This window comes from Gemmata obscuriglobus, from assembly GCF_008065095.1.
In the GTDB taxonomy this organism is placed as follows: domain Bacteria; phylum Planctomycetota; class Planctomycetia; order Gemmatales; family Gemmataceae; genus Gemmata; species Gemmata obscuriglobus.
The window spans coordinates 3,505,111-3,562,781 of the sequence record NZ_CP042911.1 but is presented as its reverse complement, the minus strand read 5'-3'; the positions used below and the strand labels follow the sequence as shown (position 1 = coordinate 3,562,781).

The window sequence follows — 57,671 nt, the reverse complement described above, 5'->3', positions numbered from 1 at the left end:
GCGGCCCAGGGCCGGTTGCGCGACCCGCAGGTGCTGGCGGGCCAAGTGCGACGGATGCTGGAGGACGCCCGGACCCGCGCGCTGGCGATCGAGTTCGGCACGCAGTGGCTCCACGTCCGCGGGTTCGACGAGCACAACGAGAAGAACGAGAAGCTGTTCCCGACCTTCACACCCGAGTTGCGGGCGGCGATGTACGAAGAGTCGATCCTGTTCTTCCTCGACCTCTTCCAGAACGACCGCACGGTCGCATCGGTACTCGATGCGGATCACACCTATTTGAACGAACTGCTCGCGAAGCACTACGGCGTGCCCGGCGTTACGGGTCCGCAGTGGAGCAAGGTAGACGGCGTGCGGAAGTACGGCCGGGGCGGCGTCCTCGGGCTCGCCAGCGTGCAGACGAGAGAATCCGGGGCGTCGCGCACCAGCCCGGTGCTGCGCGGCAACTGGGTGGTCGAGGCCCTGCTGGGTGAAAAGCTCCCGCGCCCGCCCGCCAACGTCCCGCAACTGCCGGAGGTGGAAGGGGCGAACAAGCTGTCGGTGCGGCAACTCGTTGAGGCGCACGCGAAGGCGCCCGAGTGCGCCGTGTGCCACGTCCGGATCGACCCGTTCGGGTTCGCGTTCGAGGGGTACGACCCCATCGGCCGGCTGCGCGAGAAGGATCTGGGCGGCTTGCCAATCGACACCCGGGCGAAGCTGAAGGACGGCACCGAGTTCGAAGGCATCAACGGGTTACGGAGCTACCTGCTCGCGAACAAAAAAGATGTGGTCGTGCGACTGTTTTGCAAGCGGCTCCTCGGGTACGCTTTAGGGCGCTCCGTGACGCTCTCCGATACAGCACTGATCGACGAGATGGTTCTCGCATTGGCGAAAAACGACGGCCGGGTGACGGCCGCAGTACAGGCGATCGTGCGGAGCCCGCAGTTCCGCACGGTGCGCGGCAGCGAATTCGGAGAATGAGCCACGGATCGCGTTACCGCCGCTCCGAGCTACCAGAACGACCGCCAGATGGTAATAAGCAGCCGCTCCGACTCGAACCGACCTTCAAGAGCCGCGCCGGCACCAAACTCGCCCCCCGCCGCAAACAGCCCCTCCCCAGACGCCCGGACGAGGACCCGATTCAATGAGCACCCCCGAAAAGACACACCCCCTTTCACGCCGTACGTTCCTGCGCGGGGTCGGGGTGTCGATGGCGCTACCGTGGCTGGAGTCGGTGCCGGTCTGGGGCGACGACAAGCCGAAGAATTCGGCGTCCGAGGCGCCGGTGCGGTTCGCCGCACTGTTCTCTGGCAACGGGTTCCACTCGAAGGAGTGGTGGGCCAGGGGAGAAGGTAAGCAACTGGAACTGGGCAAGGTGCTCGACCCGCTCAAGCCCCACCGCGAAAAGCTCCTGTTCCTCCGCGGCCTCTACAACCAAGAGGCACTGATCGGCGGCATCCACAGTTGTCAGACGGGCAACCTGCTGACCGGCGCGCATCTGGCGCCCGACGGCGAGATCCGGTCCGGGATCAGTTGCGACCAGGTGATCGCCGAGAAAACCAAGGGCGCGACGAAGGTGCCGAGCCTGGTGCTGGGCACCGAGCCGTCGATTGCGGCGATCCACAAGAACTACTCGATGATTTACAGCTCCCACATTTCGTGGAGTTCGGCCACCACGCCGACCCCGCTGGAGCTGTACCCGGCGCTGGCGTTCGACCGGCTGTTTCGGGACGAGGTCGGCAGGGCCGATAAGAGCGTGCTCGACGCCGTGCGCGAGGACGCCACCAGCTACAAGAACAAGGTGAGCACCGCCGACCGGCGGCGGCTGGACGAGTACCTGTCGTCCGTGCGCGAGGTGGAACAGCGGATCGAACAGGCCGGTAAGGGCGGGCGGCTCCAGGGCTGGCGCCCCACGCTCGACAAGCCGGACATGAAGCGCCCGCCCGACGGCATCCCCCAAGACATCGACCAGCACATGCGGCTCATGTGCGACATCCTGGTGCTGGCGTTCCGGACCGACACCACCCGCGTCTGCACCCTGAAGCTGAACAACGACCACTCGTCGCTGCGGTTCCCGCACCTGAAGGTGGACTACATGATCCACCACCTCCTGTCGCACACCGACGGCGCCGACTGGCTCAAGGTCAACCAGTTCTTCACCGAGCAGGTTGCGTACATCGCCAGAAAACTCGACGCGGTCCAGGAGGGCGAGCGGACGCTCCTCGACAACAGCATGATCCTGTTTTGTTCGAGCATGATGACGGGCAACCACAACAACGACCAGTTACCGGTGGTGATGGTCGGACGCGGGGGCGGGCGGATCAAGACGGGCCGCGTCCTCGACTACCTCGGGAAACCGAACCGGAAGATGTGCAGCTTGTACCTCGCGCTGATGGAGAAAGCGGGCGTGCGGCTGAACGAGTTCGGCGACTCCAAAGAACCGCTCGCGGAAATTTGAGCACGAGGCGTTTCCAGATCGCGCGGCGCACCCGCGTCCGGGCCTTCCAGTGTGGTCCGCTCACTCCGTGAGCGGCCGCTCCGGGTATCGGATACGCGTCACACAAAACGACGGGTCCGAAAACCCGCGGAGCGAATGGGACGCGCGGATCGACCGCTCACGGAGTGAGCGGACCACACTCGAAGACCAGACCCACGCTGGCGGTCGCTCCGGGTATCGGATACGCGTCACACAAAACGACGGGTCCGAAAACCCGCGGAGCGAATGGGGCGCGCGGACCGACCGCTCACGGAGTGAGCGGACCACACTCGAAGGCCGGACCCACGCTGCACGAACTGGAAACGACTGGAACCCGGTTGGTTGTGCGTTACACCCGCCTGCGTCGGCAGATGTGTGTAACCTCATCGTCCGAATAAATGCCGGCTCGCGAACGACGTTACCGCGGCCCTCGCGCCGTTGCGTCCCCAAAGGCCCGGCGGAAGAGAAACGACAAGAAGTACGAATCGGCCAGGAGTTCGGCGGGCGACAGCGACGCCAAGCCGACCGTGGCCGGGCGGTTCTTGATCGTGTTGTTCGAGAGCATGTAGCACACGGCCTCCGCGCGAAACGACGCCTCATGCTCCTCGTCCGACCGGCGGTCCGCCAGGCGCTCGCTGTGCTGCCACGACAGCGGCATCACGAGTTCCGTCGGGAGCAACCGGCTCTGCCCGCGGTGGTCGGCAACGGACCGCTCCAGCGGCACCGAGCCGAGATCGAGCCACGCGAGCGGGCGGCGCGACCGAATGGCGTCGCACACCTGCCGGTAATGGCTGTCGATCACGGCCCCGCCCGGCGCGGCCGCCATCAGGCTGTTGCTCATGTAACCGAGCGGTTCGCGGTAGCCCACGAACCCGGCCGCGTCCGCCGCATCGAACACGAAATCCAGGTTCCGTAGTACCACGCAATCCGCGTCCACATACAGACCGCCGTAGTGCTTCAGGAGGTACGCGCGGATGAAGTCCGCCTTTTGTGCCAGCGGGAGCGTGTCGATGGGCAGGTCGCGGTCATTCCGGTGCAGCGCGTCGAACCCGGCGCGGTCCAGCACTTCAACCCGGGCGTTGTACTTGCGGATCGTTTGTAGGCAGAGATCGATGTAACCCGGGAGCGGACCTTCCCAGTACGCCCACACGGTTCGGGGTATGGGCGTGCCGGGAACGATGCCGGAGCCGGTTTCGTCTGCCGCACCGCGTTCGTACCGAATCAGCGGCTCGGGTGCGCGTTGCGCGTCCGGCCCCGGGTACCGGAACGCCGCCACGTAGTCCGCTTGCCGGAACCGCACGAGCCCGCGCTCGGCCGCAACCGCGTCCACGATCTTGCGCACGTCCGGCCAGTCCGGGTCCGGGTAATCGTGGCATGCCAGCACGCCGCCCGGTTCGAGCGCGGCCAGCGCGGCCTCAAGACCGGTACGGACGTTCGCCGCGTCGTGCTCCCCGTCCAGAAACACCATCTCGAACGGCCCGCGCCCGGACGCGACACCCGCGAAGTGCCCTTGGATGAGAGACACCCGGTCGGCCACACCGAACCTCTGGAGCCAGTCCAGCGCGGGCGCGGGGTCAAGAGAATCGACCGACACCAGTTCGCGCGCCGACTGCGCCAAAGCGACGGTGCTGCGACCGCGGAACCGGCCGAGTTCGAGAACCCGCTTCCCGCGGGCCAGATCCCAAAGGGCGCGGCCTTCGCCATAGGTCAACCACCCCGGCACCCCTTCCGGGTGTCGGTACGTGCTGCTGTCGGCAGTCGGTAACCGGAAGTCGGGATCGAAGTCGGGCGCGTACACCGGCGGCGTACCGAACGCGCTCATGAGCGGCGTGTGCTCGACCAGGCACGGGTCGGCGTACCAGAGCGGCCAACCGGCCCCGTTCGCGACCCCGAGCGCTCGCGCGTCCTGCCCGCCGGTGTGGTGGTCCCAGCGGTCGAGCATGATCTCCAGTGCGCCCCGGCTCAACACGTAGGCCTGTGAGCCCCACAACCGGGACTTCTGCCACCGCTCGTTCGGGCCGTTCGCCAGGGCCGGACGGGCGAGCCGGTACCCGAGTTCCGGGCACCGCCGCGCCCACGGGTCCTGAATCGTGTCCGGAATGAACAGGCTGCCCCACTGAAGCTGGCCCGTCGTGATCGGGTGCCAGCGGGTCAGGTTTTCCCAGAAGAAGCGACCGACGCGGACATCGTCTTCAAGGAGGACGGTCCACCAGCACCCGTCGTCCCAGGCTCGCTGAAGCGCGGACCGGTACATCCGGGACGTGCTGGACCACCCGACCGGCCAGTCAGCCGGTTGCCGCAGCACCTCCGGCGGGCCGGGCCAGTCGCTGGCGGCGAGCGCCGCGAGCGTCTGGGCCAGAACACGTTCGCGACCGGGGCAGGTAATGACGTAAAGGCCGAAATGGGGCAGTGTGAGCATCGGGTGGTCGGGCAACAAAGAGGGCAACCGGCGTAATCAGAGCGTGGGGAGTGGGGGCGGCGGGGGCGGCCACGCATCGAACGCGACCGTCCGATCAGCCGCTCCTGTTCCACCTCCCGGCAGGCACCCGGCGCAACAGTCGACCGCGCCCGTGCCGCCCGCGTAGAACGGCTCGCTGCACGGTGCGAGCCATTGCACTCCGTTCCAGAGCCACGCAACGGCGGTCAGCGGAACCCCATCGGGACTCGATCCCGGCACCGGTACGTTGTGCGCGCACCAATTATTATCAACCGGTGTAACGTTGACATCTCCCGGTTGCGACGGGTCGGCCGGCGGAAGTGGCGGCGGCGGAACGTGCCCCGACAGAATCCGAACGCGAACCACCTTCGACAACTCCACGCAATCGTCACCACCCACAACGAGCACACCGCGGACGCAGATGGTCCCACCCGAGGCGGAACCGGAACCCGAACCGGAACTGGAAACGACAACGTGAAGTCCGCTTGTCGGACATTGGATCTGCACAATTCCCCCCGTTTGGTGGCTTGTCACGAAGCTGCCGCGTTCCGCAATCGCCACATTTAAGCACAAGAAATTGATTGATTCCAATAGAGAATTCACTGATACGACTGAAACCGCACCGAATAGTTAGATATTCACCTCACCGTATAGTGATGCACCGTGCGATCGAGACCGACATAGTAGAATGGCAGTAAATTCCGAACTCGCCAACGAGTTCCGGCTGCGTCGGAAAAAGTTGCCCGACCCGTCTCGCCGCGCTGTCACTGATCAGTTCCGGACACTCGACCCCGTTCCAACGTACTTGGAGAACGTTGGGCGGTTGCACGGTCAGCTCCAGAATCTGTTCTTTGGAGTCAGGTCCGGGCACGTAACTACCGGCAATCCCGTTCGTGGCGATACACATCGTCGGATCGCACGGGACAATAGCCCCGTGGGATCGAATCAGTTGGTACTGGCGATCGGGTCCCTGCCGGACGTGGCGATAGTCGATCAGGTGATAATTGAATTCATTCTTGGCGTCGAGGTATCCCCCGAAGTACACCCCGCACCCCCCGGTCCACTGAGTTTGTCCCAAGGCGATCTGAATTTTGTAATTGGGTGTACTCATGGTTCCCAACCGCAGCAACGCGGGCTTGGGAGAGACCACCGTTAGCACTTCCTTGTCGGTATTGAGGTTGATGAGGGAGGTGTCCAAGGGTTGCCAGAACCGCTTTTCGGGCGTCTTGGTCAGCAGGTTGCGCCACTTGTAAGGGCCTTCCGGGTCCTCTTTTAGGACCGGTTCGGTGTAGACCGAATGGGTCCGAGCCGGAGCCCGCAAGAGGGACGCGCCAACGCCAGCCCCAACGGCAGCAAACACCCCCGCGACCAAGATCCACCGCCGCAGGTGGGCCGGGTAGGCCGGACGGCGACGCAGTCGCGCGGGAGTAACGTTCGGCGCGGCCACCGCGCCGGCCGTCGTGAGGGCGGCGAGGTCGGCCCCGGCTGCCAGTTCAGCCAGTTCTGCCGCAACTTCACCGGGCGTTGCCGGACGGTCGTCGGGGTTCTTGGCCAGCATCCGGAACATGAGGCCGCGCAGCGCCGGCGGGGCGTCCGGGCGGCGGTCGGTGATCGCGGGCGGCGGGTCTTGCTGGTGCGCGCACATCAGGCGCAAAAACGAGTCCGGTCCCGAACCGGGAAACGGCGCCTCACCGGTGAGCAGAGCGAACAGGGTGCAGCCGAGGCTGTAAATGTCCGCGCGGATGTCGACCGCATGGGTCTGCGTCCACTGCTCCGGGGCCATGTACTCGGCCGTTCCCATCACCTCGCCGACCCGCGTCAGTTCGTCGGGGCCTGCGCCCCGGAGCCGCGCCAGTCCGAGGTCCAACACCTTGACCTGCCCGGCCGCGGACAGCATCAGGTTGGACGGCTTGATGTCTCGATGGATCAGACCGTGTTCGTATGCGCCTTGGAGCCCGAGCGCGGCCTGCCGGACCAGCTCGCACGCCTCCGGCACCGGCAGCGGCCCGCGTGCGTGCAACAGCCCGGAAAAGGTCACCCCGTCGATCAGTTCCATCACGAGGAAGTGGACCCCGTCCGCTTCACCCGCGTCGGTGGCCCGAACCAAGTTCGAGTGCTCGACGCCGCCGACGATCTCCATCTCGCGCTGGAACCGCGCGACCGCGCGGTCGTCCCGCACCAGCCGCGGGTCCAGCACCTTGACCGCCACCGGCTTCTTGAGCCGCACGTGTTCGGCCCGGTACACGGTCCCCATCCCGCCGCGTCCGAGCGGCTCGGCCAGTCGGTACTGCCCCAGTTGTTCGGGGACGGATCGGGTTCGGTTCGGCGTCCAGTAGCGGCTAAGCTGCGGGGTGCTTTCCCGGCCGCCGTCACCTAGAAGGGTGATGCTGGTCGCGCCGTCCATCCGCAGCATCGCCGCCTCGCACCCCGTGCAGCGCGACACGTGAGCCCCGATCGCGTCCATCTCCGGGGCCGGGAGTTCGGCGCAGAGGAACGCGGCCAGTTCGGCCCGGGACGGGCACGGCTGATTAACGCTGTGGTGTTCGTGACTCATCAACGGTCCCTTACGGCCGCAGCCCCGGGCCGGCGGCTCGCACCTCGGGTCATCTGCCCGTCCGACGAGCACCTTGTGAAGAGATACGAGACAGTTTACCACGCCGGGCGCCGGCCGCACTCGTTTTCCAACCCGGAAATCTTCTCACCTGCTCGGCGAACGAATTGCACTCGCACGACACCTGAAGATATGGAAGTAGTTTGCGGTGCAAAGCTGATGTTATTTCGATCGGGTCGGTCCGGCGAGTCGATCTGGGTGGCTTGAAGTGGGATTCAGGACTGGCAGGAGCGATATTGTGCCGGAGCCCCGCAAAACAAACCAACCGGTGCCGCAGACCAGACGGAAGCGGCACCGGTTCGGAGCCCTCACCCGCGGGCGCGTTCGGGCATGATGAACGCCTTTCCGGACCGCTGGAGGATGTCGTAGTTGGACCCGGTCAGGGGGAAGTCCTTGGTCGCCAGCCGCTTCACCTTCGTTTTCCCGTTGGCCGTCTCTTCCACCACGTCGCCGGGCTTGGGGTCCAGTACAGGGACGCTCTCGGCCGCGACCGCGATGCGGTCCGGGCGCGCCCCCTTGCCGAGCATCTCGATGAACGTGTCGAGGCTCTCGGATTGGAGGCAGAAGGTCCCGATCACGAGTTTTAGGCGGTACGTCTTGGCCATCCAAAGGGCCGCGACGGGGTCGGTGTAGAAGTACGCAATTTTGGTCACGGCGCGCTTTCGCAGGTTGATGGAAAGAGCACATCTTATCTGCCCCCGGGGTGTACAAAAACCCCGACCGGTGGCGAGCCGGCTGAACGAGGGAGCCGTGACCGAAACCGACCGCGCCGCGTTCCTGGCGGCCATCCTGGACCACCCGGCGGACGACACGCACCGGCTGGTGTACGCGGACGCGCTGCGCGAGAGCCCGCGGCCGTTCGACCGGGAGCACGGCCGGTTCCTGTGGGCGGGCGTGACGCTGGCCGGGTACCGCGGGTCCGAGCCCGCCACCGACGGCACGTTCTTCGACGCCGTCCGCGAGCAAACGGAGAGCGCGCCGCCGGTGCTGGCCGCACAGGTGAAGCGGCTCCGCGGGTGGGACTGGGCCGAATGCGCCTGGGACAACGACGCCACCGCTCCGGACCGGGTGACGGTGAGTCGCATCCCGGAACCGATTACCGGCGAGCACCCGCGCGAGCGCCGGCTCCGTCGGCGTCGGCGGGCGCCCGGACCGGCTGTGATCTGGGAGCGCGGGTGCGTCACCGCCGTGCGGCTCGGGCTCCGCGAGTGGGTCACCGAAGGCGGGGCGTACCTGGCGCGTTGCCCGATCGAGCGGGCGGAGCTGACCGACACGCCCGGCCTCGTCGTGCGATTGCTGGGGGACGCGACGGGCTGGCGCGTCGAGTTATCGCTCCGCCTGCCCGCGGCGGCGGACGGCTCACAGCCGGCCGTCACCCTGACCCACGAACGCTCCGTCGGTGCCGTCCCGGCGGACCGGCGCGGGTCCGTGTTCGACGAGGTACTGGGCGGCCCGTTTCTCACTCAACTGCTCGCCGACCTGCGCACCGACGCCGGCGACCGCTGGCCCAACGGTTGAAACCGAACCGTGTGTGCCGGCTCCCGACGCGGCACCGCATTTTGCGAACGGACGTCGGCGCGGCTCGAATGAGCGCATCATCAAACGCATTGCCCATTCATTCCAAATCCTCGCCCAACTCGGCGGAAGGTTTCGGCTTCAGTCACCAACCTTCAACGGCCACACCAACCGCAATCACGCTATAGTGGAGAGGCGAGAGCCACCGGCGCGACGTGCGACGCGGGCGGACCGTGCGCCGATCGTCCGGGCACCCGAACCAAGTCGGTGCGGGCTGGAGTCGAGCATGCGTGCGGAATGGGGGCGGCACCTGGGAGCGGTCGCGCTGCTGGCGCTGGCTTACGGCACGGCCGGTAAGTTGGGCCTCCTCGTCGCCATCCCGCCGGGGTACGCCACCCCGATCTGGCCACCTGCCGGGATCGCGCTCGGCGGATTACTGGTGCTCGGGCCGCGCGCGTGGCCCGGGGTGTGGCTCGGGTCGTTCGGGGCCAACGTCTGGTTGAGCCGGGGCGAACCGGCCCCCGGGCTGGCCGCCGCGATCGCCACCGGCGCGGCGCTCCAGGCGCTCGCGGGCGCGTGGCTGGTGCGCCGCTGGGTCGGGTTACCGGCCCCGCTCACCGGCGGGCGCCACATCCTCTCGTTCCTGGTCATCGCCGGCCCCGCCCACACCCTCCTTAACGCCACCGTGGGCGTCGGCGCGCTGTTCCTCGCCGGGGTCACGCCGCCCGCCGACGTGCCGCTCAACTGGTTCACCTGGTGGGTCGGCGACGCGCTCGGCGGGATCGTGTTCGCGCCCGTGCTGCTGGCCCTCTTCGCGCCCCCCCGCGCGGTGTGGCGGCCCCGCGTCGCCACGGTCGCACTGCCGCTGCTGTCCCAGTTCGGGCTGTTCGCGGCGATGTTCCAGCTCGACCTGGTGAACACCGGGCCGCGCGGCGAGCGGCTGTGGCTGCTGGTGACCGTGAGCCTGGGCCTGACCGGCGCGCTGGGCGGGTGGCTGCTCCGAGCCACCGGCCGCGAGGCGCTGGTGCGCGACGAGCTCCGCGCGCGCACCGCGGAACTGGACGCCGAGGTCGCGGAGCGGAAGCGCGCGGAGGAGCGGTTCCGGGCGCTGGTGGAGCGCGGGTACGAGGGGATCACCTGCTGCTCGGCCGACGGCCGCGTCACCTACACGAGCCCGAGCAACGTCCGCCTGGACGGGCGCCCGCCCAACGAGGTACTCGGCACCGACGCGTTCTCCTACGCCCACCCCGACGACCACCCGGCGGCCCGGGCCGCCTGGGCCGAGGTGCTCGCCCGCCCCGAGCACGCCGTCGGCCTCACCCTGCGCGTCAAACACAACGACGGCTCCTGGATGTGGGTCGAGGCGGTGGCCCGGAACTGTACCGCCAACCCGGCGATCGGGGGCGTGGTGCTCAACTGGCGCGACGTGACCGAGCGCAAGCGGGCCGAGGACGCGCTGCGCGAGAGCCACCGGCTCATGACCGCGATCAACCAGACGATCCCCGACGCGGTCTACATCTACGACCTGGTCGCGCGGCGGCCGGTGTACCTCAGCCCCCAGAACGCCGGCGCCCTCGGGTACACCCACGACGAGCTGCGCCGCCACGAGCACGACTTCATCCCGCGCCTCATGCACCCCGACGACCGGCCCCGGCTCGACGAGCACCTCCGGCGGCTCGGGGCGGGCGGCGCGGGCGGGGTGTCCGAGTTCGAGTACCGGATGCGCGCGCGGGACGGCTCGTTCCGCTGGTTCCGGAGCCGCGACACGGTGTTCCAGCGCGCCGCGGACGGGCGCCCGACCCAGATCCTCGGGGTGGCCCGGGACGTCACCGCGCGGGTCTGTACCGAGGCCGAGCTGCGGGCGAGCGCCGGGCGGCTCCGCGCCCAGCAGTCGGCCCTCGCCGAGATGATCCGCGACGAGTCCCCGGCGGCGGACGACCTGGACGCCGTTTTGCGGCGGTACTGCGCCGCCGCCGCCCGGACCCTGGGGGTCGAGCGGGTGGCGGTGTGGCTCCTCACCCCGGACCGGCGGGCGCTCCGGTGCCGGGCGCTCTACGAATCCCTCCCCGGCACCGCGGGCGGGGAGTACGTCACGCGCGAGGGCGCCGTCGTCGCACTGGCGTCCCTCGGGCTCCGGACGGCCCCCGCGCCGGCGCTCCTGGCGCCCTGGGGCGCCGCCGGGGCCGTGACGGACGCGCCGGTGCTCCTCTCCGCGCGGCTCGAAGGCGCCGTGTGCTGCCAGCAGGCGGGCGCCCGGGCGTGGAAGGACGACGAGCAGGGGTTCGTGCTGGCGGTCGCGAACGTCGTCGCGCTGGCGCTCGAGCGCGACCGGCGCCAGCGGGCCGAGCGCGCCCTCCGCCGCTCGCACGAGGAGCTGGAACTCCGGGTCGCGGACCGCACCGCCGAACTGTCCCGCAGCGAGCAGCGGCTCGCCCGGACCCTCGACGCGGCCAGCGACGGGCACTGGGAGTGGGACCTGCCGACCGGGCGGGTCGAGTTCAGCCCGCAGTGGCTCCGGCTCCTCGGGTACGACCCGGAAGACGCACCCGGGCGGGCGGAGTTCCTCCACACTATCGTCCACCCGGACGACGCCCACCTGGTGCGCCCCCCGGCCGCCGACGGCGCGCCGACCGGAGAGCGCGAAATCCGGCTGAGGACCAAGGCCGGGACCGACCTCTGGGTGCTGGACCGCCGGAAGGTCGTGTCCCGCGACGGCACCGGCGCGCCGGTCCGCGTGGTGGGCACCATCACCGACATCAGCCCGCGGAAGGAGATGGAGGCCCGGCTCCGGGCCAGCGAGACCCGGTTCCGGCTGCTCGTCGAGCACGCCACCGACGGCATCTTCCTCCACGGCCCCGACGGCGTGGTGCGGGACGCCAACCCGCGGGCGTGCGAGAGCCTCGGGTACACCCGCGCGGAGCTGGTGGGTATGACCGTCCGCGACTTCGACCACGCGGCCGGCCCCGGCACCCTGGCGGCGGTGCTCGCCCAGCTCGACGCCGGGCGCTCGCTGTCCTTCGACTCGGTCCACCGGCGCAAGGACGGGAGCACGTTCCCGGTCGAGGTGCGGATCAACCCGTTCCACCTGGACGGGCAGCGGGTGGCCCTGTCGGTGGTCCGCGACATCACCGACCGGAAGCGGGCCGAGGAGTCCCTCCGGGAGAGCGAGGCCAAGTACCGGGCGCTGTTCGAGTCCTCCGGGGACGCCATCTTCCTGATGGACGGCGACCGGTTCGCCGACTGCAACGCCCGCACACTGGAGATGTTCGGGTGCGACTCCCGGGACCAGATCGTGGGCCGCCCGCCCTACGAGTTCTCCCCGCCCCAACAGGCGGACGGGCGGGACTCGACCGCGCTCGCCCGGGAGAAGATCGGCGCCGCCCTCGCCGGCGCGCCGCAGCGGTTCGCCTGGACGCACACCCGGCTCGACGGCGCCCCGTTCACCGTCGAGGTGAGTTTGAACGCCGTCGCCGTCGGGGGCCGGCAACTGCTCCAGGCGATCGTGCGGGACACCACCGAGCGGGACCGGGCCGACCGCCAGCTCCGCGCGTCCCTGCGGGAAAAGGAGACGCTGCTCCGCGAGGTGCACCACCGGGTCAAGAACAACCTCCAGGTGATCGCCAGCCTGCTCTACTTCCAGGGGCAGAAGCTCCGCGACCCGGCCGCGCTGGCCGCCGTCGGCGAGTGCCGCGACCGGCTCCGGTCGATGATCCTGCTGCACCAGAAGCTGTACCAGGCGGACCGGCTGTCGCGGGTCGACGCAGCCGATTACGTTAAGACACTAGTCAGCGAGTTGCAAACCTCTTATTCCGTGCTAATCTCGACGGTGGCCCTTGAGGTGCGAGCCGAACCGCTCCCGCTGCCGGCGGAGACGGCCCTGCCGCTGGGCATGCTGGTGTGCGAGCTGGTCACCAACGCGCTCAAGTACGCGTTCCCGGACGGGCGCGCCGGCCGGGTCCGGGTGTCCCTCCGTGCGGCCCCGGACGGCCGCGCGGAACTAACCGTGTCCGACGACGGGGTCGGGCTGCCGGCCGGCTTCGTCCCGGGCACGCAGGGGGGGTTCGGTTGGCAGCTCATTGAGAGCCTGACCCGGCAGCTCGGGGCGGAGCTGCGCGTCGCCCCGCCCCCCGGCACCCGGGTCGACATCAGCGTGCCCTGGCCCCCCGGCGACTGATCCCCGGTCCCGCCGCCGGCGCCACACAACCGGCGCCGCCGACCGGACCGGGCGCGAACCGTTCGCCCGACCGCCCCTGACCACCGGACCCACCGACCGCCCATGGACGCCCACCCGCGCGTATTCATCGTCGAGGACGAAGCGCTCATCGCGATGGAGCTGCGGGACCGCCTCACGCGCCTCGGGCACGACGTGTGCGGGGTGGCCGCGCACGGCGAACGCGCGCTCGAGCAGATCCCGCCGGCCGGCCCCGACCTCGTGCTGATGGACGTGTGCCTGGCCGGGCGGATGGACGGGATCGAAACGGCGTGCCGGCTCCGGACCGCCTGCGACGCGCCGGTCGTGTTCCTGACCGCGTTCTCGGACGCCGAGCTGCTGGGCCGGGCGGCGGACGCGCGCCCGTTCGGGTACCTGGTCAAGCCGTTCGACGAGCGGGAGCTGAACGCCACGATTCAGATGGCGCTCGCCAAGCACCGGCTGGACCGCGCGGCCCGCGCGGCGCAAGACCAGTTGGAGGAGCGGGTGCGGGACCGCACCGCCGAACTGGAGCGGGCCAACGCGCGGCTGCGGGACCGCGAGCTGCTGCTCTCCGGCATCAACACGAACCTGGTCGGCGCGGCGGTGTACCGGCTCGTGTTCGACCCGGCCGGGCAGATGCGCTGCACCTACCTCAGCCCGAACGCCGCGGCCCTGCTCGGCGCCCCGACCGAGCCCCTGATCGAACGGCCCGAACGGTTCTTCGACCTGGTCACCGCGGAGGACCTGCCGCGGCTGCGGGCGTCGATCGCGGAGACGCTCCGCACCGGGGCCAACGACCTCGTCGAAGCGCGGCTCCGGCACGCCGACGGCGGGGTGCGCTGGTTCCAGTTCCGGTCGCGGCTCGTGGAGCGGCTGCCGGACGGGTCCCAGGTCCGGGACGGCGTGGCCACCGACGTGACCGCCGCGAAGGAGACCGAGCACGCGCTGCGGGTGAGCGGCGACCAGCTCGCCCGGCTCAACGCCGAACTGGAAGACGAGGCCGCGCGCCGCGCCTCCGCCCTGCTCCGCAGCGAGCAGCGGTACAGCGACCTGGTGGAGAACATCCACGACGCCCTGGTCCGCGACGACAACGCCGGCCGGCTGGTGTACGCGAACCGGCGCTTCCGGGAGTGGTTCGGGGTCCCCGACCGGCCGGCCGGTCCGGTCGCCCTGGACGAGCACGCGGCCCCGGAGTGGCGGGCCGCCCTGCGGGACCGGCACGACCGCCTGGTGCGCGGCGAGGCCGTGCCCGATCGGTTCGAGTACGAGGGGGTACGATGCGACGGCAGCCGGGTGTGGCTCGAGGCCCACGTCACGGCGGTCCTTGAGGACGGCCGCACCGTCGGCACGCAGGCGGTGCTCCGCGACGTCACCGCCCGCAAGCGCACCGAGACGGTGCTCCGCTTCCTCTCGACCGAGCTCGCCCGCCTCACCGGGCCGGAGTTCTTTGCCGCCGTCGCCCGCCAGTTGGCCGCCGTGTTGGGCGCGGAGGTCGGCTTCGTCGCCGAGTTGCTCCCGCGCATGTCCCCGCCCCGGGTGCGAACGCTCGGCCTCTGTATCGACGGCGTGCCGCAGCCCGAACACGAACACGCCCTGACCGGCGGCCCGTGCGAGGCGGTGCTGCACCGCGACGCGGTCGTGTACCCGGACCGGGTCCGGGAGCAGTTCCCGGACGAGCCCGGGCTGGCCGGGCTGGGCGCTCGAGGGTACGCCGCGGTCGCGCTGCTGGACCGGTCCGGGCGGCCGCTCGGGCACCTCGGGGTCGTAAGCCGCGGGCCGCTCCGCGACGCCGAGCAGATCGAGCCGGTGCTCCAACTGTTCGCGGTCCGGGTCGGCGCGGAGATCGAGCGCCAGCACGGGGCGCGGATGTTCCACAACCTGTTCGAGTTCGCCCCCGACGCGATCGTGATGACCGACCCCCAGGGCGCGATCCGCCTCGCCAACCGCCAGGCCGAGGAGCTGTTCGGCTGGTCGCGGGCCGAACTGCTGGGGCACCGGGCCGAGATGCTCCTGGCGCCCGAGCACCGGGACCGGTTCGTCCTGCACCGCCCCCGGCACGCGGGCGGCGACACGCCCGTGCCGGTCGCCCCAACGGCCCCCGACCTCCGCGCGCTCCGTAAGGACGGCACGGTGTTCCCGATCGAGGTGCGGGTGGCCCCGCTGGAGGTGGACGGGGCGTGGGTGACCGCGGCGGCGGTCCGCGACGTGACCGAGCGGCACCGGTTGGAGCGGCAGATCAACCGCGCGCACCGGCTCGAGGCGATCGGCACGCTGGCCGGGGGCATCGCGCACGACCTGAACAACGCCCTGGCGCCCATCACGATGGCGCTCCAGACGCTCAAGCACAGCTACCCGGACCACGCGGAGCTGCTCGACGTGCTCGAGGCCGGCGCGGGCCGCGCCGCCGGGATGGTGCGCCAGCTCCTCACGTTCGCCAAGGGCGGCGAGGAGAACACCCGGATCGCCGTGTCGGCCCGCGCCGTGCTCACCGAGGCGGAGAAAATCGTTCACTCGACGTTCCCGAAGAACATCGCCCTGACGGTCACCTACCCGCCCGGGCTGCCGGCACTCCTGGCGAACCCGACGCAACTGCACCAGGTGCTGCTGAACATGTGCGTCAACGCCCGCGACGCGATGCCCGCGGGCGGCGCGCTCACCCTCTCCGCCGAAGCCGCCGAGCTGGACCAGGCCGCCGCGGACGCGCTCGCCGAGTTCGGCGCGCGCCCCGGCAGCTACGTCGTGCTCAAGGTCGGCGACACCGGCGGCGGCATCCCCGCGGACGTGGCGGAGCACATTTTCGAGCCGTTTTTCACCACGAAAGGGGCGGACACGGGCACCGGGCTGGGGCTGTTCAGCGCCCTGGGGATCGTCAAGAGCCACGGCGGGTTCATCCGGGTGACGTCCGCACCCGGCCTGGGGACGACGTTCGCGGTGTACCTCCCGACCGCTTCGGACCCGTCGCGGAGCGGGGCGCTGCCGCGGGCCGAGGCGCTCGTTCGGGGCGCCGGTCAGACGGTTCTGCTCGTGGACGACGAGACCTCGATCCGCCAGCTCGCGAGCCTGATCCTGAAGCGCGCCGGGTACACCGTCGCCACCGCCGCGAACGGCGCCGCGGCGCTCGCCGCGGCCGCCGCGCTCGGGGACCAACTGGCGGTGATCGTCACCGACCTGCACATGCCGGGGGTGAGCGGGGCCGAACTCGTCGGCGAGTTGCGCCGGGTGCGGTCGCACGTCCCGATCATCGTGACCAGCGGGCTGCTGGGGGCCGCGGAGCTGTCCGAACTCCGTGCCCTCGGCATCGAGCACACGCTCAACAAGCCCTATTCACAGGGCCAGTTGCTCAAGGTACTCAACACCGTGTTGCCCGCGGCCCCAGGCAATTGACACCGAAGCCGGCTGGTCGTGTCTGTTTCTTGTGGCACAGACATTCCTGTCTGTACGGCGCATGAAGGTTGCACAGACAGGAATGTGTCACAAAGACAAAAACCCAAGCGGGCACCAACAACCGGATCGCGTGTGAGCGCTGCCGATAGCGACGGCGTTCACCCTTGCACCAGTTCGTCCCACAGCTTTTTGTACCCCTTCAGGAACTCGGTGCCTTTCGCCACGTCCGGGTACGCGGTGCCGACCTCGCACAGGGTGTAGCGGTCGTAACCGATCCCGCGGAGCAGTCTGAACAACTCGCGGTATGGGTAGGTGCCCTTGGCGTCGTTGGTCAGGTCGTTGATGTGGCACGACTTGATCCACGGCTTCAGCAGTTCGAACCCCGCCTTCACCGATTTGTTTTCCAGATCGGTGGCGTTGGAGTTCCACGTCACCCCGACCGCCTTGTGGCCGCACGCCTCCATGATGGCCTTCATGTTCTTGGGCAGTTGCGTAACGGCGCCGTGGACCTCGACCCAGATTTCGACGCCCGCGTCGGCAGCGGCCTTACCGCACTCCTGAAGGGCTTTGCCGATCTGCTCGAAGGTCTTTTTCTCATCGCCGCCCTTCGGCACACCGTTCGGGCGCACCTTCACCCCGGTCCCGCCGAGGTCGTGGACCAGTTGGATGAAGGCCTTGCACTCCTCGACGTTCTTCTTCACCACCTCGGGCTTGTCGGAGTGGAACTCGCAGGTGCTGCCGCTCCCCCAGAAAGTAACGCCCGAATCCGCGAACTGCTTCCTCACGTCCTTCCGCTGATCGGCGTTGAGGACCGGTTCGACCCCATGCTTGTGGGTGGTGCGGCACTCGACCGCCGCGATCCCCACCTCCTTGCACACCTTCAAAAGGGTCGGCAGGTCCCAGTCTTTGGGCACGTTATACGTGACGATTCCGAGCTTGAACTTCGCTGCTTCGGTGGCGCTGGCGTTCAGGGGGTGTAAGCTCCCCGAGACGAGCGCGGACGCAGACGCAGCGGACGCAGCCAGAAACGAGCGGCGGGAGAGCGTGTCCATTTTGTGCGGTTCCGGATGAGAAGATCGAAACGGAACTGATGATCCACACGGGAGATGCGACTGCAAGAGAAAAAAGTTTGGGGCGGAGGCAATAACCCGATCGCGGGGCGCATCGGAGATGGTGAGGAAGGGGAGTTTGGCAGCGACCCTTCCTTAAATGTGGGAGCGACTGTGTTGGGCCGGTGAGTCAAGGGGTTGGCAGCGTCCCCAAAGCCTCACCGGCCCGGCCTTTTTCACTTCTGCCCGCGTTTCAATTCCTGCACCTCTTTCCGCAGTGCCACAAGTTCTTTCAGGATTGCATCGAGTTTCGTATTGCTGGACGATTGCTCCGTCAGCGTGATTCCCGCACGCTGGGCGCGGAGCGCGAGAGCATGACGATTGAGTGTGGTGAGCATCTCGCGTTTTGGCTCAATCGCCCTTTTGAGTTTTTCGCACGCCCGGGCGCGGCCGGCGGTGCTGTCAATCGCATTCTTCAATGCTTCCCGTTCGCGCCTAATTCCTTCTCGTTCGACTTCCTTGATCTCGACTTGGAGTTGCAACTCAGGGATTCGCTTCTGTAGCTCGGCCAGTAACCGAGCGCGGAGCGCCTCACCGGCCGAAGCCTGAGCTTCTTTCTCCTCCTCAGTTAGACGCTGTTTGTCCTTAGCTACGGCCGCCTCGAGCTCTTTAATGTGCGGGCTCTCAGGGGGAGCATTGCGTTGTTCTCGTTCGAGCCGCTCGCGGGAGTCCTTCAGAGCCACCCGGGCCGCTTTGACATTCGGGTCGGCGGCGACGAGTTGCTGCAGAAGAAGCGCGTTACCCTGTAAGTTTGCCGGCTTGTCCTCGAGCCGACCTTTGAGCACTTTGAGCTCGACGGACAGCCGATCAAGTTCGCGGCTGACGGAGGCGAACAACTTTTCCGTTTCGAGCAACTGGATGTGAAGCGACTGGATCGTGCTATCTGGGGTAGCTCCGCTGATGCGCTCTTGCGCGTCGATGATAACCTCCATCTCCTCGATTTCTGCTCGAAGGCTCGCTTCATATCGCTCGAGCTTCACAAGTTTCTCGTCGAGTTCCAGGTCGGCCGCGTTGGGCGCCGGCTTGGGTTTAGCCGGCACGTCTTGGGGTCCCGGGTGCGCGGCCGGGAGCGCCATCGCGTTAACGCCGTTGCTGGCGGGCGGACCGCTCTGGGCGACCACAAGCCCGACGCCTGATAGCGCCGCGGCGAGCAGCACGCCACCAAGAGCAGTGAAGAGGGTGGTTCGGTTCATCGAGTGGATCACTCCGTGGGCCAGGGATATCGGTGTCGTGATCGGGCCGGAACCGGTGGTGAATTGTCGCGCAAGTGCGACCGCGGCAGAGGTGACGCGCGGCGACAGGCCGGTGCCCCCGGTGGCAACGAGCACCGCCGGTAGCGTGATGCCGCGACGAGTCAGGCGCTGCGCCAGCCGCGCCCGGGCCGCCGCGAGGCGCGACAGCACCGTGCCGCGCGGGCAGCCGAGTTCGCGCGCGGCGTCCTCGGTTGAAATCCCGCCCAGGTAGCACAGCACGACGGGGTGACGAAGCCGGGTCGGAAGGCGTGCCACTTCCGCGTCCAGCAGTTCCGACAGTTCGCCGCGCTCGACCGGATCGTGAACGGCTGCTCCGGGTACGTCCGGAACCGGTTGCGTGACGGGCCGGCGCGCCGCGGCCCGGGCCGACACGCGGCGGGCGACCTTGAACAGCCACCCGCCGAGATTCCCACGCACGCCACCGGCTTTACGTGCCAAAACCAGGAACACGGCCTGAAATGCGTCTTCGGCAAGTTGCTCGTCGCGGAGTGCACGCCGACAAAGGCCGAGCACCATTGCACCATGCCGCCACACCACCAGCTCGAACGCCGCTTCGTCGCGGTCGCGTGAGTAGCGCCGGAGCAGTTCGGCGTCGGACACGCCGTCGCACGACGCGGCCTTGCGGCGGGCCAGGAGTCGATCGAGTAAGCCGCGGACACGCTGGGACACAGTCACCTCCGGGGTTCACATCAGAAGTGCCTTCAACCCCGGAAGCGATTCATTAAATTTCGCAACGACGGGTCACTCTTGCGGCTGGGCTTTCGCGCCAATACCGAACTGGCTGACGGGTGTCCCGTCGGGCGCGGTGGTGAAGACGAGCAGGATGTCGGCGCCGTCTTTCTTACCAGCAATTCGGAACTGATAGGACTTGCCCCACGGGTCAACGAGATCTTTCTGCCCGTTCGGCAGGAACGATGTCCCCCCGAACGGCGGGGTAATGAGGTGCCCGGGTTCGATGGGCCAGCGGTCCTCGTCCGACGCGCCCGGGTTCGCGGGGCTCATGGCGTAGGCGGTGACGGCGTCCGAAATGCGCTTGCAACCAACCTGCGCCTGTTCGAGTTGCTGCTCCCGTTTGGCCACTTCACCGACCTCGCGCGGCGGCGGCACGGCTGCGGACGCCGGATCCGCTTTCGCGTTCGGTCCGCCCTTCCCCTTCGGGGTCACTTGCTTCGATTTCGGTTTGGGTGCCACCGGCTCCGGTTCGACCTCGTCGGCCGGGGTGGTCCGAAACGGAGAAAACGTCACGACGACGAGCAGAGCGATCGGGATCGCCAGCACCAGCGCCAGAAGTGTTTGCCGCTCAACCGCACCAACCCGCTTCATGTGTGCTCTCTTTGCAAAGCCGCAAACTACTTGGGGAAGCATCGATTTCAGTTTACTCCCGTACTGGCTTATCACGGTCCCGTCGGGTGCAATAGTCAAGATGAGGGAATACGTCCGACCATCGGCACGTGTTCGAGTTTGCATGGAATACTCATTCCCCCACGGGTCAATCAGATCACGTTGACCGTTCGGAAGGAGGGACGGACCGCCCCAGGGTGGGCGGTCCAGAGCACTCAAGGTCGGAGGACGCGCTTGTGCAGAATTCGAAGGGTGCTCCACGTAACGGTCTATTGCTTTGGACAGTTTGGCGCAGTGCCAGAGTGCCACATCCTTATTCCCGTCACCGAGATCCTGGCGGGAGAAACTAAAGCCGGTTTTGATTCCCCAAGCTGTGAACAGGGCGCCCACCACCAGCCCCAGCAGTGTGCCGCGGTTCAGCCAGGCCGAGTAACGCAAACCAGCTCCAGGCGCGGTGAGAATGCCCCTTCGGGCTCACTTCTTCTCGTCGGCGGATGTGTGGTCGTGAACGATTTTCCACCCGTCGGGCAGCTTCCGCAAGAGGACCGTGAACCGACCGCTCGCGGTTTTCTTTTTCTCATCCTTTTCTTTCTCGAACACCAGCTCGAACTTCCCCCGCACCATCGCCGCGTTCGGGCTGAACGCCTCGACGTGAAGTTCCGAGAAGGTCAGCTTCCCCATCTCCTTGCCTTCGGCCTGATACCGCTTCTCGTACCGCTCCTTGGTCTTCTTCCACCCGCCGGTGATGTCGCCGCCGGAGATGAAGGTCAGCTTCTCGTCGTTCCAGTAGCCGGCCATGAAGCCGTCCAGGTCGCCCTTGTTCCACGCGACCGCCTGCGCCTCCAGCACCGCCCGGATGTCCTTTTCGTCGCTGGCGGGGGTACTGGCGCCGGTCGCCCGCGCCACGGCGGTGACCAGCGCCGTGCCGGCCCCGATCAGCAGCACGAACAGCACGATGTTGACCAGGAACGCGACCTTCAGGAACTTCGCGCGGAACCGCACTTCGTTCGCCAGCGTCGTGGGGGAATCAGACATAACGTTACGCCTCGCAAAGAACGGACGGGAGAGTCCCGGTTAGCATAGCCGCGCGGGTTTACCGCGACCCGGGTGCCCGGTACAGTGATTGCACCACCACCGCCCACGAGCACCCACGGAGCGACCCACGATGCAAGCCGCAGCACTCGACTGGCTCAACAAGAACCACGAGGAGATCGTTCAGGGGCTGGCCGAGCTGGTCGCGATCCAGAGCATCAGCACCGACGGCGAGCACGGGGCCGAGATCGAGCGCACCGCCAAGCTCACCTGCGACCAGATGCGCCACGCCGGGCTGCACAACGTGGACGTGCTCCGCGTCGGGCACTCGCTCCCCTACGCCTACGGCGAGTGGCTCGAAGCGCCCGGCAAACCCACGGTGTTCCTGTACGCGCACCACGACGTGCAGCCCGTCAATTTCATCGAGCAGTGGCTCAGCGACCCGTGGAAGCTCACCCGCCGCGACGGCCGCCTCTACGCCCGCGGCTCCGCCGATGACAAGGGCGCGATCTCGGCCCAACTCGCCGCCGTGGCGGCGTACCGGAAGACCGGCAACTAGCTCCCGGTCAACATCAAGATGCTCGTGGAGGGCGAAGAAGAGGTCGGGTCGAAGAACCTCCTGAAGTTCTTCGAGACGCACCGCGACCGGCTCAAGTCCGACGTGATCGTGGTGTGCGACACCGAGAACGTCGAGGTCGGCACCCCGAGCATCACCTACTCACTGCGCGGCATCGTGGCGGTGCGGGTCGATGTGACCACCGCGAAGATCCCGGTCCACAGCGGGATGGGCGGCGGGAGCCTGCCCGACGCGACCATCGCGCTCAACGCGATCCTGGGTCGGCTTTACAACGAGGGCGGGCCGTACCCGATCCCGGGATTCTACGACCAAGTCCGGGCGCTCTCCGACAAGGAGCGCGTCGCGTTCGACAAGCTGCCTTCCGATCTGGAGAAGATCCGCAGCTCGATCGGGATGGTGCCCGGGGCGCGGTTCGCGATGGAGTCCGGGTACTCCGAGTACGCGCAGTGTTGGCGCCGCCCGGCGGTCACCGTGATCGCGCAGGAGGCGAGTTCGATCAAGGGCGCGTCCAACCAGGTGCTCCCCAAGGCGTCGGCCCTCGTGAGCGTCCGCATCGTGCCCGATCAGAAGCCCGAACAGGTGCTGGAGAAGCTGACCGCGTTCCTGAAGGCCAACCCGCCGTGGGGGTGCGAGGTCACCGTGACGCCGGCCGGCCCGCCGGTGGACTGGTGGATGACGGACCCGAACGGTCCGGCGTTCGAGGCCGCCCTCGCGGCGATGCGGACCGGCTTCGACCGCGACCCGGTCGCGGTGGGGTGCGGCGGGTCCATCGGGTTCGTCGGCCCGCTGTCGGACCTGTTCGGCGGCGCCCCCGCGCTGCTGATGGGCATCGAAGACCCGGCGAGCAACGCCCACGCCCCCAACGAGAGCCTGCACGAGGGGGACTTCAAGAAGCTCATGGCGTCTCTGGTCACCCTGTTCGCGAACCTGGGAAAGCTCACCCCTGCAACCGTCAAGTGAGCTAGAAAAGGCAGAGCCAGATCCGCAGATCGCGCAGATTAACACGACTTGGAAGACCTGAGCAGCGCGTTCCCGTTCTTCCAAGCGGTGTCAATCTGCGGATCGACTCACTTCTTCGGGTTCTTCGCTCGCCCCGCGCGGTTTTGTTCCCGTCTGCCGCTTGGCAACTCCCGTTCCGCCGGTCACGATGAAGGCTGACACGCTCGCGCCCGGATTAGGTCGCACCATGCCGCACGCACCCGCACGACTCACCCTGATCTCCGCGGCGCTGATGGCGCTCGCGAGCCCCGCGCCGGCACAGGTCAACGAACCGCCCCGGCCCGAAAAGGTGAAGATCGAAATTCGGTACCGCATCCGGGCCGACCGCGACGAGCGGGTGCGTCAGTACACGGACCTTCAGAAGTTCCTCGCCAAACTCGGGTTCGACGACGCCCGCAAGAACGACCCCGACTACGACCTCGAGATCTTCGAGCCGACGGCGGAGCGCATGACCGGCACCATCGCGGGGGCGAAGGCGCTGAGCGTTTTGGACAGCCCGCGGGTGCAGAACGTCCTGTTCGAGCCGGCCGACTTTGTGCGCCCCGACGCCGACAAGCCGGTGGCGGTGAAGCTCGGGCTGCGCGGCGGCTACCTGCCCGGCACGCAGCAGCAACTGCACCGCCAGACGGTCGAGCACCTCGCGCAGCTCGGCTTCGTCGAGTCGCTCGGCTACGACACCCGCGGTTACACGCTGGTCCGCGGGGCGCTCCCGAGCAAGAGTGTAGACGTGCTGGTGAAGGATCTGCGGTACGAGCCGAACGGGTGGTTCGCTCCCCGCACCCGCGTCGCGCAGTTGCCCGCCCCCCTCAGCGACCGCAACCCGATCCGGTGGGCCGAAGTGCTCCCGCACACGGAGTTCGCCGCCCCCCTCGCCCCGCCGGCGGTGCTGCCCGCCCAGCTCAAGTACTCGGCCGACCTGCGGGCCGCCCTGTTGGCCCCCGGGACCAGGGGCGCTCAATTGCGCGTCGAGGTGATCTTCCGGGAGCGCATCGAGGACCTGCAAACCTTCAAAATTGCTCTCCGCGGCCGGTACGCCGGCGCCTCGGTGGACGGGGTGATCGGGAACATCGTTCACGTCCGGTTGCCGCGAGCGGAATTCGTCGAGTTGCTCGCCCAGGAGCCCGGAGTTGTCGGCCTGCGGCTACCGCGGCAGGGGACAGAAACGGTCACGACCGGCACCGGGGAGAAAGCCGAAGCCGTCGCGGACGCCCTCAAATCGTCGCGCCTGGATGAGCTGCACAAGCGTGGGTACACGGGTGCCGGCGTCAAGGTGGTGCTGATCGGGTCCGACTTCACCGGCGCCGCACAGTTGATCGGCAGCGAACTGCCCCGGCGCACGAAGGTGCTCGATCTGACGACGGAACTCGCTCCGGACCTGATCCCCTTCAAGTCCGACCCCGCGCGAGTCGGGGCCGGCGTTCCGGCCGCGAAGGCGCTCGCCGCCGCCGCTCCGGACGCCGAACTGGTTCTCGTCCGAATTGATCCCGGGTGCTACTTCCACCTGAACACCGTCCTGAAGTTGACCCGCGGCGAACTCGAATACACCGAGGCCCTCCAGAGCCGGCTGGCGGAACTCTCGTCCCGCCTCTCGGCGTTCGAGGACGATCGCGACCGGGCGATTGCTGCGTACAAGACGGCGTTCGCGGACCTGACCGACAACGAGGTGGCGGTCGCGCAGCGGAAAAAGGCCAAGGCCGATCTGGATGCGGTCATGGCGCGCGAGCGAGAACTGACAACGCTGTCCGGGCGCTTAACTACCTACCAGAACGAGATCACCCGCACGTTGGCCGGTGCGCAGGTGATCGTGAACACGCTGGTGTGGGAATCCGGCTACCCCCTGGATTCCATCAACGAGTTCGCGCGGACCATCGACGCGCGGGCGACCGGGCCGGCGCACCGGGTGGTAAAGGGCATCCCCGCGAAACCCCCGCAGCACGTCTGGGTACAGGCGGCGAGCGCGTCCGGCGCCGCGGTGTGGGGCGGGCCGTTCCTGGACGCCAACCGCGACGGGCTGATGGAGTTCGCGCCGCCGAAATCGAAGCTCCCCGCCGACTCCTGGTCGTCGACCCTCAACTTCCTGGGAACGCGTGCGGCAACCGGCACCGTCACCCCCGAACTGTTGGCCGGCGCGAAGCTGCGGATCGTCGTTCAGTGGCGCGAGGCGGCCAACCCGAACTTCCCCGACGCCGACACACCCGCTCAGCCGCTCACACTCCGGCTGTTGCGTCAGATCGATCCGACCGGCGCCAAGCAGTCCAGCGACGAGTTGGCCGAAGAGGCCCGCTCGGTTAACGTCCCGCAGTTGATCTACCGCACCCCGACGTTGCTGGTGTTCGAGCAAATGCTGGAGTTCACCGTCGCAACCCCAGGCCGGTACGCGCTGGCGGTGGAGTCCCCAGGGGCGCCGGACGCCCTGCTGCCGGTGCTGCGGCGCGAGGTGGAAATCTACCCGCGAATCGCGATCGACACCGTCGGCATCGCAGCCAGCGCCCCCAAGGTGGTGTTCCGGAGCTTCACCAGCCCGACCGCGGGCGTGGGCACTCCCGGAGATGCTCTGGGAGCAATCACGGTTGGGGCCGATCTCCCCGGTACGCTGGTGGGCGGCGGGACCGGCCTCACGCTCCGCGGGAAACCCGACGTTCTTGGACCGGGCGCTCTGAGCTTCGGCACCCAGGCCGCAAGTGGGTCGGGCGTGGCAACCGGGTTCGTGGGCGGAGCAACCGCGCTGCTGGTCCAACTCGGTGCCGCCGGCCCGAATGTGTTTTCTTCAACCGGAATTGACGGCACCAAGAAGCTCCAGCTACCGCCCGCGTGGCTGAACGTTCTGCCCCAGGGGCCGCGTGTCAAGCAGTGACAGCCGAATCAGGCAAAACGACCGGGGCCGAGGCGATGCGCCTCGGCCCCGGTTTGTTTTTGGTGCAACTGCCGCCTTCACGCCGTGAGCGACAGCACTACGAGCATCGGCCAGCCGACGTACTTGGACGCACGCGGATAGCGGTCTGCGAACGCCGCATCCGGGGCAAGTTCTTCCACGTTCGCGATCGTGAAGCCGGCACGCAACGCGGCCATCACGAACGCCGCCACTGAGTGCGCGACACTTCCCGGCTGAACCAGTTCGCCCGAATCAGGGTCCGTGAAGCGCGCCTGTGTGCCGCGGAGCATCATGGCGGGGTGCATCGCGGACACGACCGCTCGCCCGCCGGGCTTGAGGGCGCGCCGGACGTCCGCGAAGAACGGATCGAGTTCGCGCAGGTGCTCCAGCACCAACCCGCTGACAACCAGGTCGAATTCCGCCGAAAACGGCAGCGGCGTGTGGAGGTCGTGAACCTGGAACGTGACCGCATCCGCGCCGGGCTTGGCCCGCGCCTCGTTCAGCATTCCTTCCGAGAAATCGACCGCCGTGACCGACGCCCCCTGCCCCGCCAGCCAGAGCGCGTGCCGCCCGGTGCCGCACCCGAGGTCAAGCGCGCGGAGGCCGCGCACCGCGCCGGCGGCGGCCCGAACGGGCGGCTCTTCAAGCCCCTGGAGCGGGTTCGCGTCGTGATCGTAAACCTTGGCCCAACGATCATAGCCGCCCCGAACGGCGGAGAGTTGATCCGACATGTTGCGTCCTATTAATTCTTACCAGTGCCTGACGACCACTCCCGCGCGATCAGCACCTCGTCGGCCTCGATCTCCAGCTCGTCTTCGTCGAAGAGGACGTGAATACTGAACCGGCCGTTCGATCGGAGATGTGCTTCCTGATAGAGCCACCACTGGCCCAGAAGATGTCTGGTGCGGACCCGACCGGGCACGCCACGAAACGTCAACCGCAGCGGGCGTCGGCCTCGAAACGAGCCGAGCGCGCCCGAAGTGTCAAGGCGGAGCGTGAGTTCACCAGTCCCGAACGAAGCGGCCCGAACAACGGCGTCGTGCGGGCCATCAGCAGCCAGTTGCCGAACTGGCCTCGGCAGATACGGTCCGATTACGTCCAGGTAGCGCGAGTACGCTTCGTACCGGCGGTCCCACTCTCGTCCCGCGCGCCGCGACCGACCAGAGTTGTCTTGCGTTCCCGTGTACAAGTCGCGCGTGAAAAAGACCATCCGCTCTCTCGTCAGGTTCCGCCCCCGATCAACACCTCACCCTTTCCACCGGTGAGCATGTCGCCCCGGAAACAGCGCAGGGTTCCGACACCGAAACCCGTCGGCAGGTTCACGCCCAATCGCGCGAAGTGTGCGAGGTACAGCGGCAAAAAGCTCGGACGGTACTCACACGCGAAGCGGAACGACGGCGGCAGTTGCGGCGCGGTTGCGGTCAGGATCGTGCCGCGCTTCATACCCGCGCCGCACCGCTCGCCGACCGTTCCGAACAGCGCCAGCGTCCCCGCGATCATCGACGCCCCGGCGAACTGGCCGCACGCGCCTTCGGCCACGATCAGCCCTCGGCGCATGAGGAGTCCGAGTTCGTCGCCCGCCGACCCGCGAACGACAATCGTTCCGCCGGTCATGCCCCGCCGCGACCCGCGATACGCGGCCCCGACGTGGTCGCCAGCGTGGCCGCGTACCTCGATGGAGCCGCCACGCATCTCGGCACCGAGCCACCCCGCGGCGCCAGAGTCGAGCGTCAGAGACCCGCCGCTCATCTGCGCGCCGGCGTGCATCCCGACCCGGTTTTCTACATAGATGTTTCCGGCACTCATCCGCGCGCCGATGAACTTGACGTTCGACGTGTCTCCGGCGATGTGCAGGTCTGCCCAGGTGCCCTTCGGGTCGTGTATCACCTCGAAGAACTCGCCGAGCGGCTCCGCGCGGTTCCCGTGCTGTACGGGTAGCTTGGCCACTTCCAGCGGCGACAGACCTGCCACCCGCTCGGGGGTGATGCCTTCGACTTCAAGCGGGATGCTGGAGGGCGCGCGTAGGGTGAGTTTGAGCATCACGTGCCCTCGATCAGCGCGCGGAGGCGGATGTGAAACGGCCCGAGCTTCCCGCCATAGTTGCCTGCGGTGATGCGTTTCACACCGGGCACACGGGTAGCCGCGAGCATCGCTTCCCAGGTCGCGCGTTCGACCGCGGCGAGGTCGAGGCCGTCGATCACGAGTTCGTAAACCGCGTTGACGCCGTCGGGAAGCTCCGACTTTACAGCGCCGCGCAGGGACGGGCAGTAGGCGTCGTTGGTGCTGGCGCGGAGCTTCTTGTACTTGCTCCCGACCTTGCTCCCCGAACGAACCACGCCGCCCGGGAACGGCAGGATCACGCCCGGCACGGCCCGAGCGGCATCAACCGCGTCCTCGGCGGCTTTGAGCCCGCTCGCCTGGGTGTTGGCGACAATCAGGATGTTGCCGCCCGCGACGCCCTTCGCGGTGCCGAACACGTCTTCGCAAAGGAACTCGCCGTCCATCACCGGGACGCGCCAGTAACGCTTGCCGTCGAGCAGCTTGCTGATCTGCCAACCGTCGCCAAAAAAGCGCAGGTTGCCGCCGATGCGGATCGAGCGGGTCGGGTCGATGGGGAGGCCGTTGAAGCACGCCGTCGTTGGGCACGTCAGGATGCACTGCGCGACGCGGTTCACGAGCGCCTTTTGCAACGCGTCGCGGCTGAACGCGAAGAACAGCAGCGACACCCCCGGCCGCCCGTCCGGAGTCTCCGCCGGCGTGAGCTCCTTCTCCAGTCCCGCTTCGGCATCGCACCCGATCACCGACGCCGCGTAGCCGGTCGCCGCCCGCGCCGCCTCCACCGCCCACCGGGCCGACTCCGCGGTCACGACGACGCGCGCGGCGCTCATGCCGAACGCCTCCGCGAAGGTGTCGATCACCTCCACGCCGTTCAGTGCCAGTGAGGCGATTGGCTCACTCACGGGAAGTCCGGAATGTTGAACGGTTTGCGGTTATCGATGGCGTCGAACGTGCGGAACTCAGCCATCTTCATGCTGCCGTCGGGCTGACGCTTGAACGTGCCCCTAACGTAAATCTGAACGCCTTTCATTTCCCCCCGCGTCTCGCCCTTCGCCATGAAACCGATTTCGACCGTGTTGTCGTCGATCTGTTTCACGTCGTCGCGGGAGAAGTTCCACACCGCCACGTGAACGTTGAACTGCTGCAACATGCGCCAGAACTGCGAGTTTTGCAGCTCCGCACGGGTCGCGGTGCGCGGCTGACCTTCCCCGTGGTACACGAGCCTGTCCGCGACGTGCTTGACGAAATCTACGGGGCGGTTCGTGTCAGCGGCGGTCGCCATCGCCTGCGCGCTCTTGACCGCCTGCTCGCGCGGGCTGTCGATGAACCGGTCGATCAGGAACACCACGAGCAGCAGCCCGGCCGAGATCAGTAACGGAACCGCCGCCTTACGGGTCTGGCGCTGGGCCGCGATCACGCCCGTGATGAGCGCCACGAACCCGAGCACGAGGTAAATTGCGGGCGGAGGGTCGGAAAGAAACGTTGGCATCGAATGGTCCCGGCTCTCGTGCGGACGGTCGCGGAGCGCGGGCGAACGGAACCTCTGGCTCCGTTCGCCCGCGCTCCGCGGCCGCCGACCACAGCTTACGAACGGCGCATTTCCACCCCATAGACGGCGGCGGCGCCGAGCTGTTCCTCGATCCGCAACAGTTGGTTGTACTTCGCGATGCGGTCCGTGCGGCTCGCCGAGCCGGTCTTGATCTGGCCGCAGTTGGTGGCGACCGCGAGGTCCGCGATCGTCACGTCCTCGGTCTCGCCGCTCCGGTGGCTCATGATCGCGGTGAACTTATTCCGCTTGGCCGTCTCCACGGCGTCGAGCGTCTCGGTGAGCGTGCCGATCTGGTTCACCTTCACCAGAATGCTGTTCCCGCACCCTTCGGCGATCCCGCGCTTGAGCCGGGCGGTGTTGGTCACGAACAGGTCGTCGCCGACGAGCTGGACCTTCGCGCCGAGCTTGTCGGTGAGCTTCTTCCAGCCGGCCCAGTCGTCCTCGGAGAGCCCGTCCTCGATCGAGCGGATCGGGTACTTCGCACACAGCCCGGCCCACAGGTCGATCATCTCGTCGGACGAGATCACCTTCTTGGGGTCGCTCTTGAAGAAGCAGTAGCCCTCCTTGCCGTGCTGGTGCTTGGCCTCCTCGTACAGCTCCGTGCAGGCCGCGTCGAGCGCGAACACGATCTGGTCGCCGAGCTTGTACCCGGCCTTCTCGATCGCCAGCGAGATGGTGGCGAGGGCCTCGTCGGCGCTCGGGATGTTCGGGGCGAACCCGCCCTCGTCGCCGACCGCGGTGTTCAGCCCCTTGTCGTGGAGCACCTTCTTGAGGCTGTGGAACACCTCGGCGCCCATCCGCAGCCCCTCGCGGAAGCTGGTCGCGCCCACCGGCACGATCATGAACTCCTGGAAGTCCACGGTGCTGTCCGCGTGCTTGCCGCCGTTGAGGATGTTCATCAGCGGCACGGGCAGGACGTGCGCGCTCGTCCCGCCGATGTACCGGTACAGCGGCTGGCCGAGCGCGTTGGCGGCGGCGTGGGCCGCGGCCATCGAGACGCCGAGGATCGCGTTCGCGCCCAGCTTGGCCTTGTTCGGGGTGCCGTCGAGTTCGAGCATCTTGGCGTCGATGGCCGCCTGCTCGAACACCTTCATCCCGGCGAGCGCCGGGGCGATGCTGTCGACCACGTTCTTGACCGCGGTCAGCGTGCCCTTGCCGAGGTACCGCTTCTTGTCGCCGTCGCGCAGCTCGACCGCCTCGTGCGCGCCGGTGCTGGCCCCGCTGGGCACCGCGGCGCGGCCCATCGTCCCGCACGTCAGATGGACCTCGACCTCGACGGTCGGGTTCCCGCGGCTGTCCAGAACTTCACGGGCTTTAAGGGCGCGAATCGTACTCATTGTGACCGCAACTGAGAGTGGGAAAGACTCGCCGCGGGCGGCACGCCAGCGGTACAGGTGCGCTCAGGGATATGGTCGGTGCGCGAGAGGTCAAGTGAGCGGCGGGCGGAGGACGTCGGTCGGCCCCGGCGCGGGGTGTCGTCTTCGGACCCACTGTGCGTGGGTCCCTGGTGTCAAGCAGTGGCGCCGGGGCCGGCCGGTCGGCGGCGGGAAGGTCCGGGACCGGACGTCGTCGGGGGCCGAGCGCCCGATCGACCGGACACGGGTTCCGCGGGCGGACACGCGGCAACAGGGGGCTACCGGATCGCAACCCCGCGGACCGCTTCCCGCCGACCGAATCTCGCACCGCCCGAGCTGGGGATCGGGTGGTGAGCGAGGTTCCTTGCCGCGGGTTCCGCGTGAGCGGGAACCCTTGGCACACACCATTCATCGGCGTCCGCGAAACTGGGCTTGACACGCTTCTCAGGAATTCGGGCTTTAATCGCCACCGGCGCGAGCCTCACTCGCGAACAGTCGCAACAGTGCGAGATTGACAGAGTCCATATCGGTCCCGTCTGCACTCTTTTTCGGCGTTTCAAGGATCATCGGGCGGTCGCGGAACCGCACATCCGTCACGAGCCGCCGGAACGCCGCCTCGCCGATCTCACCGGCCCCGATCCCGGCGTGCCGGTCCACCCGGCTGCCGCGCGGTTTCTCGCTATCGTTCATGTGAAAGAGGTTGAGCCGTTCCAGCCCAACAAGATCGTCGAACTGCTGAAATGTGGCCGCGTAGTCTTCCGCCGTGGCCAGTCCGTACCCGGCCGCGAACACGTGACAGGTGTCGAAGCACACGCCCATGCGGTCGGCGCAGTTGGCGCGGTCGAGGACGGTGGCCAGATGCTCGAACCGATACCCGAGTGAACTCCCCTGCCCCGCGGTGGTTTCGAGCAGCACCCGCACCTTGTACCCCGGGCACCGGGCGAGCGCCTCTTCGTACCCCGCCACCACCCGCTCCAAGCCGGCCTCCTCGCCGCTGCCGGTGTGCGCGCCCGGGTGCGTCACGAGGTAATCGGCGCCGAGCGCCTCGGCGCGCTCCAGTTCGTCCGCGAACGCCGCGACCGACTTCGCAAACAGTTCGTCCTTCGGCGAGGCCAGGTTGATGAGGTACGAATCGTGAACGGTGATCCAGTGGAGGCCGGACGCCACCGCCGCCCGGCGGAACGCGGTCACGTCCTCGTCGCGGAGCGGCGGGGCGTTCCACTGGCTCGCGTTCTTGGTGAAAATCTGAACGGTTTCGCACCCCAGCGTCACCGCATCGGTGATCGCCGAGTGCAGCCCACGACTGATCGACAGGTGCGCGCCAAAGAGTGGCACGGTCGCATCCTCCTGATAGGCGAAACGCGTTATTGTGTCGGCCCGCGGCAGGTTTTGCACACTCAGTTGTTAAGAAACTGGTCTGGTGCGGTGGCGGAAAATGGCGTATTGGACGGCTTCGGGTAATCTGGGTTCCGCCGACAAGGATGCCGATCATGACGAGCCCCGCGCTCCCGCACGTTCACCCGACCGCGATCGTCTCCCCGGAAGCGAACCTGCTGCCCGATGTGAAAATCGGGCCGTACACGATTATCGAAGGGCCGGTCACGCTCGGCCCCGGGTGCGTGATCGGGCCGCACGTGCAGCTCATCGGTCCGCTTACGATGGGCGCCAACAACGAGGTCGGCGCGGGGTCCGTGCTGGGCGGGGCGCCGCAGCACCTCGGCTACAAGGGCGAAGTCACGGCGGTCGAGATCGGCAGCGGGAACATCTTCCGCGAACACGTCACCATCCACCGCGGGATGCCAGTCGGCGCCGGCCCCGGGACCGGCGTCACGCGGATCGGCGACCGCGGGTTCTTTATGGCCGGCGCCCACATTGCCCACGATTGCGTCGTCGGGAACGATGTGATCCTCGCGAACGCCGCCCTTCTCGGCGGGCACGTCACCGTTGGGGACCGGGCGTTCATCAGCGGGAACTCGGCCGTTCACCAGTTCTGCCGGGTCGGGCGGCTCGCGTTCCTCTCCGGCGCCTCGGGGTCGAGCAAGGACATCCCGCCGTTCTGGGTGATGCAGGACGTGAACTACGTCCGCGGGCTGAACCTGATCGGGATGCGCCGGGCCGGCATCCCGCCCGCGGAGCGCACCGCCATCCGCAAGGCGTACCGCATCATCTACATGACCCGCCCCGCCCTGCCCCTGTCCGCGGCCCTGGCCCGCATCGAGGCCGAAGTGGGCGAGTTCCCGGCGGTTCAGGAACTCGTGGAATTCATCCGCACCTCGAAGCGCGGCATCTGCGGCGCGCACCGGCTCGCGAGCGACGCGTCCGACGACGAATCCGCCGCGGCGTAATTTTCCTGCACGCGCCGGGACCGGTCGCGACATGATAAGGGCATGCGTACCATCGCTGCCCTCTGCCGCGAGCTGCTCCCCGACCGCCGGTCAGACGGCGAGTTGCTCGGCGCGTTCACGTCCGACAGAAATGAACCCGCGTTCCAGGAACTGGTCCGGCGGCACGGGCCGCTGGTCTGGAACACCTGTCGCCGCTTACTGCCACACACCGCCGACGCCGAGGACGCCTTCCAGGCCGTGTTCCTCGTACTCGCGAGCCAGGGGCGTAAGCTCGCGGCCCGTGAGACGGTCGGCCCGTGGCTGTACCGGGTCGCGGTGCTGACCTCGCGCAACCTCCGGCGCAAGAACGCCCGCCGGCTCGCCCGCCAGCGCGAGCTGCCGGAAACCGCCTCCGCCGGTGCTCCCGACTCTGACTTACGAGCCGACATCGACGGCGCGCTGCTCGCACTTCCCGAGCGCGACCGCGAACCCATCATTCTGTGCCACCTCCAGGGCTTCACGCGACAGGAAGCCGCGGCGCGGCTCGGCTGCCCAGAGGGCACGCTGTCCGCGCGACTGAACCGCGGGCTGGCGAAGTTGCGGGTCCGGCTCCGCGCCTTCGACCCGGTGCAAGCGCTCGCCGTCCCGGCGGTCGCGGTGCCGGCGGCACTGGCAACGAACACGGTTCATGCGGCGGTGGCATCGGGCGCGGCGGTCGCAGCGGTTACACCCGTGGTCTCTTCACTCGTCCAAGGGGTCCTTCACATGTTCTGGGTCCAGAAAGCCACCGCCGCGTCGTTCGCGATGTGCGCGGTGTTCGTGGTGGGCGTGGGCGTGGGGCTGGGCACCCGCCCGGTCCAAACGGGCGTGGTCGCCCAGGACGGTTCCGGCGCCGGTGCCGCTGCCAAACCCGCGAAGAACGCTCCGCCGCCCGGAGCCGAGAGTCCGACCGACGAGCTCGCCACCCTGCAACGCAAAATCCAGGCAGTTGAACAACAACAGAAGTTACGTAAGACCGCGCTCGAAATGGCTGTGCAGAAGCTAAAGGAAGCCAAGCAGTTAGGCGAGTTCCTCAATGATTCCAAGGACGTCCAAGCCGCCGTTCAGCTCTCACGCGAAATTGAGGACGTGGAGCAAGAGCTGCGCCAGCTCAACCGTAAGCTGGCCGATCACAAGATGAATTCGCGCACAGCCGAAGACTGGATAAAGATCCTGGAATATACCAAACTGCAGGCTTCTGAACGTACGCGCATGCAGCACTCAGAAGCCAATCTCGCGTCCGCAGAGTTGAAGCGAGCGCAAGCCCTGGTGGAGAAGCTTGAGGCCGAGGCGAAGGGGCTGGCCACACAACTTGCACAGCGCCAGGGTGACAAGACCGCTCCCCCAGGCACCAACGAAGACCTCAACAAGAAACTGGCCGATCTCAACGGAATGCTCAAGGCCGCGGAAGCGGAGCGACAGGCGCTCGCGGCGTACACGAAGCGGACCGAGTCGCAACTCGCACTCGCCGAAGCCCGGGTCCGCGAACTTCAAGCAGCGATTGACGGGCTCGCCGCCAAAACCGCAAAACCGAACGCCCCGACCTCTGCCTACATCGAAATCGCCATCGACCCGAAAGGGAACGAGTTCACCCTCCGCGAGGTGTCACCGCAGGGCACGCGAGAGCGCACCCCGGAACGGGCGATTGGCCCGATCCGGACCAATGACCCGGCGGCCCTCGCGCTGCTCCTGACGCGCGCCAAGAGCGACCCGAACGGTCCCCGGGACGTTCGCATCTCGGCCACCCCGGAAACGTCCAAGAAGTCGCTACAAATCGTAACCGACGCCATCAAGACGGCTGGGTTCAAGACGGCCGCTACGGAGGAGCCATCTCCGAACCGTGCTCCCAAGCTTAGCCCCCGCCCAGAGGCCGCGGGAGAGCAGCCCAACAAAACGGTGGACGACCAGAAGGGCGCCGAGCGGCGGTATCAGGATCGCCTCGAACAGCTCCAGCGGCTGCACGAGCAGCGGGAAAAGGAGGCCAAGCAGCTCGCCGAACAGCTCCAACAGCTTAAGAAGGTGCAAGATAAGGAGCTTCAGGAGCGGCGGGAAAAGGAACTCCAAGAGCGGCCCAACAAGACCACGCCGCAGCGCCCATAGTTCGTGAAAGGGCACATATCGAGGGTCCGGTTTTTTCGCTGTCGGCTTGTCGCCCGGCGGCGATTTCACCATAATCCCTTAACTTACCACGAAGCGGCCCCAAATGACCTTTGGGGCCGCTTCCAGTTCGTTGCCAGCTAACGTGCGTCCCGCGAGGGTAGCGGCCCCCAACAGGTGCCGCGAGAGTAGCCGGGTTCGCGAGGATCAAAATCATGTCTGCGTCCGTCACCCTCAAGACCACTGCGCGCGCCGAGACCGGTTCGCGTGCCGCCGCCCGCCTCCGCAAGCAGGGGCTCGTCCCCGCGATCGTGTACGGGCACAAGCAGGCCAACGTGTCGCTCGCGGTCAACGCGAAGGAACTCGACCAGGCCATCCGCGTCCAGCACGCCCGCGTGCTCGACCTCGACATCGAAGGCAAGACCGAAACGGTCCTGATCCGCGAGCTCCAGTGGGACTATCTCGGCAAGGAGATGATCCACGTGGACTTCGAGCGCAAGGACCGGGCCGAACTGGTCCGCGTGTCGGTGCCCGTCGCGCTGAAGAACGCCCCGAAGGCGACCGGCGGCGGTGTGCTCGACCAGCCGTTCCACGCGCTGCACGTCGAGTGCCCCCTGGGCGCCATCCCCGAGTCGATCGCGATCGACATCACCAACCTGACCCTCGGCCACCCGATCCACATCCGCGACCTCGCCCTCCCGCCGGGCGTGAAGGTGCTCGACGCGCCGGAAGGCGTGGTCGTGCAACTGAAGCTCCCGGGCGTCGAGGCCGAACCGACCGCGACGGACGCGGGCGTCGGCCCCGAGGTCATCAAGCCCGAGAAGAAGAAGGCCGACGACGACGACGCGGCCCCGGCCAAGAAGTGAGTCCCGGGGGACGAGAGATGAGGGGCGGGTGCGAACCGAGCGCCCGCTACCGCATCTGCTATGCTGAGGACCTTTGGTTCTCGCTCGCACCCCCTTACTCACACGTGAAGCCATGAAGGTGATCGTCGGACTCGGGAACCCCGGGCCGAAGTACGCCGGCACGCGGCACAACGTCGGTTTCGATGTGATCGATTACCTCGCGAACGGCCCCGGCGTCGGGTCCGCGCGCGAGCGGTTCGAGGCCCTCATTTCGGAAACGAAAGAGGGCGACGAAACGGTGCTGCTGGTCAAGCCGCTCACGTTCATGAACCTGAGCGGCCGGGCGGTCCGTGCGATCCTCGACTTCTACAAGGTGCCGGTCGAGAACGTGCTCGTGATCTGCGACGACCTGAACCTGCCCCTGGGCAAGCTCCGGATGCGGATCAAGGGGAGCCACGGCGGGCAGAACGGGCTCCGCAACATTCAGGAACAGCTCGGTACGGACGCCTACTGTCGGCTCCGGGTCGGCCTGGGCCAGCCCGCGGTCGGCGACGCGGTGGATTTCGTGCTGGGGAAGTTCAAGCCCGGCGAGCGGGCGGCAGCCGAAGAGGCCATCGCCACCGCGGCGCAGGCGGCGCTCGTGTGGGCCAAGCAGGGCGCCGAGGCGTCGATGAACCGCTTCAACGGCGGTTCGGCCGACGACGGCGGGGCGAAGGAAAAGGGGAAAGGCCAAAAGGCCAAGAAAGCCAAAGGGGAGACGCCGCAACCGGAGTGACGGCGCCCCCCCGATTCGATTTTTGATCGCGGTTCTTGATTCGTTTACGAGTGAGCCGGTCGCTCCCCAGCCGACGTGCGGTTGGGGTCGTGGGGCACCGAAAGGGCGCCCCGGCCGAACCACGGTGACCACCGCGCCCGGTACGACCGGCGCGGGCAACTACCTGAAGGTAACCATGCCGATCCAGACCTACGAAACGCTGTTCCTCCTCGACCCGACCAAGGTGTCGTCCGACGCCGAGGGCGTCAAGCAGCAGTTGCACACGCTGATCGAGCGCCACGGCGGCACGATCGAGGTGAGCCGCCCCTGGGACTACAACCACAAGCTCGCGTACCCGATCGGGAAGTCCAAGAAGGGCAGCTTCCACATCATCTATTACACGTTCGAGAGCACCAAGCAGGCCAACCTCGAGAACGATTTCAAGCTCCAAGAAGGGCTGATCCTGCGCCAACTGACCAGCAAGATCGACCCGAAGTGGCGCGCGGAAATGATGAAGGTCGCGCACGAGGACCAGGGCAACGGCTTCGCCCTCCGCGGCATGCAGGACGAGCAGACCGTGCAGACCGACCCGGCGGCCATCGGCGGCGAGTCCCTGCTGGGCGAGGACGGCGGCCTGCGCGACGGCGGCCCGCCCCGCCGCGGCCGCCGCGACATGGCCGAGAAGCCGGAGTAGTTCTGGCAATTCTGTTGCGCCGCGGTGCGGGTAGCCCCGCCGCAACGAACTACCGACCTTGCGTCAGAGTCTCCGAATGCCGTAACGTACCCTCACGGAAGTGCCCTTAGCCTTCAGCTTAACCATCCCTGCTAAGGGCCGACTCCGCGAGGAGGTCGCGCATGGCGACTCTGAATAAGGTGATGTTGATCGGTCGGCTCACGAAGCCGCCGGAGCCGCCGCGGGTGCTGCCCAACAGTGGTAGCACGGTGGTGAAGTTCCGGTTCGCGGTGGGCCGGAGCAAGAAGAACGATGCGGGCGGGTGGGACAAGGACCCCAACCAGTTGTACGTCGACTGCGAGGTGTTCTCCCGGGCCGACAGCAAGCGCAACCTTGCCGATCTGGTCACCAAGTACGCCAAGCAAGGCGACATGATGTACCTCGAAGGCCGGTTGGTGTTCGAGGAGTGGGAAGACAAAAACGGCGGCGGGAAGCGCTCGAAGCACAAGCTCGTCGTCGACAGCTTAGAGTTCCTCGGCGGTAAGAGCGACGGGGACGGCGGCGAAGGCGGCGGGGGCGGTTATTCCGGCGGTGCCGCGGACCGCGGTGGTTACTCCGGCGGCGGAGGCTACTCGGGTGGCGGCGGCGGCGGAAACGGTGGCGGTCGCCCGTCGGGCGGCGGTCGCCCGTCGGGCGGCGGGCGCAGTGCCCCGCCCCCGAGCGACGACGACGGGGGTGGGGGCGACGACCCGATCCCGTTCTAAGTGCCGCCGGCACGGAACCCGTCGCAAACTTAACGAACTCCCCTCGGCGCTCGTCGTTCGACCGGCGCCGGGGGCTTTACACAAGCACGGGACGGGTTTCACATGGCCAAGAGCACCACGAAGAAGACCGACGCCAAGAGCGCGGCCCCGAAAGAAAAGAAGCTCCCGCAGAAGAAGGTTCGGGTGCGGAACCAGGTGAAGAAGGGGCCGCACGGCGGCACCCTGGTCGTGCTGGTGGACGACACCGCACACGTCGGCAAGCAGGGCGAGGTGGTCGAGGTGAAGGCGGGTTACGCCCGCAACTACCTCATCCCTTACGGCAAGGCCGTGATCCCCTCGGAAGAGAACCTGCGGACCCTAGCGCAGTACAAGATCAAGGTCGAGAAGGCCCGCGAGGCCAAGATCGCGGACCTCAAGGTGCTCGCCGAGCAGCTCACCCGCCTGCCGGCCGTCACCATCGAAGCGAACGCCACCGAGGAAGGCCACCTGTACGGCTCGATCGGGCCGATCGAGGTGAGCAAGACCCTCAAGGGCAAGAACCTGAAGGTCGAGCCCGAGATGGTGAAGCTCGAAAACCCGATCAAGGAAGCGAACACGCTGACCGAAGTGCCGCTGTCGCTCGGTTACGGCATCGAAGCCAAGATCCAGGTGCTCGTCGTCGCGATGCAGGGCAAGAAGTAACGCTCGCGGGATAGCCTAAAACCCGAGGGGCCAGGACCACAGATGTGGTCCTGGCCCCTCGGCTTTTACTACGTACCGGGCTCATACACGGTCGAGGTGGTGGTCTCTGTTTCTTGTGGCACAGACATTCCTGTCTGTGCTGTCTTTTCGCGCCGCACAGACAGGAATGTCTGTGCCACAAAGACATCATCCAAAGACTGACACACTCAACCGGACCGTGACTCAGTCCAGGTGTCCCGACCGACCGCAGCGTCACACACGCTTGTGGTAAGGAGCGGTGCCATCGGAATAGTAGAGGCCGTGTCAAACTTCACCGTCGCGAGTTCTGGGTGCCAACTCGCATCAGGTCACGGCGATGGGTTTGGTGCAAATAAGTGTCAAACCTGAAATCTGGCTGGATCCGACGCATGACGCCGCTTCGGCGGACTATCGCAGGCGCTGTAACGGGGGTTACAGTACCACACCGGTGGCATCCGACTGGTCAGCGACGGGACACCCGCTACCCAACTGCTGGTAACGAACTGGCGATTCGCTGGGTGGTCGCTACCACCGAATCACACGCACCGAAGCCCTTGGAGTGGTGCAGATTTGGACTCCGAACCAAACGGCTATCGTGTCGCAAAATATTAAAAGGGAATCAGTTGCGACCGATTCCCCATTCGAATCCGTTCACGCCCGAACGAAAACAGCCCCGTAAATGAGGGGCGAAACCGAGCAGGTGAACTTCCACAGCACCGAAAACGGAAATGGAGTCGATACCCGATGTCTATTTCGCCCAACCAGCAGTGCTTCGGTAAACGCCGGGACCGACACATTCCGAAACTACTTCGCCTCGGAGTAGCGGTGCGTCGGAACCGGGCGCCCCGGGCGCAGGCTCTGGCTGGTCCGGAACTCTGCGATCACTCCGACCTTGGCAGACTCCAGAGCCACGACCCGTTTCACCTCGGCCTCCAGCACCGCCGGGTCGATCGCCACCCGGGCGTTGACGATCAGGTCCGCCTCGCGCGGGCGAAGGCCGCTCGGGAGCGACAGCTTCGGCGCCGTATCGCTGCTGATCACATTACCGACCGCGAACGCGCTCGCGTCGTCCATCCCGATGAGCTTCAGGTGCGCCACCTCGCCCCCCAGCGAGCGGCACACCACAGCCAACTCCCCCAGGACGGAGGTGAGCAGCGCGTCCAGGTCGAACGGCTCGTCGCTCGTGAGACGAGCGGTTGCGTTGAGCCATCCGAGTTCGGCCTCGCCTTCGGCGTAGATGTCGTAGTCGATGTCGAGGATCTTGCGCCCGAACGCGCCCGTCTGGTCGAGCAGTTCCGTCAACGCGTCGAACCCCGCGCCGGTCGTTGCGCTCGCACGCAGCACCGGCGTCCCAGGGAACTGCTGAGTCACGAGCAGCGACAGTTCGTCGATCTGCGCCGGGTCGAGTTCGTCCACCCGGTTGATTACGATCGCGTCGGCCTCTTCGAGCTGCTTCTTGAAGATGTACGCGGCCTTCGGGCTGAACCCGCCGGCGGCCTGGTTACGCAGGATGCGCAGGCCGTGGCTCGGCTTGAACAGCACCGCGTAAGGGGCGACCTCGAACCGACCGGAGTAGAGGTCCTTCAGCGGCTGGATAACGGTCGCCACAAGGTCCGTGCAGCTTCCCACCGGCTCGGCAAGGATCACGTCGGGCCGCTCACCGGCTTCGAGCGAGCCGACCCGCCCGACGAGGTCGTCGAACCGGCAGCAGAAGCACGCCCCCGGAACCTCCTCAACGGACAGCCCTTGCGCGCGAAGCGTGTTGGTGTCCACGAGGTCGTGAGCCTGGTCGTTGGTCACCACCCCGACCCGCTTCCCCTGTTGCTGGTAGTGGCGTGCCAGCCGTCCGAGGGTGGTGGTTTTTCCGGCGCCAAGGAATCCGCCAACCATTACGAATCGCACCGTCATCAGCGTCACCTTTGTCGGGTGTAGGTAGGCTTTTTATAGCGGATGCGCATAACGGGCGATTGGCTCGCCACTTGCTACAGGGGTCCCGCTTCTCAACAAACCAGTTCTTGGAGGCCGCTTGTTCAGGCTTCTGCGGCTCATGACCCTGGCGCCGGGTCACTTTCACGCGGCGCTCGTGCAGCAGCGGATGCTGCCCGGGGTCCATCACCGCGCGCACGTGTACGCCCCACTCGACGCCGACACGCTGACGCACCTGGAGCGGATCGCCGGGTTCAACGCAAGGGCGGACCACCCGACGACCTGGGACATCGATCTCCGAGCCGCGGAGGACTACCGGGAGCGGTTCGCCCGCGAGCAACCGGGCAACGCGGCGGTCATCAGCGGGCGCAACCGGCCGAAGCTCGACCTGATCGCGCTCGCGGTCGAGAACTGCGTAAACGTACTGGCGGACAAGCCCTGGATCATCGACCACGCCGACTTCCCGAAGCTCGAAGCGGTGCTGCGTCAAGCGGACCTGCGCGAGGTGCTGGTCTGGGACGTGCTGACCGAGCGGTTCGAGGTTACCAACTGGATGCTCCGCGAGTTCACGCGCGACGAGGGCCTCTTCGGGGCGTGGCAAACGGGCACCGCCGGCCAACCGGCCCTGTGGTTGCGGAGCGTTCACCACCTCAAAAAAACGGTTGCCGGGCGCGCACTGGTGCGGCCGTGGTGGTGGTTCTCGACCGAAATTTCGGGCGAGGCCATCGCGGACGTGGGTACGCACCTGGCGGACCTGGCACTGTGGCTCATCGCCCCGGACCAGCCGGTGGATTACGCAACCCAGATCCAGATGCTCGGCGCCGACAGGGCGCTGATGTTGATCACGCAGGAACAGTTCGGGGAGCTAACAGGGCTTCCCGTTTTCCCGACCGAACTGCACCCGCAGGTGGTGGAAGGGAACCTGTACTATGCGGGGCACAACAGTGCCGTTTGCACGCTGCGCGGGGTCCATGTGAAACTTGAAACGTCGTGGGAGTACGAGTCCCCGACGGGCTGCGACACGCACCAGTGCGTCGCCCGCGGGACGCGCGCGGTCGCGAGCATCCGCCAGCCCGCCGGCGCCCGCCCGGAGCTGTTCCTGTCCGCAACAGACCCGAGCCGTCATGCCGCCCTGACCGAGCGGTTGCGAGAGAAGTGTGCGTCACTCCAGCACGATTTCAACGGGCTGTCCGTTACGGACGACGGGCGCGAGCTGCGGGTCAACATTCCCGAGAACTGGCGGACGACCCACGAGGACCACTTCGCCGCCGTCATGGAGGAGTTCGTGCGCTACTTTCACGCTCCCCGAACGGTACCGCCGTGGGAACACACTAACGCGCTCGCGCGTTACTACATCACAACAAAAGCCGCGGAGATGGCCCGGGCGAACTGAGCGGCGAAGGGCAACCGTCGGCCCGCGGCTCACTCCCCGCTCCCTTCCGGCCACTGGTCCCGGGGTTCCCACCCCAGCAGTTTTTGCGCGGGGGTCAGGTCGTACATGTGCTTCCGCACGTGTCGGCTCGTGGAATACACCACCCCGAACGGCGGGAGCGCCGGCGCTTCGACCGTCGCGGCAAAGAACCGGCCGGCGTCACCCGGACTGAGGTACACATCGGGGCCGAAGTCGCTCTGGCGGAACTCTTCCTCTTGGCCGGGCCGCGGGCACCACCCCAACCGAACCGCGAGCACCGTGATCCCGTGTTCGTTGGCGTACACCTGCCCCAGGGCTTCGAGGAACACCTTCGTGCAGGCGTACAGGTAGCGCGGGCGCGGCAGCACGTCGGGCGCGATCGGCAGCGTTCCGTCCTGAAAATAGCCCGCGACCACCTGACCGGTGCTCGCCAGCACCACCCGCGGAACCTTCAGCACCCGGGCCGCTTCCATGACCTCATACGGGCCGACGATGTTGCCGGGAACCAGATCGCTCAGGAAGTTATCCCCGTCGTCCGGCGCGGCCCCACGCGGGAACCGGGCGTCGTCCGGGGTGGCCGCGAGGTGAATGATGACGTCCGCTCCGGTCGCGGCGCGACGGAGCGCGGCCACGTCGGCGAGCGGCGCGACAACCGACCGATCGGCCGACAGCCCCGGTGTGGGATGGAGGTCGAACCCCACAACGGTGTGGCCGCGCGCGACGAGTTCGGACACCGCCGCCCGGCCGATGCGGCCCGCGGACCCGGTAACGAGGATTCGCTTCGGAGTGCTCATAACCTCGTTGTACTCGCGCCGCCGCGTGTTACCATCGGGCGCGTTCACCCCGGAGTACCTCCATGAACCGCCGCGAGTTGCTCGCCGCCTCGGCCCTCACGCTCTCGGGGGGCGCGAGCCCCCTGTTCGCCGCCTCTCAACCGAAGGACAAAGCGATGCTCCCCGTCGTTGACACGCACCAGCACCTGTGGAACCTGAACGATTTCAAGTTGGCGTGGTTCGACCCGAGCACCCCCGAAGGGAAAATCCTAGGGCACAACTTCACCCCCACCGAGTACGCCAAAGCGACCGACGGGCTGAACGTCGTAAAGGCCGTCTACATGGAAGTGGACGTGGTGCCCGAGCAGCAGCAGAAGGAAGCCGATTACCTGATCGAACTGTGCAAGAGCGGGAAAACGGCCACTTGCGCCGCGGTGCTGTCCGGTCGGCCGAACTCGGACGGGTTCGAGAAGTACGCGAAGCAGTTCAAAGACAGCAAATACGTCAAAGGCATCCGGCAGGTGCTACACGTCAAGAGCACACCCGCCGGGTACTGCCTCGACCCGAAGTTCGTGAAGGGTATTCAGCTCCTGGGCGACCTGGGACTGAGCTTCGACATGTGCGTGCGGCCGGCAGAGCTGCCCGACTTCGTGAAACTGGCAGAGCAGTGCCCGGACACCCGGTTCATCCTCGACCACTGCGGCAACGCGAACCTGAAGCACACCGCCGACGAGCGTGACCGCTGGAAGAAGGACATGTCCGCGATGGCCGCAAAAAAGAACGTGGTCTGCAAGGTGAGCGGCTTCATCGCCACCGCCCCCGAGCGCGGCAAAGTGACTCCCGACGACCTGGCGCCGGTGGTGAACCACGTCTTGGATACGTTCGGCCCGGACCGCGTGATGTTCGGGGGTGACTGGCCGGTGTGTCTGCTGGGGGTCGAGAAGTACGGCGACTGGCTTACCGGGCTGAAGGCCGTCGTCAAGGACCGCACCGAAGAGCAACAGAGGAAACTGTTCCACGACAACGCCGTCAAGTTCTATGGCCTGAGCATCTGACCGCGCATCACTGAAAATCAGTAAGCACCAGAATAAATTCTGGTGCCTATTATCAAGTAAAATTCAACGTCACAATCTCGTATAGAAGAGACACCTACGACCAAGTGGGGCACACCACCTGTCCAGTGCCCCCGACGTGGCCTGAGCGGATCAATAGGGAGCAAACACGCACGTCACCAACCGCACGTGATTGTCTTTCCCTTCATTTTCCCGCTGAAAACGTGCGATCGACACGAGTGACGTTACCCTGTTTGTCCTTCACGCGGGCCATGAGTTTCGCGCCCGCCACGTTCAGGGGTGCGGTCAGCTTCAGTTCGTAAACGCCCCCACCGAGTGAGGCGAACTGCGGTGCCAGATTTTCACCGGCGGCAGTTCCGTTGACCGGGACACTGGCTGTTACCGTGAAACTCGCCGCGTCCAGACCGGTGCCGTAATCGTGCATCCCGATCCGGATGCGTTCGAGCGGCTCGTTCCCGCCGGCCCGTGGCGTCTGAACCGTCAGCGTCGGCCGCTGGTCGTCCAGCGCCCAGCCGAAGCCGCGTTTTTCAGGGCGATTGGGGTCGTAGTCGAGGTCGATCGGACACCCCAGATCGATCCACCGTACCAGGGTGAGTTTGTCTTCCTCGCTCAGCGGCGCGACCTTACCGGCCTTGACCGCTTCCGGCGGCGGCATCACGCTGCCGGTGAAATCCAGGTCGGCGCGGCTGCGGTTCGCGAGCGTGTTCGGAACCGGTTCGCCCTTCAACTGGAGTGTGCGCGGGTCGCCGGGGGCGGTCTCCGTCGGGAAGTCGTCGTTGGTCCAGCCGTCGAGCCGCGCGCCGAACACCTTCCAAATCAGGAGGCTGCGTCGGGACTGGAACATCCGGACGTAGCGCGAGGCGTTCACCCCGCGCCACCCGCCGACGAGCGGTTTGTGCCCGAACCGCCCGGCGCCGTCCATCGCCAGCCGGTAGTAGGTGCCCGGAACGTCGTCGCAGTCGGCGACGTTGATGGTCTTGTCGTCATCGAGCACGAGCTTCGCCGGGGCGTCGCCCTTCAGCGTGTGGCAGGCCGCGCAGCTCCGGTCGAGGATCGGCTTCACGTCACGGAAGTACTCGACGTTCTTCACTCCCGCTGCGAACTTCAGCCCCGTCTCGGCTTTCGCATCCCACTGCTTCTTCGACTGGTCGCCGGACGGAGGCGCCAGCAGCGGCGCCTTCTCGGTCAGGTCGAAGAGTTGGTAGTCCGGTTTCGCCGCGGCCGTGAGCTTGAAGTCCGTGGGCTTCTGGCTGTGCGCGTGGCACCCGCCGCAGTCGTTGCGGATCTCGCCGGGCCGAACTTGGTGCCACGTTTGCGCCATGTTCAGCACCATCCCGCGCCGGTCGAGCGTCTGGAAAGTGAACCCCACGTCTGCAGGGATCTTCGCCAGGAAACTCGTGTCGGGGTTCCCGTCCGGGTCGAGCGGCTCGCTCCCGTTTTGGAACTTGCGAAGGGGGATCTCGCCGAGGATGCGGAGCTTCTCGGTCGCGTGGCTGCGGAACGTGCGGCCCGATTGCGGCCCCTGGTTGCGGTCGGTCGTCGGTTCCATCGCGAGGATGCGCACGGCGTGGATGTCGGCGTTCGTGTACCGGCCGACGTCCGCCCCCTGGTTCAGCCAGTTGAGCGACGTGGCGTCGGCCGCGGGGTTGAACCAGTCGAGGTTTTCGTAACCCGACGGGTCACCGCCCGCGTAGGCGGCGGTCACCGTGCCCGGCTTGACCACCCCGTTGGGGTAGCTCTCGCGCTTGTAGAAGCTCGACGTACCCACCAGTCCGAACGGGGTGCCCGCCGGAAGGTGCTTCGAGAGCGCCCCGTCGTTCGCAAGCGGGGCGAGTTTCTTCGGCTCGTCGATGCCGTGAATCCGCTTGTACGGCACCAGCGCGCGGGGCCACTGTTCGTTAAACTTCGGGTCGTTCTTGATGAGCAGCAGGTCGCCCGGTTCGTTCGCGGCCTTACCGTCTTTCAGCAGGTACAACCCGCCATCGACTGCGGGAACGTGAACCGTGTAGCCGCCGTTGACCGGCCCCGGCGACCACACCGAAAGCAGGTGGTTGTCCGGCGCCGCCGACGGGTGCGTCACCTTGCCGACCCGCGGCGCGGTACGCGACCCGCGAACCGCGTAGTCCGACGGCCCCTCGTCGGAACGAGCGAACGGTGTAATGGACTCGACCCCAAAGGGGCTGAACGGCAGACGCCGAACGCGGGCCTTCCCGTCGTCGGTCCGGCCGTGACGCAGCGGGGGGTTCCGCGGGTCTTGCGTGTACCCCGGGCCGAACGTCTTCCCCTCCGGTGCCGCCAGCGGGAACCGCACGAAGCTCCCGAACCCGCTGCTCGTCTGGCTGTAGTACTCCTCGGCCACGATTGAACCGTCGGAGAGCTGCGTCTGGAAGTGCCACGCGCTCGGGCTCGCCCCGGGCATAAACGCGCTGGCCATCGGCCCCCACCCGGTGCCGTCCGGGTTGATGACCCACAGCCCCCACAGCGTCGATGCGCGGAGCCCTTGCGATTCGAGCGAGCTGAACATGATCCGCCCGTCGCGCAGGACGGTCGGGTGGAGCGCCATCCCGAGGTTCAGGTGCCCGATGCATTCGGCGTTCGAGCCGTCGTCGTCCATCACGAACAGTTGCATGACGTGCGGCAGCCGCTTCGGCGGTTTAAACCCGTTGCGGTTGCTCGTGAACGCCACCTTCCCACCCGGCAGCGGGCACGGGCCGGTGTTGAACACGCCGTACCCGAAGGAGTTCTTCCCGGCCTCGGGGGTGCGGTAGTCCGTGCTCCAGTTCGCCGCGCCGGTGTTGGGGGTGAACTGCTGGTGGGTGAGGCGGACGACCGTCCGCGACTTCACATGGATCTTGTAAATGTCCGCGCCGCCGGAAGGGCCTTGTGAAACGCTGCCGCCCTTCATGTCGTGGAAGTGCGAGTAGTAGACCCATTCGCCGTCGAACGACACCGCAGGGTCGGTGACCGACCCGCTTCCGCCCCTCACCAGCACCTCTTCGGAACCGTCGGGGCGGAGGAGCATCAGGTCGGCGCCGGCGTCCATGTAGACCGGGTTCGAGATCTCGGGCCAGTTCGTACCGACCTTATCGCCGTTTCGCGGCGCACGGACATACACCATGTCATAATCGAGCTTTACCGTCTTGTCTGACGCGAGCGGCTTCGGAGTCACGTTGATCGGCCCACTCACGTCGGCCGGTTGCGGCCGCGCGCCGGCAAACGAAGCGAACAGGAACGCTACGACCGCGAAGGCGGAAACGCGGAACGGCATAGCTCAGGACCTGCACGAGGCGAGAAGGTGGAAAGCATCGTACACAAAACAACGAGGGGTTGAAACCCTAGCTGTTGCCGGTGGCCTCACAGGGCCGCAAGCACACCAAAGAGGTGTGAGTTACGGTCAGCCCCTCAAGGTTCGTCGGGAACAGCCAGGAGGTTCAACCCCCTGGTTCTTAAACCGCGCTCAACTTACTTGAGGGCGGCGGTCGCGGCGCTGGCGATTTCCGAGGCCTTTTCGGCGGCTTCCTTGGTCGTCTTGAACGCGAAGTTCTTGCTCACCTTGCCGCCCTTCTGGTACACGACGACGGTCACGGCCGCGTCCTTGCTCAGGCTGTACTTCGCCGGGCCGTCCTTGTCGGCCGCAACGGTCAGCGGGGTGGTCAGCTTGTGGGTGGTCTGAAGCTTCTCGAAGTCGGCGGCCTCGACGCCGCTGACGCCGACCACCACAGTGCCCAGTTTCTCGTTGGTCTTCTGAACGCCGTCCACCGCCTTCACCACGGCGACCAGGTTGTCGTCGGCCTTCTGGGTGAAGATCAGCACCGCGGCCGGGCGCCCCTCACCGCCGAACTTGCACACGTAGCAGAGCGTTTTGCCAGCCTTCTCGCCGGTGATCGCCTTCACGTCGAAGGCGCCGCCGATCTTCTCGGTCGGGCCGGACTTCAGCTCTTCGCCGGTGGCGACAGACGAGGCGAGGGCGAGCACCAGAGCCAGGCCAAGGAAACGGGTCGCGCGCATGCTGCACTCCTTCTGTGAGACCGTCGCCGGCACCACGCCGGCGGCGGTGGAAAGGCCGATACAGATCGTAAGCGTCGGAGCGGCGAAGGCAAGCCCTCGCACTCGATTCATTTTCGGGCGATCCGCTTACCGGGCGGGGCTTACCGGTGAGACGGTAACCGGGCGCGAGTTATTCGAGCGGTTCGGGAAATTCCCTCCGTTGAGCCGCGGCGATGGGTTCCCAAGATTTCGCTGTTTAGCTTTCGCCGGCCCCAACATTCGGTTGTGGTTGCGAGTGACTAGGCGTTCGGCAGGCGGAGATTTACCCGCCGCGGGCTTTCAGGGGCCGGATGGTGATGTCGTACTTGGGAAGCGCCTTGGATCGCTCCAGCCGCGCCTCAACGGGCTTCACTGGGCCTTGGTCAACCATATCCCGTCCTGGTAGTCCCCGACCAGGTGGTCGGCCGTCGGGGGCCGTCCCTTCCAGGTCATCCGCCGGGCGTACCCGAGGATCACGTCCAGACACGTGAGCAGGGCCCCGCCCCACTTCCGCTCGAGACTCGACCAGCACCGCTCCACCGGGTTGTACTTGCCGTGGTACGGCGGGTCGTACACGAGCCGGACCTCGAGCCCCGACCAATCGGCGAACGCCACCATCCGCTTCAGGAACTGGGCCCGGGTGCCCGAGCAATTGGGCCCGTTGTCCAGGTACACGACCAGTCGGCGAATCGACCGGCACCCGACCGACACACGTGCCCACCGGACCCGCAACCCATCCACCCAGAAGTCGCTCGTCTCCTTGGACCCGAACACCAGCGCCAGGCCCCCGGTGGCCACCATCAGGCCCCCCAGCGGGATCCACTTGCGTGCCGCCGGGGGGGGGCATGGTCCAACCCCTTCGCCGCCGTACCGTCCGACCGGGTCCGCGTTTTTCCCCCCGCGGGCGTATTCGCGTTCGTTCACCTTGGCCCGCGTGTCCACCAAGATTTCCAGCGTCTCGGCCTCGGCCGCGGCCGGCGCTCGGGCGGCCTTGACGTTGGCGAAGATGGCATCCGTCTCGGGCGTCGTCTTCAGCGGCTTGCCCTTCTGGATCCGCTTCAGCCGATACCCCATGCGATTCCAGTAGTTTCAAGTTCCAGGTTCCAGGTTCCAGGTTCCAAGTGGAGTCACGAGCCACACGGATCGCCGGCGCTTTTGACGAACTGGGTTCCGACTTGGAACCTGGAACCTGGAACCTGGAACTTGAAACTACTGGATTCAGGATGTCACGCCTGGTCCGCTCGCTCGGCAGGTCCGCAACCGCGTACCCCTTCTCGGCTTGGAGTCGCTCAGAGTCTATCCGGAAAGTTGGAGGTGCCCCAAGTACCGTGAGTTGGTAGTGTTGGGTCATCGCTCGGACCTACGGATGGGGCTGCGATGGATCGCGTGTATCCGACGGATTGGACGGACGCGCAGTGGGCCGTGATCGAGCCGCTGATCCCACCCGCCAAGCCGGGCGGGCGTCCCCGAACGGTGGATATGCGCTTGGTGGTCAACACCATCTTTTACTTGGCCAAGGCCGGGTGCCAATGGGCCATGTTGCCCCGGGATCTGGCCAAGCGTTCGACCGCCAACGAGTACCTGATGGCCTGGGTCGCCGATGGGACGTGGCAACGGATCCTCGACACCTTCGTCCGCAGGTCCGCGTGGCGGCCGGTCGGGATCCCAACCCGGCGAAGGCGGCGATCGACGCGCAGACGGTCAAAGGGACCGAGGCGGGTGGGGCACGGGGTTACGACGGCGGCCAGAAGATCAACGGCCGGAAGCGTCATCTGATCGTGGATTCCTTGGGGTTGCTGATGGTGGTGCGGGTCACGGCCGCGAGTTGCGACGACGGCACGACGGCTCCGCAGGTACTCGCCAAGTTGAGCCCGCAACACCGCGTGCGGTTGGGCGAGGTGCGGGGCGACGGGACGTACAACAACCGGACCCTGGACCGGTATTTGGCCCGCGAATCGGGCGGGTACCAGGTGACGGTGGTGGAACGTCCGGCGGGGGCCAAGGGGTTGGTTCATCTGCCGTACCGGTGGGTGATCGAGCGGACCAACGCTTGGACGGGGAAGTACCGACGCAACAGCAAGGACTACGAACGGACAACGGCGGCTGCCGAAGCGATGATCCAGGTAAGCATGATTCACCTCATGCTCCAACGACTCGCACCCGACAAAACGCGCACTCAGGCGACCTTTAAATACACGCGAAAACCCATGCAAAAGGCCACTAAACTTTCCAGATAGACTCTAATTTGCGGAAAGTCGTCATGACGCGTTGCGGCTCACAGAGACCATGAAAATGGGGGACAGGCGATCGGTTACACTGATCGTTGGTCCGCCCCGGAGCGAGGCCGCACTGTACTGGTGCTTCAAGCCCGACGGAAAGTCTGGCCGGACGGCCCCACGACCACGAGACTGTCGCCCCCGGCGCCCGCGGGGAGCACGCAGAGCAGAATGTTCGGACCCCATCGCCATCCCCGGGGCGGGCCGCTCTCCTTGAGGAGGATCGGCCGTGGGCACCGTGTACCCGCACCGCGCCGGGCTGGACGTGCACAAGGATACCGTGGTTGCGTGCGTCCGGCGCCACGATGGCGGCAAGCGGGCTCGCCAGGACGTGCGCACCTTCCCCACCCACACCCGGGCCCTGGAGGAGCGGGCCACATGGCTGGCGGCCGAGGGCGTCACCCATGCGGCCATGGAATCGACCGGGGTGTACTGGAAGCCGGTGCTCAACGTCCTCGACGGCTAGTTCACGCTCCTGCTGGTGAACGCCCAGCACATCAAACAGGTACCCGGGCGCAAGACCGACGTGGCCGACTGCGCCTGGATCGCCCAGCTGCTCCAGCACGGGCTGCTGACCGCCAGCTTCATCCCGCCGACCCGCCAGCGCGAGTTGCGGGATCTGACCCGGCACCGGTCCCAACTGGGGGCCGAGCAGACCGCAGCGGCGAACCGGGTCCAGAAGGTACTGGAGGACGCCAACATCAAGCTGGGGAGCGTGGCCAGCGACGTGCTCGGGGCGTCCGGCCGGGCCATGCTCGACGCCATCATCGCCGGGCAGGACGACCCCGCGGTACTGGCCGACTTGGCCCGGCGCCGGATGCGGGGGAAGATCCCGCAGCTCCGGGAGGCGCTCCGCGGGCGGGTGACCGAACACCACCGGTTCCTACTCCAGGTGCTCCTGGAGCACATCGATCAGCTGGATCGGCTGGTGGCCCAACTGGATGCCCGGATCGCCCAGCTCACGGCTCCGGACGTCAAGGCGCTGAACCTGCTGACCACGATCCCTGGAATCCAGAAGCACACGGCCGAGGTGCTGCTGGCCGAGATCGGGCCGACCGTCGACCCGTTCCCGACGGCCGGGCGATGCGCAAGCTGGGCCGGGATGTGCCCCGGCAACAACGAGAGCGCCGGGAAGCGGCGGACGGGACGCACTCGGCGCGGGAACCGGTGGCTCCGACAGGCCCTGGTGCAAGCCGGGTGGGCTGCGTCCCACTCGAAGAAGACGTACCTGGGCGCCCGGTACCGGCGGGTGGCCCGGCGGCGCCGAGCGGGCCCTGCTGGCGATCGGGCATACCCTACTGGTGATCGTGTATCAGGTGCTCCGCCATCGGGTGGCATACCAGGAACTCGGAGCCGACTACTACGACCGGCTCCAACCCGAACAGTTGGCCCGCAACCTGGTGCACCGTCTGGAGCAACTCGGGCACAAGTGACCTTGGAGCCACGCCCGACACCCGAGCCGGCAGCACTACCGGAGTAATTTTCAGAGCAGTACAGGTCAGACTGTAGTTTCCGCGAATCGGCCGCGCTCACGCGGCCAGATCCAAGCACCGGTGGGCGAGGTCGCGGATTTTCGCGTGGTCGTGGTGCTCGCCCACAACGGCCTGAATCTCCTGGGCCAACAGCTCGTGTTGCCAGGCCCGGCGCTTGTCCGCGTGGCTCGGGCGCCGGTTCGGGTCGTCCCACGGGGATGCGGATCGGTGCCCCACCAGGGCCTCGGCGTTCTGGTTCCAGGCCCACACCTCGGTCAGGGTGTGGGCCCACGCGCACAGGTGGAAGCACCCCACGTTCGACGGCACCCCGCGCACCTGCTGCTGACCCGCCCCGGCGACTTGTTTGAGATCCCGAAAACAGGTCTCCAGGGTGAACCGGTCGGCCACCCGCTCCAGGATGTCGGCCACGGTCGCGGTGGTGTCGGTGCCGAAGAACGCGACCCATCCGTGGGGCTCGTCCACCAACACCACCCGGATCGCCCCACCGGCCGGGCGCCACGTGGCCACGAACGTCTTGTACCGCTTCTCGACCGACTTCCCGTACACGGTGAACATGCCGGTGCTCCACCCGCCGGGGTGGGCGGCCCGCTTGGCCAGCGACACCCGCTCGGTCCCGTACACCCGCGGCCGCCGGGCCGCCCGGGTACTCGCGCCGGTGGCACCGAGCACAGGGCCGCATCCCGGCGCAGTCGGCTCACCACCGTCACCCCGAGCTTCCGCAGCGGCTTGAGCACCGGCCCCTGGGCGTACGCCCCGTCGGCCACCACCCACACCGCCTTCCCCCACAACGCCAGCCACCCGTGCGCCCACCGCACCAAGCCCACGGCCATGGTCAGCTTGGTTGCGAACGGGGGCCGGTCCGCCGCCCGAACCGCCCCCAGGTTCGCCTTCCGGATGTACCGCCGGGCCAACAGGGGTAACGCCACGACCCCGCCCAGCGGGTGCGCCACCAGCAACCCGAGGACCACCCACACGTGCCCGTACACGAACCCGCTCCCGGCCGGCCCGGGGGTCGGGTTGTGGTGCACCCCGGCCCCTTGCACCTGGGAACCGTACCGCGCCGTCGGGGTGTCATCCAACGCGAGCACGACCCGCGGCCCGGTCACCAACGGCCGGAGCACCTCGACCAACAACCGGGTGGCGATGGCCTCGGCCCGGCGCCCGACGGCGGCCGCGGTGGGGTAGCAGCGGCGGTACTGGGACGACAACCCGGCGGCTCGGATCCAGCAACTCCGGGCCTGTCGCCCGCGGGCCAACAGCACCCCCAGGAACAACAGCGCCAACCGCCGGCCCGAGCGCCGATCCAAGGCACCGGCCAGAATCGAAAACCACTGGCACCGCGGGGCCGGAGTGTGCGAAGATGGCATCGCCGCGTCCGTTCGGGTTGGGAGGTCGTGTGGTAACGCCATCCTCCCGGACGGGCCGGCATTCGTCTACTTCGAACGTACCACCATCACCGCCCGGCCTACAAATTCGCGGAAAGTACAGGGTCAGAAGCTGCGGGGCCATTATGCGTACTACGGGTTGCCGGGCAACGGCGAAGCGTTGCAGCGACTGCGGTACGAGGTCACGCGGGTCTGGCGGACGTGGCTACTGCGTCCCGGGTAGTTAACGTTCCCTACTTAGCGGCCATTGATAGGCTCGGCAGTCGTGCTTCCCGGATGAATGCCTTCAACAGGTTCGGGGAGGACTTCGCGGTGCCCAACTCGTCGATCACATGATCCCACAACTCGTCCGTGTCGTTAGCCGCCAGGTTGGACAGCCGCCCGTACTTGGTCCACCCCCACACGCCCTCGTCCGGGTTCAGGTCCGGAGCGTACCCCGGGAACTTCTCGGTCACCACCCCCGGGTGCCCCGCCAGCCACGCCCGTACGCACCCGGACTTATCGTGGATCGCCCCGCGGTCCCAGACGACCGTCAACGGTCCCAACCGGCGGTGTAGGTCGGCCAGGAACGCCACCACCTGCTCGGCATGGACGGTGTGGTCGAACACCTCGAAGAACAGGTTCGGGCGGGCCACCACCGGGCTGACGGTAATGGCACGGATCGCCGACAGTCGATCCCGACGGTCCCACCCCGTCAGGACCGGGGTCTTCCCCCGCGGGGCCAGGGTGCGACGGACGGTCGGCGTCAGGAAGAACCCCGACTCGTCCAGGAAAACCAAGTGGGCCGTGCGGCGGAACGCGTCCCGGACGATCCGGGGGAACTCGTCACCGACCCACCTCGCCACCTCCTTGTCGTTTCGCTCCCGGGCCTTCCGGCGGGGCTTCTGGCTGGTCCACCCGAGCTGCCGCTTGAGGATCTCCCGGACGTGTTCCGGGTGGTACCGGATGTGGAACTCGTGCTCGATCAACCGGGCAACCCGTGCCGCCGTCCAGAGCTGGTTGTGCCACCCGTGGGCCTTGGCCCCTTGGAGCAGCAACTCGGCCAATCGCTTGAGGTCGTCGTCCGTCAGGCCTGGGGTCGGACCCGGGTGGACCTTGGCCGCCACGCCGCCGGACGTGCGTGCGGCCCGGACCCAGCGGGACACGGTCTTGACGTGAACCCCCAGGACCGTCGCGACCGTCTGGCGGGCCGGACCGCCCGCAACAGCTTATACCGCCTGCTGACGGCGGCGTTCCAGTTCGACAGGCGTTCCGATGGGTCTGCTCATACCAGTTAGAGAGCATCCGTGACCAAAGGGTGCGTTAACTACCCGGGACGCAGTAGTGCTGTGTCAGGTTTTGATTTTAGGGTAGAGGGATTTGAGCCTGTTGCGAGCATCGTCGGTGCGGAACTGCCGATCGACGCTACGCTGCTTGTCGTTGGTGTAGTCCTGCCAGGCGGCCGTCTCTACCCTCAACTCCTCTATCGTTGCGAACCGCCTACCCTGCACGCATTGCCGCGTCATCGCGCTCAGCTCACATTCCGCGACGTGCAACCAACTCCCGTGCTTGGGCGTGTGGCGGAACTCCGATCGCCTCACCAGCGCCCGCGCCGTTTCCGGGTCGAACGCCTCGTAGAACGCACCGATCGTGTGCGTGTTCCGGTTGTCGCACACCACGATCACCTTCACGGCATCCCGGTAGCGAGTCCGTAGTAACTCGGCCACCTCCAACGCCCAATCCACCTTCGTCCGCCGCTCCCGTACGCTCACCTGGCGCCACCCCACCAGCGCCTCACAGAACATGAAGATGCTCGCCGTGCCCGCCCGCTCGTACTCGTAGTCCACCCGGCGCGGATGATCCTTCGTCGCGGGAATCGGCGCCCGCGTCTCCTTGAGCAACGGGATCGGTTGCTCGTCCATGTTGAGTACCGGGTAGAGGCAATCGTAAGGCAAGGCATAGGTGTCCAGGACCAACGCCATGTGCGCCACGAACGCCGCGTCAGCGTCTGGCGGGATCACCCCGTACTCCAACTTCCGCGGCGCCATCGCGTTTTTTTGAGCGTCTGACGAATGGTCTCGTGGCTGATGGCGTCCACAACCTCCAACGCGACGACCTGCTCGGCCAGTAACCGCAGGCTCCAGTTGGCGAAGCCCTTGGGCGGCGGACCCAATCGCATCGCGATGACTGGGGCTTCCTGTTGGCCGTCGAGCAACTTGGCTCGCGGGGGCTCGGCCCGGGGTTGTCCGTGGAGTGCCACCTCGAACCCGCTCGTCACCACGCGCTCCCGGATATTCTCCACGGTCTTGGTGCGACATCCGACGGCCTCGGCAATCTTCGCATCCGTCCAGCCCGGGCCATCGGCATCGGCCTTCAGAAGAATCTGGGCCCGACGAACCTTCTGCGAGGATCCCTTGAGTTTCTTGACCACCTCCGACAACGTGGCCCGTTCCGCATCCGAAAGACGAACGATATACTTCTTCATCATGGCGGCACCTCACGGGGGGGGGCTGCCATCATACCAATGGACCCCGTGGCATCCTAATTCGTTAGCCTGACACAGCACTAGTTCGTCGTCGGCGCGGCGGATCGGGCACGTGGGATTGGCTCAACGGTTTGTTGAGGCGGTTCCCGCTCCCGCTTCCCGTACCGATTCGGGCCGGGCCGTAGGCACGCACGCGAGTCCACGAAGCGACGAGCCGGATGCGGGAAATCCGCACGTCCGGATCTGTGGGAGCCCCGGCAGGCAACTGCCGGGGCGACCCGGCCCAAACGCAGAGCGGAATCGTACCGGCGGTCCCGCCGCGCACCGTATCCGGTTGTTTTAGGTTTCGAATGGCATGGTTAATGTGCAAATATTATGGTCGATCAGAGCCGCGGGGGTTGGTGGTAGCAGTGAGTCCAGCGCCAACAGCCCCACTGGATGCGCTCGGGGCGAGTCACACGAGTTCCGGTAGCGCTTTGCCTTCGGCAAGGTGCTGCGGGCGCCCGGTCGGGTCGAGTATTGTTGTCGTCTCGGAGTTCAGCCCGAGGTTGTGGTACAGGGTCGCGAAGATGTCACCGAACCCGACGGGGCGCTCCTTGGCGTTGCTCCCGGTGCGGTCCGTGCTGCCGATCACCTGGCCGGTTTTCATTCCACCCCCGGCGAGGATCGCACAGCTCACCTGCGGCCAGTGGTCGCGGCCCGCGTCCTTGTTGATGGTCGGGGTGCGGCCGAACTCGCCCCACGCGATCACCGTCACGTCGTCCAGCATCCCGCGCGCGTCGAGGTCTTCGACCAGCGCCGTGAGGCACTGGTCGAGTTTCCCCCCGTGGTCGCGGACCAGGTCGAAGTTCTGCCCGTGACTGTCCCACCGACCGTAACTGAGTGTGACCACCCGCGCCCCGGCTTCGACCAGACGCCGCGCCATGAGCAAATGCTCGTTGGCGGTCGGCGCGCCATCATACTGGTACTTGTAGGGCTTGCCATCACCGTACCGGGCACGGACCTTTGGGCTCTCCTTCGACAGGTCGAGCGCTTCCACAAGTTTGCTCGACGTGAGCACATCGAACGCGCGCTCGGTCGCCGCGTCCGCGCCCTGAAGGGCGCCGGCGTAATCCGCGGCGCGTTTCATGTCATCAAAGTGGCCGAGGAGTTTCTTGCGGTCCGGCAGGTTGTCGCGGTTGGCGGTGTTGACGGTCATGTTCACCATGTCGGGGCCGCTCGGCTTGAACGGCCCGAACGTGCTGCCCAGGAACCCGGTCTGGCCCGCATCGCTCCAGGGCACGTGCTGGGTCTTTTCGGCCAGCCCGATGAACGGCGGCACGCTCGGGTCGACGTTCCCTTGCAACTTCGTCACCGTACTACCCAGGCTCGGGCGCCCGCCCATCGACGCCAGCGATTGTTGCGGCCACCCGGTGGTACACTGGTAGGCGTCGTGGCCGCCGCGGGCACCGACGACGGACCGGATGAACGCGAACTTGTCCGCCATCTTCGCGATCCGGGAGAACGTTTCGCCGATCTGGATGCCGGTCACGTTGGTCGCGATCGGCTTGAACTCGCCGCGCACCTCGGCCGGCGCCTCGGTCTTGATGTCCCACATGTCCTGGTGGGGCGGTCCGCCGCCCAGGAAGATGTTGATAACGGCTTTGTGCCGCGTGCGGGCGAACGGGTCGTGCTGTTTCGCGGCGGCCTCGGCGCGAAAAACGTCCGCGAGCGTCAGATTCATCGCGCCGAACGAGAGCGCGCCGACTTTCATGAAGTTGCGGCGGGAGACGCCGTCGCAGAAGCGCGTGCGCCCAAAGGGAATGGACAACATGGCGACAGCCCCTGGGAGTGGGGTAAGGGGTGGGAAACTGGCAGGTGGGAAGAGCGCGTGGCGCTCCGGTTCTTTCCCAAAGGATAATCCGGAAACCGTG

The 57,671-nt window shown here is 67.0% G+C and carries 38 protein-coding genes and 5 pseudogenes (1 of these 43 running past the window's edge); 19 read left to right on the top strand and 24 right to left on the bottom strand.

Translation table 11 applies throughout. The features are described from left to right. Together GobsT_RS14740 and GobsT_RS14735 are read left to right on the top strand one after the other, a co-directional pair. A protein-coding gene (locus GobsT_RS14740; RefSeq protein ID WP_010036340.1) for a DUF1592 domain-containing protein crosses the window boundary here: on the top strand, positions 1 to 957 show its end. It extends 3,195 nt beyond the left edge of the window; only the last 957 of its 4,152 coding nucleotides appear in the window; the start codon falls outside the window, past its left edge; the stop codon is at positions 955 to 957. A gap of 163 nt (positions 958 to 1,120) precedes the next feature. Continuing rightward, positions 1,121 to 2,434 carry a DUF1552 domain-containing protein gene (locus GobsT_RS14735; RefSeq protein WP_010036338.1) on the top strand — a complete coding sequence of 438 codons (1,314 nt, stop codon included), beginning with the start codon at positions 1,121 to 1,123 and terminating at the stop codon, positions 2,432 to 2,434. Positions 2,435 to 2,870: 436 nt separating this feature from the next. Here the strand turns inward: GobsT_RS14735 and GobsT_RS14730 are convergent, their stop codons facing one another. The 3 genes from GobsT_RS14730 to GobsT_RS14720 all read right to left on the bottom strand — a co-directional run bounded on the left by GobsT_RS14730 (position 2,871) and on the right by GobsT_RS14720 (position 8,153). After that, on the bottom strand, positions 2,871 to 4,871 hold the full coding sequence (locus GobsT_RS14730; RefSeq protein WP_010036335.1) for a class I SAM-dependent methyltransferase: 2,001 nt from the start codon (positions 4,869 to 4,871) through the stop codon (positions 2,871 to 2,873). A gap of 661 nt (positions 4,872 to 5,532) precedes the next feature. Then, entirely contained in the window at positions 5,533 to 7,443 is a 1,911-nt protein-coding gene (locus tag GobsT_RS14725) for a serine/threonine-protein kinase (protein ID WP_010036334.1), read from the bottom strand. Positions 7,444 to 7,808: 365 nt separating this feature from the next. Further along, entirely contained in the window at positions 7,809 to 8,153 is a 345-nt protein-coding gene (locus GobsT_RS14720; protein ID WP_010036333.1) for a hypothetical protein, read from the bottom strand. A gap of 97 nt (positions 8,154 to 8,250) precedes the next feature. Between GobsT_RS14720 and GobsT_RS14715 the strand changes: the two genes are divergently transcribed. The 3 genes from GobsT_RS14715 (at position 8,251) to GobsT_RS14705 (ending at position 16,591) form a co-directional block, all read left to right on the top strand. Next, positions 8,251 to 9,018 (top strand): TIGR02996 domain-containing protein, encoded by a 768-nt coding sequence (locus GobsT_RS14715; protein WP_029600727.1) that lies wholly within the window; start codon positions 8,251 to 8,253, stop codon positions 9,016 to 9,018. A 283-nt stretch (positions 9,019 to 9,301) separates the two neighbouring features. Further along, positions 9,302 to 13,189, top strand: coding sequence for a PAS domain S-box protein (locus GobsT_RS14710; protein ID WP_010036330.1), 3,888 nt, complete (start codon positions 9,302 to 9,304; stop codon positions 13,187 to 13,189). A gap of 102 nt (positions 13,190 to 13,291) precedes the next feature. Further along, a complete protein-coding gene (locus GobsT_RS14705) occupies positions 13,292 to 16,591 on the top strand; it encodes a hybrid sensor histidine kinase/response regulator (protein ID WP_010036329.1) in 3,300 nt (1,099 codons plus the stop codon). 158 nt (positions 16,592 to 16,749) lie between these two features. Here GobsT_RS14705 and GobsT_RS14700 read toward each other — a convergent pair whose 3' ends face one another. From GobsT_RS14700 to GobsT_RS14685, 4 genes are all read right to left on the bottom strand, one after another. Continuing rightward, the gene (locus tag GobsT_RS14700) at positions 16,750 to 17,643 is read right to left on the bottom strand and encodes a sugar phosphate isomerase/epimerase family protein (RefSeq protein ID WP_010036327.1); all 894 of its coding nucleotides are present in this window, start codon (positions 17,641 to 17,643) and stop codon (positions 16,750 to 16,752) included. Positions 17,644 to 17,876: 233 nt separating this feature from the next. Then, positions 17,877 to 19,622 (bottom strand): RNA polymerase sigma factor, encoded by a 1,746-nt coding sequence (locus GobsT_RS14695; RefSeq protein WP_010036326.1) that lies wholly within the window; start codon positions 19,620 to 19,622, stop codon positions 17,877 to 17,879. A 72-nt stretch (positions 19,623 to 19,694) separates the two neighbouring features. Then, complete coding sequence (locus GobsT_RS14690; RefSeq protein ID WP_010036323.1) at positions 19,695 to 20,276, bottom strand: hypothetical protein; 582 nt, start codon at positions 20,274 to 20,276, stop codon at positions 19,695 to 19,697. Positions 20,277 to 20,768: 492 nt separating this feature from the next. Further along, on the bottom strand, positions 20,769 to 21,329 hold the full coding sequence (locus tag GobsT_RS14685) for a YybH family protein (RefSeq protein ID WP_010036321.1): 561 nt from the start codon (positions 21,327 to 21,329) through the stop codon (positions 20,769 to 20,771). 130 nt (positions 21,330 to 21,459) lie between these two features. Between GobsT_RS14685 and GobsT_RS14680 the strand changes: the two are divergent. Continuing rightward, a pseudogene (locus GobsT_RS14680) lies at positions 21,460 to 22,863 on the top strand (M20/M25/M40 family metallo-hydrolase). A gap of 226 nt (positions 22,864 to 23,089) precedes the next feature. Next, complete coding sequence (locus GobsT_RS14675) at positions 23,090 to 25,756, top strand: hypothetical protein (protein ID WP_010036317.1); 2,667 nt, start codon at positions 23,090 to 23,092, stop codon at positions 25,754 to 25,756. Positions 25,757 to 25,833: 77 nt separating this feature from the next. Here GobsT_RS14675 and GobsT_RS14670 read toward each other — a convergent pair whose 3' ends face one another. The 7 genes from GobsT_RS14670 to GobsT_RS14640 form a co-directional block, all read right to left on the bottom strand. After that, positions 25,834 to 26,505: a class I SAM-dependent methyltransferase gene (locus tag GobsT_RS14670; protein WP_010036316.1), complete on the bottom strand. Its 672-nt coding sequence runs from the start codon at positions 26,503 to 26,505 to the stop codon at positions 25,834 to 25,836. Between the two features lie 11 nt (positions 26,506 to 26,516). Beyond that, the gene (locus tag GobsT_RS14665; RefSeq protein ID WP_010036314.1) at positions 26,517 to 26,984 is read right to left on the bottom strand and encodes a DUF4085 family protein; all 468 of its coding nucleotides are present in this window, start codon (positions 26,982 to 26,984) and stop codon (positions 26,517 to 26,519) included. Positions 26,985 to 26,995: 11 nt separating this feature from the next. Then, the gene (locus GobsT_RS14660; protein WP_010036311.1) at positions 26,996 to 27,814 is read right to left on the bottom strand and encodes a formylmethanofuran dehydrogenase subunit C; all 819 of its coding nucleotides are present in this window, start codon (positions 27,812 to 27,814) and stop codon (positions 26,996 to 26,998) included. Beyond that, complete coding sequence (fhcD, locus tag GobsT_RS14655; protein WP_010036309.1) at positions 27,814 to 28,734, bottom strand: formylmethanofuran--tetrahydromethanopterin N-formyltransferase; 921 nt, start codon at positions 28,732 to 28,734, stop codon at positions 27,814 to 27,816. Before fhcD ends, GobsT_RS14660 begins: the two co-directional genes overlap by 1 nt. Then, on the bottom strand, positions 28,731 to 29,321 hold the full coding sequence (locus GobsT_RS14650) for a hypothetical protein (RefSeq protein ID WP_109571087.1): 591 nt from the start codon (positions 29,319 to 29,321) through the stop codon (positions 28,731 to 28,733). The genes fhcD and GobsT_RS14650 overlap by 4 nt, the downstream gene beginning before the upstream one ends. 95 nt (positions 29,322 to 29,416) lie before the next feature. Next, positions 29,417 to 30,718 (bottom strand): phosphopyruvate hydratase, encoded by a 1,302-nt coding sequence (gene eno / locus GobsT_RS14645; protein WP_010048178.1) that lies wholly within the window; start codon positions 30,716 to 30,718, stop codon positions 29,417 to 29,419. Positions 30,719 to 31,195: 477 nt separating this feature from the next. Beyond that, positions 31,196 to 32,071 carry a deoxyribonuclease IV gene (locus tag GobsT_RS14640; protein ID WP_010048176.1) on the bottom strand — a complete coding sequence of 292 codons (876 nt, stop codon included), beginning with the start codon at positions 32,069 to 32,071 and terminating at the stop codon, positions 31,196 to 31,198. A 155-nt stretch (positions 32,072 to 32,226) separates the two neighbouring features. On the opposite strand from GobsT_RS14640, the gene lpxA reads away from it, so the two are divergent. The 7 genes from lpxA (at position 32,227) to rplI (ending at position 38,913) form a co-directional block, all read left to right on the top strand. Further along, entirely contained in the window at positions 32,227 to 33,081 is an 855-nt protein-coding gene (gene lpxA, locus GobsT_RS14635) for an acyl-ACP--UDP-N-acetylglucosamine O-acyltransferase (protein WP_010048175.1), read from the top strand. A gap of 42 nt (positions 33,082 to 33,123) precedes the next feature. After that, positions 33,124 to 35,199 carry an RNA polymerase sigma factor gene (locus GobsT_RS14630; protein WP_010048174.1) on the top strand — a complete coding sequence of 692 codons (2,076 nt, stop codon included), beginning with the start codon at positions 33,124 to 33,126 and terminating at the stop codon, positions 35,197 to 35,199. A 212-nt stretch (positions 35,200 to 35,411) separates the two neighbouring features. Continuing rightward, positions 35,412 to 36,062 (top strand): 50S ribosomal protein L25, encoded by a 651-nt coding sequence (locus GobsT_RS14625; protein ID WP_010048172.1) that lies wholly within the window; start codon positions 35,412 to 35,414, stop codon positions 36,060 to 36,062. Between the two features lie 112 nt (positions 36,063 to 36,174). Beyond that, the gene (gene pth, locus GobsT_RS14620) at positions 36,175 to 36,816 is read left to right on the top strand and encodes an aminoacyl-tRNA hydrolase (RefSeq protein WP_010048169.1); all 642 of its coding nucleotides are present in this window, start codon (positions 36,175 to 36,177) and stop codon (positions 36,814 to 36,816) included. A 124-nt stretch (positions 36,817 to 36,940) separates the two neighbouring features. Beyond that, a complete protein-coding gene (locus GobsT_RS14615; protein WP_010048168.1) occupies positions 36,941 to 37,489 on the top strand; it encodes a 30S ribosomal protein S6 in 549 nt (182 codons plus the stop codon). A 161-nt stretch (positions 37,490 to 37,650) separates the two neighbouring features. Then, the gene (locus GobsT_RS14610; protein ID WP_010048167.1) at positions 37,651 to 38,232 is read left to right on the top strand and encodes a single-stranded DNA-binding protein; all 582 of its coding nucleotides are present in this window, start codon (positions 37,651 to 37,653) and stop codon (positions 38,230 to 38,232) included. Between the two features lie 102 nt (positions 38,233 to 38,334). After that, on the top strand, positions 38,335 to 38,913 hold the full coding sequence (gene rplI, locus GobsT_RS14605) for a 50S ribosomal protein L9 (RefSeq protein WP_010048166.1): 579 nt from the start codon (positions 38,335 to 38,337) through the stop codon (positions 38,911 to 38,913). An 822-nt stretch (positions 38,914 to 39,735) separates the two neighbouring features. Here rplI and GobsT_RS14600 read toward each other — a convergent pair. After that, positions 39,736 to 40,839 carry a GTP-binding protein gene (locus GobsT_RS14600; protein WP_010048035.1) on the bottom strand — a complete coding sequence of 368 codons (1,104 nt, stop codon included), beginning with the start codon at positions 40,837 to 40,839 and terminating at the stop codon, positions 39,736 to 39,738. A gap of 118 nt (positions 40,840 to 40,957) precedes the next feature. On the opposite strand from GobsT_RS14600, the gene GobsT_RS14595 reads away from it, so the two are divergent. Further along, complete coding sequence (locus tag GobsT_RS14595; RefSeq protein WP_148087743.1) at positions 40,958 to 42,250, top strand: putative oxidoreductase C-terminal domain-containing protein; 1,293 nt, start codon at positions 40,958 to 40,960, stop codon at positions 42,248 to 42,250. A gap of 29 nt (positions 42,251 to 42,279) precedes the next feature. Here GobsT_RS14595 and GobsT_RS14590 read toward each other — a convergent pair whose 3' ends face one another. Beyond that, positions 42,280 to 43,062 carry an NAD-dependent epimerase/dehydratase family protein gene (locus GobsT_RS14590; RefSeq protein WP_162542158.1) on the bottom strand — a complete coding sequence of 261 codons (783 nt, stop codon included), beginning with the start codon at positions 43,060 to 43,062 and terminating at the stop codon, positions 42,280 to 42,282. A 62-nt stretch (positions 43,063 to 43,124) separates the two neighbouring features. On the opposite strand from GobsT_RS14590, the gene GobsT_RS14585 reads away from it, so the two are divergent. Then, entirely contained in the window at positions 43,125 to 44,096 is a 972-nt protein-coding gene (locus GobsT_RS14585) for an amidohydrolase family protein (RefSeq protein WP_010048030.1), read from the top strand. A gap of 202 nt (positions 44,097 to 44,298) precedes the next feature. Here the strand turns inward: GobsT_RS14585 and GobsT_RS14580 are convergent, their stop codons facing one another. The 3 genes from GobsT_RS14580 to GobsT_RS14570 form a co-directional block, all read right to left on the bottom strand. After that, entirely contained in the window at positions 44,299 to 47,382 is a 3,084-nt protein-coding gene (locus GobsT_RS14580) for an HzsA-related protein (RefSeq protein WP_010048029.1), read from the bottom strand. 194 nt (positions 47,383 to 47,576) lie between these two features. Further along, a complete protein-coding gene (locus tag GobsT_RS14575; protein WP_109571088.1) occupies positions 47,577 to 48,122 on the bottom strand; it encodes a hypothetical protein in 546 nt (181 codons plus the stop codon). A 387-nt stretch (positions 48,123 to 48,509) separates the two neighbouring features. Further along, entirely contained in the window at positions 48,510 to 49,214 is a 705-nt protein-coding gene (locus GobsT_RS14570) for an ISAzo13-like element transposase-related protein (protein WP_109571089.1), read from the bottom strand. Between the two features lie 303 nt (positions 49,215 to 49,517). Here GobsT_RS14570 and GobsT_RS41045 point away from each other — a divergent pair. From GobsT_RS41045 to GobsT_RS14555, 3 genes and pseudogenes are all read left to right on the top strand, one after another. After that, positions 49,518 to 49,700, top strand: a pseudogene (locus GobsT_RS41045) (transposase); the annotation flags it as partial. Between the two features lie 86 nt (positions 49,701 to 49,786). Then, the gene (locus GobsT_RS14560; RefSeq protein WP_010044567.1) at positions 49,787 to 50,377 is read left to right on the top strand and encodes an IS5/IS1182 family transposase; all 591 of its coding nucleotides are present in this window, start codon (positions 49,787 to 49,789) and stop codon (positions 50,375 to 50,377) included. A 268-nt stretch (positions 50,378 to 50,645) separates the two neighbouring features. Further along, positions 50,646 to 51,849: pseudogene (locus GobsT_RS14555) on the top strand (IS110 family RNA-guided transposase). A 96-nt stretch (positions 51,850 to 51,945) separates the two neighbouring features. Here the strand turns inward: GobsT_RS14555 and GobsT_RS40855 are convergent. The 5 genes and pseudogenes from GobsT_RS40855 to GobsT_RS14530 all read right to left on the bottom strand — a co-directional run bounded on the left by GobsT_RS40855 (position 51,946) and on the right by GobsT_RS14530 (position 57,571). After that, a pseudogene (locus GobsT_RS40855) lies at positions 51,946 to 53,276 on the bottom strand (IS701 family transposase). Between the two features lie 251 nt (positions 53,277 to 53,527). Continuing rightward, positions 53,528 to 54,478: pseudogene (locus tag GobsT_RS14545) on the bottom strand (IS630 family transposase); the annotation flags it as partial. Between the two features lie 147 nt (positions 54,479 to 54,625). Next, positions 54,626 to 55,321, bottom strand: coding sequence for a transposase (locus tag GobsT_RS14540; protein ID WP_010033548.1), 696 nt, complete (start codon positions 55,319 to 55,321; stop codon positions 54,626 to 54,628). Then, positions 55,291 to 55,761, bottom strand: coding sequence for a helix-turn-helix domain-containing protein (locus tag GobsT_RS14535; RefSeq protein ID WP_010037885.1), 471 nt, complete (start codon positions 55,759 to 55,761; stop codon positions 55,291 to 55,293). The genes GobsT_RS14540 and GobsT_RS14535 overlap by 31 nt, the downstream gene beginning before the upstream one ends. A gap of 451 nt (positions 55,762 to 56,212) precedes the next feature. Further along, positions 56,213 to 57,571, bottom strand: coding sequence for a DUF1501 domain-containing protein (locus tag GobsT_RS14530; RefSeq protein WP_010044561.1), 1,359 nt, complete (start codon positions 57,569 to 57,571; stop codon positions 56,213 to 56,215). Positions 57,572 to 57,671 lie beyond the last annotated feature (100 nt).

What these genes read in the sequence shown, in the direction of transcription:
- GobsT_RS14730 (WP_010036335.1), bottom strand. Translation starts at nt 4,871, where the DNA reads ATGCTCACACTGCCCCATTTCGGCCTTTACGTCATTACCTGCCCCGGT.
- GobsT_RS14690 (WP_010036323.1), bottom strand. Translation starts at nt 20,276, where the DNA reads ATGAAGCGGGTTGGTGCGGTTGAGCGGCAAACACTTCTGGCGCTGGTG.
- GobsT_RS14585 (WP_010048030.1), top strand. Translation starts at nt 43,125, where the DNA reads ATGAACCGCCGCGAGTTGCTCGCCGCCTCGGCCCTCACGCTCTCGGGG.
- GobsT_RS14630 (WP_010048174.1), top strand. Translation starts at nt 33,124, where the DNA reads ATGCGTACCATCGCTGCCCTCTGCCGCGAGCTGCTCCCCGACCGCCGG.
- GobsT_RS14530 (WP_010044561.1), bottom strand. Translation starts at nt 57,571, where the DNA reads ATGTTGTCCATTCCCTTTGGGCGCACGCGCTTCTGCGACGGCGTCTCC.
- GobsT_RS14535 (WP_010037885.1), bottom strand. Translation starts at nt 55,761, where the DNA reads ATGATGAAGAAGTATATCGTTCGTCTTTCGGATGCGGAACGGGCCACG.
- GobsT_RS14670 (WP_010036316.1), bottom strand. Translation starts at nt 26,505, where the DNA reads ATGTCGGATCAACTCTCCGCCGTTCGGGGCGGCTATGATCGTTGGGCC.
- GobsT_RS14700 (WP_010036327.1), bottom strand. Translation starts at nt 17,643, where the DNA reads ATGGACACGCTCTCCCGCCGCTCGTTTCTGGCTGCGTCCGCTGCGTCT.
- GobsT_RS14540 (WP_010033548.1), bottom strand. Translation starts at nt 55,321, where the DNA reads ATGGCGCCGCGGAAGTTGGAGTACGGGGTGATCCCGCCAGACGCTGAC.
- GobsT_RS14705 (WP_010036329.1), top strand. Translation starts at nt 13,292, where the DNA reads ATGGACGCCCACCCGCGCGTATTCATCGTCGAGGACGAAGCGCTCATC.
- GobsT_RS14650 (WP_109571087.1), bottom strand. Translation starts at nt 29,321, where the DNA reads ATGCCAACGTTTCTTTCCGACCCTCCGCCCGCAATTTACCTCGTGCTC.
- GobsT_RS14675 (WP_010036317.1), top strand. Translation starts at nt 23,090, where the DNA reads ATGCCGCACGCACCCGCACGACTCACCCTGATCTCCGCGGCGCTGATG.
- GobsT_RS14590 (WP_162542158.1), bottom strand. Translation starts at nt 43,062, where the DNA reads ATGAGCACTCCGAAGCGAATCCTCGTTACCGGGTCCGCGGGCCGCATC.
- GobsT_RS14600 (WP_010048035.1), bottom strand. Translation starts at nt 40,839, where the DNA reads ATGACGGTGCGATTCGTAATGGTTGGCGGATTCCTTGGCGCCGGAAAA.
- rplI (WP_010048166.1), top strand. Translation starts at nt 38,335, where the DNA reads ATGGCCAAGAGCACCACGAAGAAGACCGACGCCAAGAGCGCGGCCCCG.
- GobsT_RS14725 (WP_010036334.1), bottom strand. Translation starts at nt 7,443, where the DNA reads ATGAGTCACGAACACCACAGCGTTAATCAGCCGTGCCCGTCCCGGGCC.
- lpxA (WP_010048175.1), top strand. Translation starts at nt 32,227, where the DNA reads ATGACGAGCCCCGCGCTCCCGCACGTTCACCCGACCGCGATCGTCTCC.
- GobsT_RS14575 (WP_109571088.1), bottom strand. Translation starts at nt 48,122, where the DNA reads ATGCGCGCGACCCGTTTCCTTGGCCTGGCTCTGGTGCTCGCCCTCGCC.
- GobsT_RS14735 (WP_010036338.1), top strand. Translation starts at nt 1,121, where the DNA reads ATGAGCACCCCCGAAAAGACACACCCCCTTTCACGCCGTACGTTCCTG.
- eno (WP_010048178.1), bottom strand. Translation starts at nt 30,718, where the DNA reads ATGAGTACGATTCGCGCCCTTAAAGCCCGTGAAGTTCTGGACAGCCGC.
- GobsT_RS14580 (WP_010048029.1), bottom strand. Translation starts at nt 47,382, where the DNA reads ATGCCGTTCCGCGTTTCCGCCTTCGCGGTCGTAGCGTTCCTGTTCGCT.
- GobsT_RS14660 (WP_010036311.1), bottom strand. Translation starts at nt 27,814, where the DNA reads ATGCTCAAACTCACCCTACGCGCGCCCTCCAGCATCCCGCTTGAAGTC.
- GobsT_RS14685 (WP_010036321.1), bottom strand. Translation starts at nt 21,329, where the DNA reads ATGTCTGATTCCCCCACGACGCTGGCGAACGAAGTGCGGTTCCGCGCG.
- GobsT_RS14570 (WP_109571089.1), bottom strand. Translation starts at nt 49,214, where the DNA reads ATGGGGTATCGGCTGAAGCGGATCCAGAAGGGCAAGCCGCTGAAGACG.
- pth (WP_010048169.1), top strand. Translation starts at nt 36,175, where the DNA reads ATGAAGGTGATCGTCGGACTCGGGAACCCCGGGCCGAAGTACGCCGGC.
- GobsT_RS14665 (WP_010036314.1), bottom strand. Translation starts at nt 26,984, where the DNA reads ATGGTCTTTTTCACGCGCGACTTGTACACGGGAACGCAAGACAACTCT.
- GobsT_RS14610 (WP_010048167.1), top strand. Translation starts at nt 37,651, where the DNA reads ATGGCGACTCTGAATAAGGTGATGTTGATCGGTCGGCTCACGAAGCCG.
- GobsT_RS14710 (WP_010036330.1), top strand. Translation starts at nt 9,302, where the DNA reads ATGCGTGCGGAATGGGGGCGGCACCTGGGAGCGGTCGCGCTGCTGGCG.
- GobsT_RS14625 (WP_010048172.1), top strand. Translation starts at nt 35,412, where the DNA reads ATGTCTGCGTCCGTCACCCTCAAGACCACTGCGCGCGCCGAGACCGGT.